A 56,183-nucleotide genomic window follows, 5' to 3' on the forward strand; every position below is an offset into this window, starting at 1 on the left:
CGAACAGGATGGGGGAAAAGTGTAGCTGTTGTTTTGATGCTTTTTCCGTTTCCGCTTTCGTTTCCAAGCAAAAAACCTGCTCTGGCTTAATTGCCGGAGCAGGTTTTTCTACAGGCTGATGGCTCCCGCAAGGGAGCCATTTTTTGTGTTCCGGCAATTGCTTGTGGGGACACAACCTGGGTGTTAGGGTGACGAAAAGAGGCGCTGTTTTTTATGAAGCGCGGAGACATCACAGTGCTTTTTTAAATCCGCAGTCTGGAAAGGATGAGCAGCCGTAAAATTCCCCATTTGGTCCGGAACGCTTTACCAATAGGCCCTTGCAGAGATCACATTGCATAGTTGGATCATTAGCTGCCGTAATTTTCTTATACTGATTTAAGTCCAGCAATTCTTCAACTTCTTTTTGCACACTTTTGCTTACGATGCGCTGCATTTGTTCTTTGGTGTTCCTGTGGCTTAACAAATTTAAACTACCTTGCCAAACTATAGTATCATCAATCAAGATGACTTTTTCATGCATGTTTTTACGAATTCGTACAACGGCGCCTTCCTTTCGTAAACTGTCAATTAAGGATCTCGCAGTTGTTTGGTAGGAATCTTGATGCTCACTTACTGGACGAGTGTAGATGATCACCTGATTTCCAGATTCGGTGATTTTCTTAAATAAGGGCAACAATTGGTCTATTCTCTGTTTTCGGACAAATGGGCAGAAAATAATTACTCGGTTGTGAACGTGTTTTAAATCGGGAATGATGTTGCCCCAGAAGCTGTTGGTATCATACTGCTTTAGATCTTCAATGGACATTATTTCTTGCAGTTGCTGGATTTCACACTCTTCCTCTGCCGTTTGAAAGCCAATTCCTAGTTGAGAGGCAGATAACACAGCGCCTTGTTGGCGCAGGGTTCCAACAAGTTTTTGAATATGTGCCCATGAAACTTCTGGTGGATAAAGCTCACGTTTGCTAATAGGATAAACTTAGATTTTGCTCGTGTAACAGCCACGTTTAGCATAAGTGGGGCGCTTTGGTTCTCTCTGCTGTCCTCGTCAAAGAAAAACCAATTTGTGTCCATGCCTTCACTCTCTACGGAATCGCAGATGATGACATCCTTTTCCCCGCCTTGAAAGCTGTGTACAGTATTTACTTCAATCCGCCGTCTTTCCGGCGTGTCTTCTCCCAATGCAGCGTCGAGAATTTTTCGAATCAGTTCTTTTTGGGAGAGGTAAGGGACCACGATGCCAATGGTAATTTCTTTCTCGCCCTGCCCTTGGTGTGATAAATAGTCTTGCGCAATGGCTGCTGCCAAGGAGGCATGAGGCAAATTGCACCGGCTTTTTCCTTTTGGACCGCGGTTCATCCAGGGATCGCTTTCCGATGTGTCTATCAGAACCAGAGGCTGTGTTTGTACCCATCTGTCAGATAGTACTCTGGATTTTGTGTTGTCTCCGCTTTGTAATATCCCACCGTATAGCAGTTGATTGGGGATAGACGCGATGGCAGGATTCATGCGATATTGAATGCTGAGAGGTTTCACAAATTCACAGTTCTTCGCTTGATAGACAGAATTTAGTCCAATAAGCTCAAAAAAGCTTTTGTTTTCCCATTTCTTTACCAAATAATTTTTGCTTTGCGTGCCAATGGGGGGAAGCTGTAAAAAGTCCCCGATCAAAGTACAGGAGGACTTTGCCAGGCTCATGGAGAAAAATACAGGGAGCAAGGGGGCCATGCTGATTTCATCAATAAATAGCGCGTCATAGTGGTTCGCTTGCAAATCGGAAGACATATACGCCATGGATAAAGTGGCCCCTACCACAGAGGCCTCCACTACAACCTGCCTGCGAAGCGTGCTAATCTGTCGTTTCAGTTCGTTTCTTTGCTGCTCTAGTTTGCTGATTTTTGAAGAAAGCCTTTGAAGTTCTCTTTCTAAAGCTGTTTCTGTTAGCCCAGTGGCTGCCAGCGCGGAGCGGAACGCTGACGCATCAGCTTGCGCCATTTTTTCTAGGTCGGAAAGCTCCAAAGCGAGAGCGGAGTGGTTACTGCGCAAATCTTTCATGCTAGATTGATTTTCCGCAAGGAAGTGTTCAAAACTATGAATCTGCTGTTGCGCCCATGCAATCTTCTCTTTGGTGCGCCTGGTTTGAAGTTTCTTGCGTTCCAGCCTGGAGAGTTCCGTTCGCCAGAAATGTAATGTGCTTTCCCCCTGTTCGTGTTTTAGGGTATAGTCTCGAAGCTGGTTTTCCTGTTGGCGAAACAGGTCTGCTTTTTTAGACAGAGCATGCTGCTTTTGCTGGTAGGCCTCTCTCAACACACCTATTTTGCGATAATCGGAATCCTTATTTTTCGTGATTTTTAGAGCTGCTTCTAGAGCGGCTATTTGATTTTGAATCGCATTTTCTTTTACCCGGATAATTTCATCTAAGGAGAGTAAGGGGTATTTTTCCAGTTGTGAAGCGCCCATTCGTACGAGATGCCCTTCTGTGTAAACGGGCTCGTTGTGAAGGAGGTCTGCTAACTCTTCCATAGCGCCATCCACCGCAGTGTTTGCGTGAGAAAGTAGTAGAACACGATGCCCTTGTTTCAGTTGCTCGTGGATGGCAATGGCAATGGTATGGGTTTTACCTGTGCCTGGAGGCCCCCAAATGATCGTGTCACCCTGAAAAGAGCGAATCACAGCAGCTTTCTGATAGGCGTTCACCTGGCTATATCCAGTTAAATCTGGGGCAGAGGTGGTGTGCGTGAGGAAATGTCCTTGAAATAGCCTGGCTGCCATTGCATATTGCTGATTGGCGCTGTGCAGACTCTCCTGAAAACATTGGAGAAGCTTTTTGGGCAAAGTGGTACGGTCCAGAAAAAGCGTGATTTCCTGGTCTACAGGCAGAGCATGAAAGGTCTTCAAAGTGATTTGATTGTTATTGGATGAGATGTATTCGCAGTCGAACTGGCTGGAATCTGTCACAAGCTTATAGACTGTGTTATCATGATGAGCAAAGGGCTGCTCTGTGTGAAACCGATAGATGTAAGAGCTGCTTTTCCTTGTTTGCAGTACACCTTGCGTTAGAAGGATATTGTTGTCCTTGGAATTTTTCAGCTCCTCAATTTCAATTTTTAGCGTTTCAATAAATTCGAGAATATAGTCCTTGGGAGCCATCTGGCCCTTTTCCATCATGGTGAATCACCTCATATTCCGGGAAGTCTGAAGCGAGAAATCAAACCACAAATTCAATACTGCAATTTTACCAAATTTTCCCAAGGTTCTCAACAGAAAAGAGAGATTTGCGCGAGTTTAGGCTATTATCACTTTCGTACTCCAGCAGATCAAAAAGTTTTTCCAATCTCGCTTTTTAATGAAATTCCTCAGCCAAGCACAAGAGGAAAGCTTCTCCCCTAGATATCCCCCAGCTTTGCGCGCAAATAGAACGGATAACGTCCCCGCCAAAGCAAGGCTTTTACAGGTATAAAAAATCGAGTACCCTTATGGGTACTCGACCTGGTGCAGGTGACAGGACTTGAACCTGCATGAACTTGCGCTCATATGGACCTGAACCATACGCGTCTGCCAATTCCGCCACACCTGCATTTTCAGTTGTCTGTTGAAACTTTCGTCTCAACGCTCAAATATTATAGCATTGAGAGAGCGCGTTGTCAACAGGTTTTTTGAAAAAATTCGGCTTTTTGGGCTTTACATGAATTTAACGCGGCGGGTTTCCTCCAAGGTCCGGAAAACTGCTTAACAATCTTGGGGAATTCGGGGAAGAGACTTTACATCCACTTTACATCCTGTGGTATAATATAACGCAGATTTCATGGAAATGCCATGGAAATCGAAACAAAGCCTCTTTATAATACCCGATGGTTCGATACGGACAGGAGAGTAATGTGAATGATCCAACGTGTGTTTTTTGATTTGGGCCTGACTCTGGCGGAAAGCGACGTCCCTGCCCGCTATGTGGAATACTTTGCTCAGATGGGGCGGCAGGTTTCCCCACAGGGCGCCCAGCGCGCATACCACTTGGCCAATAAGTATTTTATGCGGGAGCATCGAGGCGCTTTGGGTAAGGGCAACAAAGAGGTGCTGCGCCAGTTCCTGTACCGGGTGTGCGGGGAATTGAATATGCCCGAGCTGGGGGAAGGCTTGTATGAGCTGGCCTTGGCGGACCGCCGCCCTGCAAAGTGGACCGCCTTTCCCTTTACCAGGGAGGTCCTGCAGGACCTGCGGGCGCGCGGCCTGCGCACAGGGCTCATTTCCAACTGGGACCCCTCCTGCCGGAGCGTGCTGGAGCAAAACGGCCTGACCCCCTACCTGGACCCCATCGTGGTCTCCAGCGAGGTGGGGGTGGAAAAGCCGGACCGGCGCATCTTTGAAAAGGCGCTGGAGCTCTCGGGAGAGGATCCCCGGGAATGCCTCTATGTGGGGGATAACTATTACGATGACGGCGTGGGCGCCTCTCAAGTGGGAATGGCGTTCTGCATCTTGAATCCCCCGGAAAAGCTGGGCATCGAAGAGCTGGACCTGCCCTGGTGCGTGCCGGATATCCGCGGCGTAGCCGGTGTGGTAGACGCCCTCAACGGGGAGGACCCGGCTGTCTAAGAGAGTGCATCGCGTTTTGACGCGTTGTATTATAATAAGAAACGAAATGTTGAAAATCCCATGAAAAAGAAAACGAAGGAGAATGGATCATGCAGAAAAGAATCCTCAGCCTGATGCTGGCTCTGGCCATGATGATCACAGCTTTTGCGGGCTGTGGCGGGAATACCGGCAGCAGCAGCGAAAGCACCGCTTCCCAGTCCGCTGCCAGCGGCAGTTCGGAAAGCTCGGCCTCTTCTGAGGCTCAGTCCTCCCAGACCAGCCAATCCAGCGGCGAAGAGACCGTGGTGCGGATGAACATTGGCTCTGAGCCCGACAGCTTGGACCCCTGGCAGTCTGCCGCCTCTGACACCGAGGCCATTATGCACAACGTCTTCGAGGGCCTGTGCCTGTACGATGAAAACGGCGAGATCATCCCCGGCCTGGCCGAAAGCTGGGATATCTCTGAGGACGGCCTGACCTACACCTTCCACCTGCGGGAAGACGTCACCTTCCACAACGGCAAGCCCCTCACCTCCGCGGACGTGCTGTATACCTACAACAACCTGGCCGGCATGGGCGGGGAGAAGGCTGTGTCCAGCAAGTTTGAAAATGTGGAGAGCTTCGAGGCCACCGACGACTACACCTTCGTCATCAAGCTGAAAGAGCCCTCCGCCGGCTTCCTGTCCCTGAACATCATCGCCGTCCTCCCCGAAGGCTATGAGGACCAGGCCACTGCCCCTGTGGGCACCGGCCCCTTCAAGTTTGTGGAGTACACCCCTTCCCAGCGCATTGTGCTGGAAAAGAACGACGACTACTACGACCAGAACCGCATGGCCCAGGTGGACCGGGTGGAGTTCTACATCATGACCGACTCCGCCGCGGTGGTTTCCGCTCTGCAGTCCGGCACCCTGGACATCGCCTCCATCAGCGCGGATGACGCCGCCGTGCTGGAGGGCCAGTACGACATCTACAACTCCCCCCAGAACATGGTGCAGATCTTTGCCATGAACAACAGCGTGGCCCCCTTTGACGACGTGCGGGTGCGCCAGGCCATCAACTATGCCATCGACAAGGACCAGATCATCGACAGCGTGTTTGGCGGCTATGCCACCAAGCTGTATACCAACTTCAGCCCTGTGATGGGTGTGTACTACAACGAGGAGCTGGAAGGCTCCTACGACACCGATGTGGAAAAAGCCAAGGAGCTTTTGAAAGAAGCTGGCTATGAGGACGGCTTTACCTTCACCATCACTGCCCCCGCCAACTACCAGGCCCACATCGACACCGCCCAGATCATTGCCCAGCAGCTGCAGCAGGTGGGCATCACTGCCAACATCGAAACCATGGAATGGGCCACCTGGCTGGAGGATGTCTACGGCAATGCCCAGTATGAGGCCACCATTGTGGGCCTGACTGGCAAGCTGGACCCCGACGCTGTGCTGGGCCGCTTCAAGACCACCTACCCCAAGAACTTCTTCAAGTTCAGCAACGAAGAGTATGACCAGCTGATCACCAGCGCCCTCACTGAGCAGGACGAGCAGACCCGGATCGACGACTATAAGCGCTGCCAGGAGATCCTCACCGAGCAGGCCGCGGCCGCGTTCATCAGCGACCCCAACCTGGTGGTGGCTTGCCGGAAGGACCTGAAGGGCTACACCTTCTACCCGGTCACCTTCCACGACATGACCAAGCTGTATTACGAGGGCTGATTCCCCTCTGAAGTGATGAAAGCGGCCGCCTCCCACCGGGTGGGAACGGCGGGAGGCAACAAAGAAACGCGCGCAAGGCACAAGGGGCGCGCCGGGACCAGCGGACCGGCGGGCTCCTTCCGCCTGTAACAGCGCAGGGAAAGGAACCGATCGCGTATGGCCTATTACATCCGAAAAGTGGCGGGCTTTCTCGTCACCCTGTTCCTGGTGTCCATCCTCACCTTTGCGGTGTTCCAGATCCTGCCGGGGGACCCGGCGCTGGTCATTCTGGGTGTGGACGCCGACCCGTTGCAGATTGAGCAGCTCCATCAGGAAATGGGCATCGACCAACCCATCCACATCCGCTTCTTAAGCTGGATCGGCGGCGTGCTGCAGGGGGACCTGGGCACCTCTTACCGGTATCACCAGCCTGTCTCAAGCTTGATCGGGAACGCCTTCGGCGTGACGGTGCAGCTGGCCCTGTTCGCCTTGGTGCTCACCGCGGTGGTGGGCATTCCCGTGGGGATTTGGCTGGCCCATCACAGCAAAAAGCCCTATGCCATGCCAGTGTCCCTTCTCTCCCAGCTGGGGCTTTCTGTGCCGGCATTCTGCTTCTCCGTGCTGCTGATCAACATTTTCTCTGTGCAGCTGGGCTGGCTGCCCTCTATGGGTTACACGCCCTTTACCCAGGACCCCGCCGCCTGCCTGAAAAGCCTGACCCTGCCCTCGGTGGCCATTGCCTTTGGCTCGGCGGCGGTGCTCATCCGCTATGTAAAGGTCAGCGTGATGGAGCAGGAGCGCCAAGACTATGTAAAGACCGCCCAGAGCAAGGGCGTGCCCTCCCGAAGGATTTTGAACGGCCATGTGCTGCGCAACTCCCTCATTCCGGTGCTGACCATCTTTGGCATGACCATTACGGATGTGCTGGGCGGCAGCATCATCATTGAGAACGTGTTTTCCCTGCCTGGCATTGGGCGGCTGATCTCCTCCTCCATCAACTCCCGGGACCTGCCTCTCATCCAGGGCCTGGTGCTGTACCTGGCCATTATTGTGGTGCTGTGCAACTTTGTGGTGGATGTGCTCTACTCCGTCATTGACCCGCGCATCCGGCTGAAGTAAGAAGGGAGGGACCACCTTGCGATTCCGTGAGATCTTAAAAAAATGCCTGCACAATAAGAGCTTTATCACCGGCTCCTGCATGATTGGGCTGATGCTCCTCATTATGGTGGTGGGCTTCTTTTACCTGCCCTATGACCCCGATGCCATGGACACCCCCAACAAATTGCAGTTCTTTTCCGCGGCCCACCCCTTGGGCACCGACCAGTTTGGCCGGGATATCCTCAGCCGCATTATGGAAGGCACCCGGGTGTCCTTCCTGGTGGGCGCCCTGACCGTGGTTTTCGGCCTGGTTGTGGGCGGCACCATTGGGTCCATCGCCGGGTATTACGGCGGCAAGATCGACGAGGTCATTATGAAGCTGATCGACACCCAGATGGCCTTTCCCGGCGTGCTGCTTGCCCTGATGCTCATTGCGGTGTTTGGCAACAGCCTGCAGAATTTGATCCTGGCCCTGGGGGTTATGTCCATCCCCCGGTTCGCCCGCATCTCCCGCAGCGGATTTATCAAGTATCGCGACGCGGAGTTCATCAAGGCGGCCCGCTCCCGGGGCGCTGGGGACGGCCGCATTATCTTCCTGCATATCCTGCCCAATATTGTGCCAGAGCTGATCGTCACCAGCTCCTTGGGCTTTGCCGGCGCTGTGATGAGCGAGGCGGGGCTTTCTTACCTGGGGCTGGGCATTCAGCCCCCCACCCCCAGCTTTGGCAAAATGCTCAGCGAAGCCCAGGCGGAAATCCTCCAGGCGGGCTGGTATGTGCTGGTGCCCGCGGTTGCCATCACCCTGCTGGTGATGGGCTTTAATCTCATCGGCGACGCTCTGCAGGAGGTGACTCAGCATGGCAGATAAAAAGCAGCCTGTGCTCTCCATTGAAAACTTGACCATGGACTTTGAACTGGGGAAAACCTGCCATGCGGTGCGGGACACCAGCGTGCGCATCGAGCCCGGCGAAATGGTGGCCCTGGTGGGGGAATCCGGCTGCGGCAAGACCATGACCGCCCTGGCGGCCATTGGCCTGCAGCCCCGGAACGCAAAGATCCCCCAGGGCAAGATCCTGTTCGACGGCTCTGAGCTGCGGGGCCTTACAGAGGACCAGTGGAACCAATACCGGGGCCGGAACATCGCCATGATCTTCCAGGAGCCCATGACTGCCCTGAATCCCCTGATGAAGGTGGGCAGGCAGATTGCGGAGAACGCCCGCATCCATGGGGCCTCGAAAGAGGAGGCCAAAAGGCGCGCCCTAGAGGTCATGGGCCAGGTGGGCTTGCCCGACGTAGAGCGCCTTTATAACGAATACCCCCACCGGCTCTCCGGCGGCATGCGCCAACGGGTGATGATCGCCATGGCTCTGGTCAACCAGCCGGAGCTCTTGATTGCCGACGAGCCCACCACCGCCCTGGACGTGACCATCCAAGCCCAGATTATGGAGCTTATCCGGCAGATGAACCGGGAGATGGGCACCGCCGTTCTGCTGATCTCCCACGACCTGGGGGTGATCCGCCAGATGTGCACCCGGGTGTACATTATGTATGCCGGCCGTGTGGTGGAGAGCGGTGAGACCAAAGAGGTGCTGGCCCATCCCCTGCATCCCTATACCAAAGGGCTGATTGCCTCCATCCCCTCCCTGGAGAAGCGGGGCCAGCGGCTCTCCTCCATCCCCGGCACGGTGCCGGCGTTGGAGGACCGCTCTGAGCACGGCTGCCCCTTTTACAACCGCTGCTCCAAGCGCCGGGAGATCTGTGAAAAGGAAACGCCCCCCATGGTGGTCCACAAAGGCCACATGGCGCTGTGCGTGGACGCAAAGGAGGAATTGGGACTGTGAGCGCGACAGAGAAAAAGGCCCTCCTTCTGGAGATCCGGGGCCTGACAAAGGAGTTCCGCCAGGGCAAGGACCGTGTCATGGCCGTGCACAAGATCGACCTGGACATTCAAAAGGGAGAGGTCTTTGGCCTGGTGGGGGAATCCGGCTGCGGCAAGTCCACCTTTGGGCAGATGCTGGTCCACCTGCTGGACCCCACCTCCGGCACCATCCGGCTGGAGGGGAAGGACATCACCCGCCCGCCCCGCCGGGAGCGGAAGGACCTGTGCAAGCGGATGCAGATTGTCTTCCAGGACCCCTACTCCTCCATCGACCCCAACAAGACCATCGGCTGGCTCATTGAAGAGCCTTTGAAGATCCACGGCATTGGAAAGACCAAGCAGGAGCGGGCCGAGAAGGTCAGCCAGGTGTTAAAGGCCGTGGGGTTGGATGAAAGCTACCGCACCCGCTGGCCCAACGAGCTCTCCGGCGGCCAGCGCCAGCGGGTGGCCATCGCCATCGCCCTGATCTTGGACCCGGACTTCGTGGTCTGCGATGAGCCCGTCTCCGCTTTGGACGTTTCCGTCCAGGCCCAGGTATTAAACCTGCTGCTGGACCTGCGGAAAGAGTTCGGTTTAACGTATCTGTTCATCTCCCACGATTTGAACGTGGTTTCCTATGTGTCCGACCGCATCGGCGTGATGTACCTGGGGAACCTGGTGGAGCTGGGGGACGGGGAGGCCATCTCCCAAATGCCCCTGCACCCTTATACAGAAGCGTTGTTCTCTGCCTCTATGGAGGTGGAGGGCGACCGGGAGCGCATCATCCTTTCCGGGGACCTGCCCAGCCCGGCCCATCCCCCGGCTGGGTGCCCCTTCCACACCCGGTGTTTTGCCTGCACGGACCGGTGCAAGACGGAAAAGCCCCTGCTGCGGGAGTTTGAGGGCGGGCGGTTCTGCGCCTGCCACCGGGTGGAGGAACGCACCGGCCTAAAGCCGGTATCCCAGAATACAACCAGCAAGGAGGGAACAGCGGAATGAAGACCGTAGTCCTTTCGGATATCCATGTGGATATCAACCGGGAGCACCCTGTGGCACAGGAGTTTGCCCGGTATATCAAAGAGCAGGACGCCCGCCTGGCCATCATTGCCGGGGATGTGAGCGAGACCCAGCAGGAGACCCTGGATACCCTCAACACCATCGAGCAGCTCTCTGGGACGCGGGTGCTGTTTGTGCCCGGAAACCACGACCTGTGGGGCCCTCCCGGCGACCCGGACCAGATTGCCGCCATCTATGACCGCTATGTTCAGGACGAACACTGCCTCTGCGGCCGGGACGTGGTGCTGGGGGACACGGTGGTCATCGGCGATGTGGGCTGGTATGACTACTCCTTTGGCAGCGGCCGATACTCCTTCGAGGAGTTTGAGAAGATGTCCCTGGCGGGCCGCACCTGGCAGGACTCCCTGCGCAACGCCTGGACCCGTGACAACCTGGGCCGCACCCAGTGGATGCTCTCCCGGCTGGAGGCCCGCCTGGCCGCCTATCCGGATAAGCAGCTGGCGGTGGTGACCCACATGCTGCCGGTCAAGGACTTCACCGTGCCCGCGGAGATGGCCAACTGGTCCTACTTCAACGCCTTTTTGGGTTCCCGAAAGTTTGGGGAGCTGTACCGCCGCTACCCGGTGAAAGCCGCCGTCTGCGGCCACGTCCACTACCGCCGCAGTTTTGACAGGGACGGCATCCACTGGATGTGCCGCTGCCTGAACTACCACAGCGAGTGGCGTCCCCAAGATGGGGAGACCCTGCGGGAACAGATTGAGAAAGCGGCGGAGGTCATCGAGCTGTGAGCGCCTTTTTCATCGCCGACACCCACTTTGGGGACGGGAACATCCTGCGCTATGAGAACCGGCCCTTCGCCACAGTGGAAGAGATGGACCAGGAACTCATCCGCCGCTGGAACGAGAAGGTAGGGGAGGGGGATACCGTCTTCCATCTGGGGGATTTTTCCGCCCGGGGGGAAGAGGAGGACCGGGCCATCCTCGCCCGGCTGCGGGGCAGGAAAGTGTTGGTGCTGGGCAACCATGACCGGCACCGTGCCCCGGCGCAGTGGCGCTCTTTGGGATTTGAAGAGGCCGTTCCCTGGCCCCTGGTGTGGGAGGGGTTCTTCCTGCTCTCTCACGAGCCGCTGTATATCAACCGGAACATGCCCTACGCCAACGTGTTCGGCCATGTCCACGGCAACCCTGCCTACCGGGACGCGAGCGCCCGCAGCGTGTGCGTGTCCGTAGAGCGCACCGGGTTTGCCCCGCTCTCCTTTGAAGAGCTGCGGGAGCGCTTGGGCCAGGAAAACGAAAGCGTATAACCAAACGCCTTGTGCGAGTTGTTTTCATAGCTGTGGCCGCCCTTGGGGCGGCTTTTTCTTTGTTGACTTAAAGAAAGGTTTAGGTGCTATAATAAAAGCGAAAACCGCGAAGCGGCGTAAAAGTTTTGCCAGCTTTTTCAAAAGCTGCGGAGCGCGAGGCAGAGCCTCGCGGCCTTCAAGAGCGGCGCAGCCGCGCAGAAGAGAACCTAGGGAAACAGTGGCCCCCGGCCACGCCTTTCCCGGACGGGAAGCGCACAACCCCGCCATCCCCGCAGACAGCAAGAAACAGACCGGAAAAAGCGGAGATTTGCCCCTGCTTTCCTACAATTTTATGCGGCTGCACCGCTTTTTCGGGCGTGGCATTTTGAAAAAGCCGGTCTCGCTTGCTGGCTGTCCCACCGGGACGCGGCGCCGCAAAACTTTCCCCTTCGCGGGATTGCCCTGTTTTGCCTTCTATCTTTTTCAGAAAGGACGTGCTTGTATGCAAACTGTCACCCTGGGCCGCACCGGCATCACTGTGAACAAGAACGGCTTTGGCGCTTTGCCCATCCAGCGTGTCTCCGCCGACTACGCCGGGATGCTCCTGTGCAAAGCCTACAACGCCGGCATCACCTATTTCGACACCGCCCGTTCCTACTCCGACAGCGAGGAGAAAATGGGCCTGGCCCTTTCCGACGTGCGGGGGAACATCATCATCGCCACCAAGACCCCTTCCACCACTGTGGAGGGCTTCTGGCAGGATTTGGAGACCAGCCTGCGCCTGCTCAAGACTGACTACATCGACGTGTACCAGTTCCATAACCCGGCCTTCTGCCCCAAGCCCGGCGACGGCACCGGCCTGTACGAGGCCATGGAGGAGGCCAAGCGCCAGGGGAAGATCCGGTTTATCGGCATCACCAACCACCGGCTGGGCGTGGCGGAGGAGGCCGCCGCCTCCGGCCTGTATGACACCTTGCAGTTCCCCTTCTGCTACCTGGCCACGGACCGGGACATCGCCCTGGTGAACCTGTGCAAGGAGAACAACGTGGGCTTTATCTCCATGAAGGGCCTCTCCGGCGGGCTGATTACCAACTCCGCCGCGGCCTACGCCTGGCAGGCGGAGTTCGACAACGCCCTGCCCATCTGGGGCGTGCAGAGGGAGAGCGAGCTGGACGAGTTCATCTCCTACATCGAAAATCCCCCCAAGATGGATGGGGAGCTGAAAGCCGTCATCGAGAAGGACCGGAACGAGCTCATCGGCAACTTCTGCCGGGCCTGCGGCTACTGCATGCCCTGCCCCGCGGGCATCGTTATCAACCAGTGCGCCCGCATGAGCCAGCTTATCCGCCGCAGCCCCTCCGCCGGCTGGCTTACCCCCGAGAGCCAGGCCATGATGATGAAGATTGAGGACTGCCTCCACTGCGGCCAATGCAAGAAAAAATGTCCCTACGGCCTGGATACCCCCACTCTGCTTCAGCAGAATTTGGAGGACTATAAGAACATCCTGGCGGGGAAGGTACAGGTGTAACGCCTTTCCTCACAGAGTTTCTGGATATGAGAAAGGGAGATGCCTGCCATGATTCGCTGCGTGGATACCTTTTCAGAGATTCCCGCGCTGTTTCCAAGGGGCGTGTTTGAGCTTGCCGCTTGGCGGGCATATGCCCAGGCCCACTTTGGAAGCGGCGCTTCCCTCTTTTCCCTGCTGAATCCCGCTTGTGGAAGGACAAAAGCCAGGGGCGCCCCAAAAGGGGCGCCCCTGGCTGCTTCTTTATGCGTTACAGCTCGTAAACAGACCCATCGCTGGAGAAGGTCATCTGGCCGCCCAGCACGGCTTTGGCGGCGGCCAGTTCTCCTTCCCGGTCGTTGAGAATCTCCAATCCGTGGTGGTAGAAGACCACTGTTCCAAAAGAGGAGCCGGAGTCCTTCAGCTCCTGGCAGAGCTGCGAGGCCCGGTGGTGGCCCGTCTCCAGAAAGACCAGGTCCGCCCCCTCCAGAGGGGGAAGAATCTCGGAAAGATCCCGGAAATCCCCGGAGAAGAATACCTTTTCCCCTCGGCCTCCAACAGGAAGGAGTAGCTCAGCCAGGGCTGGCCAGGGGCGGGCTCTCCCAGGTGGAAGTTGTGGAACGCGGTGAGCGTCACCCCGTCTTGGCGGTAGGCCACCCCGTCCCGCAGGAGGTGGGGCTCCAGGCGGAAGACGGTTTCATAGTGGCCCTCGCTGGCCAGCAGCATGGCCCGGATGCCCGCATATACCGCCAGGTCCGGCAGGTGGACTTGAATGCTCCTGTCCCGCATGGCCGCCTCATTTTCGGGAGAGAGCGTGCAGAGCTTGCGGAAGTTCCACAGCAGGTGGGGCAGGCCGCCCACATGGTCCATGTGGGTGTGGGTGATGAAGATGGCTTCTGCCTTTTTCTGGTCAATGCCCAGCAGGTGGGAGGAATAGCCGCAGTTCTCTCCCGCGTCGATAAAAAACAGCCTTCCACCGGTCTCCACGGCCACCGAGGTCTGGTGGCAGCCCGGATAGGGCTCGGTGCCGGAGCAGCTTCCCAATACAGTCAATTTCATAGAGAACACCCTTTCCCCAATCTGTTTTTACCAGCATACCACAGGCGGGGAAAAAAGTCACGGGAAAAGGAAAAAGTGGTGGCAACTTTCCGCAAATGATGCTACAATGACTTCATACGGCCCGCTTGGGCGGGCAGAAGGAGGATGTTTGCATGCTTTTGACAGGATGGGGCGGCCTGCCCCTGATTACGGGAGGACAGAGCAGGGCCATCAACGGGGAGAACCCCCGGGGCGAAAAAGGGAGGGGCGGAACGGCCGCCAGCAATTTGGGGCCTTCCCGGAAGGGCTCTCCCTGCCTGAGCGAGATTCAGTCCGGGGAGACCGCCGTGCTGGGAGAGATTGAGGGCCCCGGCGTCATCCAGCACATCTGGATCACCGTGACGGACCGGACCTCGGACGCGGACTGCTTCGTGCTGCGGGACCTGGTCTTCCGCATCTATTGGGACGGGGAGGAGAAGCCCTCGGTAGAGGCGCCCCTGGGGGACTTTTTCTGCTGCGGCTTCGGCCAGGGCTGCCTTGTAAACTCCCTGCCCATGGTGGTGGCCCCCAACCGGGGCTTTAACTGCTACTTCCCCATGCCCTTCCAGAAGGGCGCCAAGATCACCGTGGAAAACCAGCATAAAAACCCGGTGCCGGCGTTTTTCTTCCAGATCGACTACTGCCTGCAGGAAGTGCCGGAAAACGCCGGGTACTTCCACGCCCAGTGGCGGCGCCAGCGGCTGACGGAAAAGGCCAGGGACTATGTGGTGCTGGACAACGTCCATGGCCGGGGGCAGTATGTGGGCACCTATCTGGCCCTGACCACCCTGGAGCGCTACTGGTGGGGCGAGGGGGAGATGAAGTTCTACATCGACGGAGATGAGGAGTACCCCACCATCTGCGGCACGGGCACCGAGGACTACTTTGGAGGGGCCTGGAGCTTTGCCAACCAGGTGGACGGCAGGACCGTGGAGCAGACCTACTGCACGCCCTTTTTGGGGTATCCCTTCTACTCCCACCACGACACCACCGTCCACAACAACTACCACAACGACGACTGCCCGCCCATGCGGGGCTTTTACCGCTGGCACATCCCGGACCCCATCCACTTTGAGGAGGATATCCGGGTGACCCTGCAGCAGATCGGCGTCTGCCACCGGGGGCTCTTCGAGCGCCAGGACGACGTGGCCACAGTGGCTTACTGGTATCAGGATAAGCCCTACACCGATTTCCCGCCCCTGCCGGAAAAGGAGGAGCGCTGGCCCCGGTAAGCCTTAGAAGGGCTCAGGGGAGAGCGCGCTCCTTCCCAGTTTATTATGGGTTATGCCCTGTGCTTTTACAGGGCCCCTTCCTTGTGATTTTTTCGTCATTGTACAGAAGGGAAAGAGTCTCTGTCAAGATAAAACCAATAGATTTTAGGAGGGGTTTTTTATGAAAATCGCAGTTACCTATGAAAACGGCCAGGTGTTCCAGCACTTCGGCCACACGGCCCAGTTCAAAATTTATGAGGCTCAGGAGGGCCGGGTGGCCTCCTCTCAGGTGGTGGATACCAACGGCTCCGGCCACGGGGCCCTGGCGGGCTTTTTGCAGGCCCAGGGCGTGGACACCCTCATCTGCGGCGGCATTGGCGGCGGCGCCAAAACAGCCCTGGCCCAGGCGGGCATCCAGCTGTACGGCGGCGTCACCGGCAGCGCTGACCAGGCTGTGGAGGATTTGCTGGCGGGCAGGCTGGTTTTCCTGCCGGACGTGCTTTGCAGTCACCATGGGGAGGGCCACGGCGAAGGCCACTCCTGCGGGGAGCACGGCTGTGGAGAGCACGGGTGCCACGCCTAAAGAGCACAGAAAAAGGCCGCCCTTGGGGGCGGCCTTTTTCTGTGCTCTATTGCCTGCTCATGCCTGGGCAGTTTGCTCTTCCTCTTTTCCATGGAAGGGCAGAAGGGGGGTGGCCTTCCCCACGCAGGTCAGGGAGAGGCGGTGCATGGCCCGGGTGCAGGCCACATACAGCAGGTTCCGGTCAAAGTCCGTGTGATAAGTCTCCCCGTCCACCTGGGGCAGCAGCACCTGGTCGAACTCCAGGCCTTTGGACATCTGGATGGAGAGCACCGTGGCCCCGTTGTGGAAGGCGCTGCTCTCTGGGGTGATAAGCTCCACCCCGGCACCCCGGGCCTTCAGCTTCTCATAGAGCTCTTTGGCGGCGGAATTGGTGCGGGTGACGATGCCCATGGCGTTGTATTTTCCCTGGTGGAAGGCCTCCACTTGGCGGCAGATTTCCACAAGCTCCTCTTCCTCCGTGGAAAATTCCAACAGCTCTGGGGCGGGGCCGTGGCGTTCCACCGCTTGGAAATCCGCCTGCTTCACGATCTGCTTGGCAAAGTGGATGATCTCCCAGGTGGAGCGGTAGCTCTTTTCCAGGCGCATCAGGGTGGAGCCCTCATAGAATTGGTGGAGCTCCTCCAGGGAATAGGGGCAGTTGGGGTTGATGGACTGGCTGAAGTCCCCCAAGATGGTCTTGGGACATTGGAACAGCCGGTTGAGCACCGCGTATTGGATGGGGCTGTAATCCTGCATCTCGTCGATGACCAGGTGCTTGATGAGCCGGCTCTCCTGCAGCCCGGTGAAAGCCGCCTGCAGATAGAGGTAGGGGTAGACGTCGTTCCACTCCAGCACGCCCTTTTGGAAGGGTTTATACAGCTTGGCCCGTTCCTTGCCCAGCTGGCGGAAGAAAGCCCGGTAGGCCGAAAGGGTGGTTTTCATGGCCAGCATCTTCCGCAGTGCCTGGAAAATGCGGTTGCGGTGGGGCGGTTCTTCCTCCCGCAGGAATTCGTTCTCCAGCCGGGAGTGGATGTCGTCGGCCACCATTTCCAGCCGCTTCATCAGGGGGAAGCGCTTGTACACGTCCACCCGTCCCTGAATCCACTCCGCGGGCACCGTCCAGTCCTTGTACTCGTAGTTTTTAGCTTGGAAAGCAAGCTGAGGAAGCCGGGCGATGAAATCATCCATCAGCTGCACGAATTCCACGGTGGACTTGAAGCGCACCCGCTGCTCCCAGGCGGGGTCGTCCGTCTCCAGGGGGTCCCGGCTGCCCACAAAGTCTACCCCGTCCTCCAGCTGCACCAGGGCCAGGTCCTCCAGGCTGGCCTCGAAGATGGGCTCCTCGCCCAGTTCTGGCAGCACGTTGGCGATGTAGTTGCCAAACACCTTGTTGGGAGAGATGATGGTGACGTTCTGGGCCTTGATGGTGTTGCGGAACCGGTACAGCAGAAAGGCCACCCGGTGCAGGGCAATGCTGGTTTTTCCAGAGCCCGCCACACCCTGGATAATCATGGTGTGGGCCTTCTCATCCCGGATGATCTGGTTCTGCTCTTTCTGGATGGTGGAGATGATGGACTTCATCTTCTCATCGGAGGTGTGGGCCAGCTCCTGCTGGAGGATGTCGTCCTGGATGTTTTGAGAGCTGTCAAAGGCGTACTCCATCTCGCCGTTTGTAATTTTAAACTGGCGCTTCAAGGTGAGGGCGCCCTCCGTGTGGCCCTGGGGGGCGTCGTAGAAGGCGGGGCCCAGCTCAAAGTCGTAGAACATGCTGGCCACCGGGGAGCGCCAGTCGATGACGTAGAGCTGCTGCTGGTAACGGAAGGCGTAAAGCCCGATGTAATAGGGGTTTGCGAGCTCCTCCCCCTGGGGGCGGAAGTCGATGCGGGCGAAATAGGGAGAGGCTTTTGTCTTTTGCAGCCGGTCCCGGTACACCACCGCAGAGGCGCCCCGGTTGTCGATCTGCCCCATAAGCATGCGGGTCTGGAACATCTCCTTGGGGTCGCCCTCACCGTGGGTGCTGGCTATGTATTCCTGCGCCTCCCGGTACTCCTCGTCCATTCTCTCCACAGAGAGCTGGGCCTCTTCCAACTCTGCGTTGACCATTTTCAAAATGTCCGCCAGGTGGGCAAGCTCCTCCGGTGGGATGGCTTGCTGCGGCTGTTTTTCCTGTTCCATTAGGGCGGCCTCCTTTGCTGTTTGCTATTTCAGTGACAATAGAAAGTATAGCAGAAAATGAAAAAAAGACTAGACTTATTTTTCTGGCTGTGGTATGTTATATACTAGATGTACCCAAAAAGGGATTTTTGGGGCCTCTGAAAAAGAGAAAAGGGTCAGCGTAAGGCCGCCTGGCGGTTGCCGGGGGCACAAGGCTGCTGGATGGGATAGGTGGAAGCGGCGGCAAGCCGCTTTTTTCTTTTCCCTGGCCGGCGGCCCGGGCCTGCGCGGCCATTCCATAAAAAATGTAAGAAAGGGGGCGGCGCTTGTGGGAAAGCGGGTCCTTATCACCTGCTGCACGCCCTATCAGCTGCTGGTGGCTGCCCAGGTGCTTTACGCCTATTACCCGGATTGCCAGGCCGACCTGATCGTCACCGACCAGATGAGCGGCTCCCGGAAGGTCTTCGAGGCCTGCCGGGATTCCGGCCGGTTTGGCCATGTGTACTATTTGGAGGAAAAGCGCCTGAACAACCTTCCCCGGGGGGAGAACCTGAAAAACATCGTAAAGGGGGCGCTTTTCCCCCAGGGCCTGCTGGAGGACTTTCTGCGCCTGGAGCAGGCCTATGACGTGTTCCTCTTCTCCAACATCTCCCTGATGAACCAGTACCTGATCCTGGGGCTGAAGCGGAAGAACCCCCAGGTGCGGTGGTTCCTGTTCGAGGACGGGGCCAGCACCTACTCCAGCCAAGTGGGGGGGCTGGTGCTCTCCGCCTCCCCAAAGGTGCGCATGCAGCTTTACGCCGTACAAAAGCTCTCAGGGGTGTATCTCTTCCACCCGGAGGAGCTCTCCTGGAAGGCTCCCTGCCCGGTGTACGGCCTGCCGGGGAAGTACGCGCCGGAGACGCTGGCCTTCCTGAACCGGGCCTTTCAGTATGACAGCATGCCGGACCGCTACGACCGGCCGGTGCTGTTCTTTGAGGAGTCCTACCCCTGCGACGGGGTGGAGATTGGGGACGTGGCCCTGATGGACCGGGTGGCGGAGCTGGTGGGGAAGGAGAACATCTTTGTGAAGATCCACCCCCGCAACCGGGAGAACCGGTTTGAACAGGCGGGCTACGCCACCAACCGGGATACCGCCATGCCCTGGGAGCTCATTGTCCTGAACAGCTCTTTCGAGCGCACCCTGTTTATGACCGTGGGCTCCTCCGCCGCCACCAACCCCTATACCATCTTTGGAATCCCCGCCAAGGTGGTGTTCCTCTGCGAACTGGTGGAGGACAAGTCCAAGCTGCGCAACGGCGTGCTGGACCAGACCAAGAAAGTCTGCCGGGACCGGCCAGACCTGTTCTTCTTCCCCAAGACCTGGGAGGAAGCAGAGGCCCTCATCCCCCGGCTGCTGAAGGAAAACCGGGGATAAGGCCCCGTCTCTGTGGAAAGCTAAGGAGGAATTTACAGATGAAAACTGTGGCTGTTGTGCCCATGAAGTTGAATAACCGCCGTCTGCCCCAAAAGAACACCAAACCCTTTACCAACGGCAAGCCCCTGTGCTGGTACATCCTCTCCACCCTGCTGCAGGTGCGGGGCGTGGAGGAGGTCTACGTCTATTGCAGCAACCCGGAGATCCAGGAGTTCCTGCCGGAAGGGGTGAAGTACCTCCGCCGGGGGGAGGACCTGGACCAGGACACCACCAAGATGAACGAGGTGCTGCAGCGCTTTGCCGCCGATGTGCCTGCCGACGTGTATGTGATGACCCACACCACCGCCCCCTTTGTGAAGAGGGAGTCCATTGAGAAGGGGCTGGATGCGGTGCTCAGCGGGGAGTACGATTCCGCCTTTGCCGTGAAGGAGCTGCGGGACTTCCTGTGGAAGGACGGCAAGCCCTTCAACTACCAGCTGGACGCCATCCCCCGCACCCAGGACCTGCCCCCCCTCTATGAGGAGACCAGCGGGTTCTACATCTACAAAGCCGGGGTGATGACAGAACTGGGCCGCCGCATCGGCGACAGGCCCAAACTCATCACCGTCAGCGAGGTGGAGAGCTGCGATATCGACGAGGCTGAGGATTTCTACATCGCCGACGCCATCTACAACTACCAGCTGCAATTTGGAAAGGGGGAGACCCAGTGAAGGAGATCCGCGTATTGGACTGCACCCTCCGGGACGGGGGCTACTGCAACGACTGCCAGTTTGGCTTTGAGAACACCAAGTTCATCATCGACAGCCTGCTTCGGTCCGGGGTGGACATCATCGAGTGCGGCTTCCTCACCCAAAAGGTGGCGTACAAGCAGGGCGTGACCCGCTTCAACACCCTGGAGCAGGTGAAGGAGGTGCTCCCCCAGGACCGCCAGGGCAAGACCTTCGTCATCCTGATGGACTACGGCGCCTGTGATGTGGAGACCATCCCCGACTGGGACGGCTCCTCCGTGGACGGCATCCGGGTGACCTTCCACAAAAAGGACATGCTGCCCGCTCTGGAGCAGTGCCGCCGCTTGAAGGAAAAGGGGTACAAGACCTTTCTGCAGCCCATGGTGGCCCTGCGCTACACAGACGCGGAGTACTTGGAGCTCATCCGCCTGGCCAATGAAGTGGGCCCCTACGCCTTCTATTTGGTGGACAGCTTTGGCACCATGAAGCGCAAGGACATGCTCCGGTTCTTCTACATGATCGAGCACAACCTGCGGGAAGACATTGTCATTGGGTTCCACTCCCACAACAACCTGCAGCTGGCCTACGCCAACGCCCAAACCTTGGTGGACCTGCAGACCAGCCGTTCCCTCATCCTGGACTCCAGCATTATGGGCATGGGGCGGGGAGCCGGCAACCTGAACAGCGAGCTGTTTTTGGAATACCTCAACGACAACGCTGGGGGGCAGTACCGGGTCAAGCCCCTGCTGCGGGTCATTGACCGGGTGCTGAATGACTTTTACCAGCAGAACCAGTGGGGATACTCCCTGCCCAACTACCTTTCCGCCAGCCACAACGCCCACCCCAACTACGCCCTATTCCTCACGGAGAAGAACACCCTCACGGTGGAGGATATTGATAAGATCTTCGACGCCATGGCTCCGGAAAAGCGGGGCAGCTTTGACCGGTCCTATGCCCAGGAGCTGTACCTGCAGTATATGGAACGGAACGGGGGCGGGGCTTCCCTGGCCCAGCTGAAAGAGGCCCTCTCTGGCAAGCGGGCCCTGGTCATCGCCCCGGGGAAAAGCGCCGGGGTGGAGGCAGAGAAGATCGCCGCCTTCGCCGGGGAGGAGAATGTGGTCTCCATCGGCGTGAACTTCGATTACCCTGGCTGCCGGACGGACTATATCTTCCTGAGCAACCTGCGCCGCCAGGAGGAGCTGGGCGCGGGGAAGGAGGAGCGGCTCATCGTCACCTCCAACATCCCGGAGAAAGGGGCCCGCTGCCGGGTGGATTACGCCTCTTTGCTGAACCCGGTGGACGCTGTGAAGGACAACGCCGGGCTGATGCTCCTCAAGCTCTTGATCCAGCTGGGGGTGAAGGAGATCTGGCTGGCGGGCATGGACGGCTACTCCCACATTGCCAGCGAGAACTATGCCCAAGAGGACATGCGCATGACCGCCAAGGTCCAAACCCTGGACGCCATGAACCAGGGCATGTGCCAAGTGCTGCGGGAGCTTTCCCAGCAGGCGGACATTCGCTTTTTGACCACGCCCAAGTATGTGACCCTTGGGTAATTTGGGAAAGGGGAAGATAAAAATGACCCAACAGGAACGGGTGGCCCGCTGTGTTGCCGCCATTCGGGAAAAGACAGGGTTCGCGCCCCGCACGGCGCTCATCCTGGGCTCCGGCCTGGGGGCCTTTGGAGAGCGCCTGCGCTTAGAGGCGGCGGTGGAGTACAAGGACCTCCCCGGCTTTCCTGTGTCCACGGTGCCGGGTCACCAGGGAAGGTTCCTCTTCGGCTTTGCGGGGGAGGAGCCGGTGGTGGCCATGCAGGGCCGGGTCCACTACTACGAGGGCTATCCCATGGAGGACGTGGTGCTGCCCACCCGGGTTATGGCGGCCCTGGGCGCCCAGCGCCTGGTGCTGACCAACGCCGCGGGAGGCATCGGCCCGGACCTGGCCCCGGGGGACCTGATGCTGCTGACGGACCACATCGCCAGCTTTGTGCCCTCCCCGCTGATCGGGCCCAACGAGGAGGCCTTTGGCCCCCGGTTCCCGGATATGACGGCGGTGTACTCCCCCCGGCTGCGGGAGAAGGCCCTGGCCGCGGCGGAGAGGCGGAACATCCCCCTAAAGCAGGGGGTCTACTTGCAGACCACGGGCCCGCAGTACGAGACCCCGGCGGAGATCCGCATGTTCGCCGCCCTGGGGGCCAATGCCGTGGGCATGAGCACCGCCTGCGAGGCCATCGCCGCCCGGCACCTGGGGCTGGAGGTCTGCGGCATCAGCTGTGTCACCAATCTGGCCGCCGGGCTGGGAGGGGAGCCCCTCTCCCATGCCGAGGTCCAGGAGACCGCCGACAGGGTGGCCCAGCAGTTCCAAGACCTGGTGTGGGAGCTGCTCTCCACCATAGAAGAGTGAAAAATCCCCTCGAAGCTGTGAACCGATTTCTGGACCGGTCCGCGCGGCTTCGAGGGGTGTTTTATTGAGGTGGGCGGGTCCGCTGCTTGAAGTACCGGATGCCCCACACCAGGAAATAGATCACCAAAAGGAGCAGGTACAGTAAAAAGCACAGCCAAAGCCCCTGGACCAGGAGGATCAGCGCCAGGGAGGGGGCATTGCCCAGCCGCCACAGGGCCAAGGCGGCGAAAACCACCAGCTCCACCGGCAGGAGAAACAGCCAGAGCCGCCGTTTGAGGAGTTCCCTCAGGGAGGGCGCGGTGGGGGCGGACGCCGCCGGAGCGGAGGGTTCTTCCTTGGGGACGGGGCCCTCCAGCCCTCGGGCTGGGTCCAGCAGGATGTCGAGGGACACGCCCAGAACTTCTCCCAGGGGAAGCAGGTTGGCGGTCTCCGGCAGGGACTCGTCCAGCTCCCAGCGGGACACCGCCTGCCGGGAGACTCCCAGGCGCTGGGCCAGCTGTTCCTGGGTCAGCCCCCGCTGTTTCCGCAAAGTCTGTATCTTTTGTCCTGTGGTCATAAAGGCACCTCCTTTTTCCTATCCCCAGTATAACAAAACCCCCGGCCGCGCGCCACCGCTTTCAGCGGGAAACCGCGCAACCGGGGGTTGCGTTTTTCAGTTTTAAGGGGTTACGGCTGGAAGTAGAAGGAGACCACCTGCTCGCCGCCGTTGATGAACACCTCACAAGTGTGGGTGTCGGTGAAGATCTTTACGTCCTTCACCTCGCAGGCGGGGCGCTCCAGCAGGATCTTCTTGCCGTCGGTAACCTGGAACAACCAGGGGCCCTTCTTCACATGGGGGTCCTCTTCCACCAGCAGGGAAGCGGCCTCTTCCATGGGCTCAAAGCACAGCTTGCCATTCTTCAGAGAAGCCACGCGGGGCAGGGTCAGGCAGCCGCAGCGCACCCCGTCCGTGTCTTCAGGCTGGCCCCAGGGGGTCATCCACGCCATGACAATGCGCCGGCCCTTCTCATCCTCAAAGCTCTGGGGAGCGTAGTAGTTGGGGCCGATTTCCGGCTTCTGCACGCTCTCTGCGGTGAAGTGTTCGCCGTCAAAGGTGCCCACCACATACTGAACGGTCTGGGGCTGGTCCATACGGGAGAAGCACAGCACCCACTTGTCCTCCAGGGGATACAGGTCGGGGCACTCCAGCACGGGGCCCATTTCCCGGGTCTCAAAGATGGGGCCCACATACTCCCAGTTGTACAAGTCGCTGGACTTGTACAGAAGGACAGCGGCGTAGCCCTCATGCCCGGTGCCGCACACCATGCGGTAGGTGCCGTCGGTCCACTCGAAGACCTTGGGGTCGCGGAAGTCCCGCCCGGTGGGGTCCACGGGGCGTTCGTCGATGATGGGGTTGCCCTCGTACTTTTTCAGGGTGATGCCGTCCTCAGAGGTGGCCAGGCATTGGGTCTGTACATCGCCGTCTCCCACGGCAGTGTAGAAGAAATAGGCCTTGCCGTCCTTGATGAAGGCAGAACCGGAGAAGCAGCCGCCGGTGCTCTCATAGGGCTGGTCGGGGGTCAGGCCCATGGGCTGTTCTTCCCAATGGATCAGGTCATCACTGGAAACGTGGGCCCAATAGAGAGGGGCTGTCCACACAGTGGCGTTGGGGTAATGCTGGAAAAAGGCATGGTACTTTCCGTTGAAATAGCAGAGGCCATTGGGGTCGTTCAACCAGCCCTTTTCAGGCTCTACATGATACTGCAGCTTGGGTAACATTTTTACAAAGCACGCTCCTTTAAGTAGATTGTAGTGTTTGGGGAAGGTGTTTTGAAGTGCGTGGCCGCCCGCTCCTTCCAAGCAAAAAGCTCCGGGAAAAACCCTCCCGAAGAGGCGTCCCACCATTTCTTATCATAGCGCAGGATGAAAAAATTTACAAGAGGAGAAGTTGGCCTTTTAGGAAATTTGCCTCATTTTTTTCGTGGGTGACCAGGATGACGGTCCGGCCCCGGGTGCGCTCTTGAAAATACTCCATGGCCCGGCCCTTTGTCCCCTCATCCAGGCCCTTGAAGGGCTCGTCGCAGAAGAGCACGTCATAGGGGGCGCACAGGGCCCGCAGGATGGCCACCCGGCGCTTCATCCCCCCAGAGAGGGTGCGCACCGGCTGGCGCAGGCTGTCCCTCAGGCCCAGGTCCCGGAGCATGGCCTCCGCCTCCTCCCTGGTGAGGGTGGGATTCACCAGCCGCAGGTTGGAGACTGCCCCGGCGTTCTCGCACAGCCGGTCCTCCTGGAAGACGGCGGATTTCCTGCGGCCTTCCATACCCAGTACCCTGCCGCTGTCCGGCTGCTCCAGCCCCAGCAGAAGAGACAGCAGGGTGGTCTTGCCGCAGCCCGAGGGGCCCATCACGCAGGTCAGCTCCCCTTCTGGAAAAACGTGGGAGAAGTTTTGAAGCACCTGCTTTTCCCCAAAAGATTTGCTCACGTTTTGCAGTTCAATGGCCATAGACGCCCCTCCTTTCAGTTCTGTTCCAGCCGGGCCACCAGGCGGTCCAACAGGAAGAGAAACAGCTTTTCAAACACCAGGCTTACCAGCACGATGACCACCGTCCAGGCGAACAAGTCCGGGGTGTTGAGGTAGACCTTGGCCTCGTACAGGCGCTCGCCGATGGAGCCGTCCGGAAGGCCGATGACCTCCGCGGCCACGCCGGCCTTCCAGCACAGCCCCAGCCCCACCGCGCAGGCCGAGCGGAAGAAGGGCGCCACCTGGGGCAGATAGAGGTAGCGCAGCCGCCGGGGGAAGGGGACCTCAAACACATCGGCCATCTCCGTCAGCTTTTTGTCCATGCTGGAAATGCCCCCCAGCACGTTGGAGTAGACAATGGGCGTCACCATCAAAAAGGAGATGACCACCGAAAGGTTTCGGGAGGGCACCCAGATGAGCACCAGGATGATGAAGGAGGCCACAGGGATGGACTTGACCACGCCCATCAGTGGGGCGGTCAGGTCCCGCACAGGCCCAAACCGGGAGGAAAGCACCCCCAGGGCCGTGCCCGCCAGGCAGGCCAGCAGAAAGCCCAGGGTGATGCGCCAAAAGGAAAAGAGGATGGCGCCCCAAAAATCCCAGTGGGGGACCAGCTCCACCAGGCGGAGCATAACAGAAACAGGAGATACCAAAAGGATCTCCTGTCCCAATGCCATGGCGCCCAGCTGCCAGACGATGAGCCACACGGCCACCGCCCACAGCCGCACACCCGGGCGCTTCTTCTGTTTTTGCCCCTTACCCAAGGTAGTAGAAATCATCCGCAGGCAGCTGGCCGCCCACTGCCTTGGGGTTTTGGTCCATCAGGGTTTGGAGATAGGCAGAGAGCTTTGCCTGCATCTCGTCACCGGCAATAAAGGTGATGTTGCACTCCGGCAGGGCCTTCTGGGCCACGGCCTCGGGCACGATGTCATACTCGCCGATGAGCTTGGCGGCGCCCTCCACCTCTTCGTTGGCGTAGGTCACCGACTTTTCGTACAGGGAGAGGAAGACGCTCACCAGCTGGGGGTTCTGCTCCACAAAGTCCTTGCGGGCCACCACCACACCGGTGATGAGGGTGGCGTCGCTGCCGCTTTCCGAGGCCAGCTTCTCCCACTCCTCGGTCATGTCCAGGGCCACCCGCAGGTTCTCGTTCTGGGTCTGGGCAGTGGTGACAAAGGGCTGGGGCAGCATGGCAATGGCGTTCTCTGTGGCGGCCAGAGAGGCCACGCACTCAGAGTGCTCGCTCTTCCACTCGATGGTCACGTCGGCCTCCGGGTCGATGCCGTTTTGGGTGAGCATGTAGTTCAGGGCGTACTCCGGGGTGGAACCCTTGCCGGAGGCGAAGATGGTCTTGCCCTTCAGGTCCTCCACAGAGTGGACGGTGTCGCCGTTCTCCACAATGTAGAGCACACCCAGGGTGTTGATGGCCAGCACCTGCACCTGGCCCTCGGTGTTGTTGTACAGCACGCTTGCCAGGTTGGCGGGCACGGCGGCGATGTCCAGCTCCCCCTGCACCAGCTTAGGGGTGATCTCATCGGCAGAGGCGTAAATGTTAAAATCAAAGGTGGGCTGGTCTTTCTGGGAGTCATCGCTCATCATCTTCACCATGCCCATGGCCGTGGGGCCCTTCAGGGCTGCCACCGTGGCGGTGCCCAGGTCAGAGGTGTCCACATCGGAGGCCTCGCTCACGCCGGAGGCAACGCTGCTTTCCGAGCCCTCCCCGGAAGAAGAGGCGCTCTCCAGGCTGGAGGCAGCCCCTTCTACGGAAGAGGACACGCTGCTCTCCGAGGTGGAAGAGCTTTCAGAAGCGGCGGAGGAGCTCCCCGCTCCGTTGGTGCTGCAGCCGAACAAAGCCAGGCACAGGGCCAGAGCTAGTGTTAAAGACAAAATACGTTTCATTACAGAATCAGGTCCTTTCTATTGACGCAAAACTTTTTTACTGTAAATACCGCACGTCCCGGCGGCCGGCGGTGCAGTTAGGATTATACAACTCTTCCGTGGAAAATGCAAGCCTGCCCTTGACTTTGCCCCGGCGCCACCGTAAGCTTAGGAATATAGAAAGACCGGAAGCGGCGGGGCTTCCGGTCCAGCGCGGCGTATGGAATGCTCAGTCTTGGGGAAGGCGGGTCATGCGCAGCAGGTCTTCCCCGGCGGGCACGGGGCCGGTCCGCAGCAGCTCCATAGCCCAGCCCTCCCGATTGCTGCAAAACACAAAGGGCGTGGCCAGGGAGCAGCCCTGTTCCGCCATGACCTGGGTGTCAAAAGAGAGGAGCTTGTCCCCCCGGCGCACCTGGCTGCCCACCTGGACGAACAGCTGGAAGCCCTGGCCCTCCAGGCGGTTGGTGTCCAGCCCCACATGGATGAGGAACTTCACACCCTCTGGCGTCTCCATGCCCAGGGCGTGCTTAGTGGAGAGGATGAATTCCACCCGTCCGTCCGCGGGGGCAAACAGGATGCTCCCCTCTGGCTGGATGACCACCCCCGGCCCCAGCAGCCCCTGGGCAAAGGTGGGGTCGGCGCATTGGGAGATAGGGGCCACCTCCCCTGCGATGGGGCAGCCGAACACAACGGAAGCATGGGGGAACGCAGCGCTCATAGGGGGGCTCCTTTCCGCAAAAACAAAAGACAGCTTTACAAACGGTTTAGAAACATGTGATTTGTTTACAAAAAATATTCTAAATTTCTGTATTTCTATAGATTTCAACTATCTCTATTGTATGGAGCCAAGAGGCAAAAGTCAAGGGGTTTCAAAGATTTAACAAGGGCCCGCGGGAAGGGAAACTTTTTGTGCCCGCGCCTGTAAGAAAAGAGGCGGGAGGAAAAGTCTAATGGGCAAAAGGAAGGGAAGAGAGGGGAGAGCCGTGAAGAAAAGCGAAAAGCAGGAGAAGGCCTTGGTCAAGAAGGCCATGCGAGGCAGCCCCAAGGCCTTTGGGGACCTGATCGAGGCGCAGCAGGAATACCTCTACCGCATGGCGTACCTCTATGTCCGCCAAGAGGCCGACGCCCTGGACGTGGTGCAGGAGAGCATCTTGAAGGCCTATAAAAGCCTGAAGACTCTGCGGGAGCCGGAGCACTTCCGCACCTGGCTGACGAAAATCCTCATCAACACCGCCCAGGACCTGCTGCGAAAGCGAAAGCCGGAGGCCTCTCTGGCGGAGGGGCCGGACCTGCCCGCTCCCGAAGAGATGAGCCCGGAAGAGCGCATGGATCTGCACTGGGCCGTGGCCCAGCTGCCGGAGAAGTACCAGGATGTGGTGAAGCTGAAATACTTCGACGGCTGTACCATCCGAGAGATCAGCCAGGCCACCGGCATGCCTGAGGGGACCGTCTCCGTCTATCTGCGGCGGGCCATTGGCAGGCTGCAAATTTTGTTGAAGGAGGAAGCGGTATGCGAGAGAAAGTAAATGAAATCCAAATTTCTATTCCCGAAGAGCTGGGCGCCCGCGTGGGGGCTGCCCTGGGAGAAGTCCGCCGCCTGCATCGGAAGCGTGTCCTGCGCCGGGCGGGAGCCGTCATGGGCAGTTTTGTAGCGGTGGTGGGCGTGATGCTGGGTATGGCCGCCGTGAACCCCGCCATGGCCTCCCAAATCCCCCTGGTAGGGGACTGGCTGGGCAGCCTGTTCTACCAGGCCAACTACGACAGCAAGGTGGGAGCAGCAGGCGCTTTTGTGGAGACCTATGGAGCCATGGAGGAGGTGAATGTGTCCGCCGCCAGCGGAGAGTGGCAGGTGACCTTTGGAGAGGGTTACACGGATGGCACCTCTCTGGTGGTGTCTATGGAGCTGACAGGCCCCCAGGAACTGCTGGAGCAGTACCGCTGTGTCTGGGTCGATCCCGAGGGCCAGACTGCCGCCGTCAACGGAGAGACCGCCCAGGTGGAGGGCGTCAACGCCTTTGTGGAGCGGGACGGCAAATGGACCTCCACCATGACGGTGCAGGTGCCTGAGTCCCAGCAGGAGGCGGACTCTTTGCAGGTGGATGTGACCTTGACCGGCCTGACTGGAGAAATCTATGATGAAGCCGCCGCAGAGCAGGCGGCACAGGAGCAGATGGACCGGCTGGAGTGGGAAGCCAACGAAGAGACCGCCGGCACCCCCTATCCGGGAGAAGGGGCCCCCGATCCCCTCACCTATGAAGCGGTTGGAGAGGGCTTTACCGCCAGCTTCACCCTGCCGGTGGACCGGGAGCACACCTACAGCTTTACCTGCCAGGCGGAACAGAACGGCGCCCAGGTGCTGGCAGTGTCCGGCACCCCCACTCAGACGGTCATCACCGTGGAGAAGCCCTTCTGGGGGCTGGGCGACAGCATTGTGGAGACACAGGTCCCGGCCTTGGGAACGCCTGTGCTGGTGTTGCCCGATGGGACCGAGCTGCCCTATAACTTTGACCGCAGCCGTGATTTGGGCGGCTACGACTACCAGGCCACGGAGACCCAGACGGTCGACTTGTACTTTGACGGCCTGCCCCAGGGAGTCACCCAAGCGGAACTGCAATTCCGCCAGACGGAGCCCCACGCCTACAACGAGACGCCTGAGGAGACCGTTTTGGCCGCCTTCACCATCAATCTGACCAACGGAACGGTGGTCCCCAGCCAGGGCTGAGGAAACCGCTGTTGCAAGCAAAAAGGGCTGCCGCAGACCGCGGCAGTCCTTTTTATATTTCTCGTAAATGAAACTGTTTTGACAGCTTTGATTTGCTGGGTTTTCTGTGCTAAAATGAACGTAGTATTTAAGTTTTCATTTTTACTGATGGTAGCCATTCCGTAACTTGCCGGGCAAAAACGTCAAAGTCCTGTGACAGCAATGGTTCATGGAATGAAAAATCGCAGAAAAAACTCAATGCTAGGTGATCTATATGAAGAAGAAATCAATACGGATCAAAGCGGCGCTATGGATAGGCCTGGCAGTCGCGGCGGTTCTGAGTATCGTCATGTTTGTTTTCTGGTGGAACTCTCAGCCAGCTCATGTTTTTCCCTATTGGAGTGATGAGATATCCGAAGAGCCAGGTCAAAATGGTCTCGACCTTTCCATTCAAGTGACTCGTAATGCAGACGGCTCTGGCAAGGTCTCCTATTTCTATGAGAATCATACCTCTGAGCCGTTAGGTTGTAGTACGAGAGATATCGTGGATACATGGATCGACTACCTGTACGAAGGCGGTTATCACAAAGTTACTGGCTTCAAAGGAACGGTCAGCTTCCCCGCTTCCGGTACGTCGGGGGTGGAACAGGTGAGACCTGGCGATGTGTATTCCGGTGTTAAAGAACTGCCAAAAGGGACGCTGCTCCTATCGGGGCAGTACCGGTTCTGCGCGAAAGACATAGGCTGGGTAGAGTTTTATGTGGAGAATGGCGAGGTTCATATATCAGAATAGCGGATGCTTTCCATACAAAAAAGTCAGGTGATATCCAAGTTCACTCTTTCAGGAGAAGTGATCGAAAGCGAAAAGAGCCCCGGGTCCAGGGGCTCTTTTCCTTTGCTTATTTTTCGCAGTTCTCCCGCAGCAGAGCCAGCAGCTCCTCCAAAGGCGGGGAGAGGGCCTTTTGTTTGTGGAGGGCGCAGAAGTACTGGCGGAAAAACCGGGCGCCGGGGATCGCCAGCGGCAGAAGGGCTCCCGTCTCCAGTTCCCGTCGGGCTAGGGAGGGGGAGAGGATGAGCACTCCCAACCCCGCCCGGGCCGCCTCGATCAGGGCGGTGGAGCTGACGCTCTCCAAAAAGGGCTGGGGTGAGAGGCTGTGTTCCTCGAACACCCGGTCCACCGAGCGCCGGGTGCCGCTGCCCCGCTCCCGCAGCAAGAGGGGGAGGGCTGCCAGCTCCTCCAAGGACTGGGGACGGTGGGGGAAGGCAGGAGCGCAGAGCAGGGCCATGTCCTCCTGGAACAGGGGCTGGACCCGCAGGTGCTGGGAGAAGGTCACGTTGTCCACCAGGCCCACATCCAGGCGGTTTTCCAGCAGCAGCCGCTCGATGCCGTCAGAGTTTCCCACCAGGGCGGAAAGCTCCACCTGGGGGCACTTCCGCCGGAACTGGGCCAGCACCCTGGGGAGCCGGGTGGCCCCAAAAGTGACGTTCGCCCCCACCCGCAGCCGGTAGGGGGCTTTCCGCAGCTGGTCCTCCGCCTGCTGAAAGCCCCGCAGTACCTCTTGGGCCGTGGAGAGCAGGGCGCGCCCGGCCTCGGTCATATAGATGCGGCGATTCATCCGCTCAAAGAGCCGCACCCCATAGTGCTCTTCCAGCTCCTTGACGGCCAGGCTCACTGTGGGTTGGGTGGTGTTCAGGGCCTCGGCCGCCTTAGAAAAGCTCATTTGGCGGCAGACCTCTGCGAATATGGTGAAATGGCGTTTTGTCATATCCGTCCCTCACTCTTATACTAAACTCAATATGAATTTTATTTTAACATACGGATTGAAAAATAGAAACCCCCGGCGTAGAATAAGGGCAGAACTTTGAGAGGGGCAGTGTGATGGAGCGGAGAAAAGCGGGCCTGTGCCTAAAGCTGTTTCTGAAATTTTTGAAGATCGGGGCGTTTACCTTTGGGGGCGGCTATGCCATGATCCCCCTGATCCGCAGGGAGATCGCCCTGCGGGAGGGCTGGATTGAGGACAAGGACATTTTGGACATCCTGGCGGTCAGTGAGAGTACCCCGGGGCCCATTGCCGTGAACACCGCCACCTTTGTGGGCTACCGGCTGGCGGGTCCCTGGGGTGCGGCGGCCGCCACGGTGGGGGTGGTGCTGCCCAGCTTTGTCATCATCTTCGTGCTGAGCTTCGTGCTGCGCCAGTTTGAAGAGCTGCCCGCCGTGCGGTACGCCTTCTGGGGCATTCGGGTGGCGGTGGTGGCCCTGGTGTGCAGCGCCTTGGTCTCCATGGCCAAGGAGTGCCCCTGGAACCTCGTGTCCTATATCCTGGCGGCAGGGGCGTTCCTTCTGGTGGGATTTTTCGGGGCCAACTCCATTTTGGTGCTCATCGCCTGCGCCCTCATTGGCTTGGCGGCCTCCAAGCTGAAGATTGGGGGGATGAAGCTGTGATCTTTCTCGAGCTGTTTTTCACTTTCCTCAAGATTGGCGCCTTCACTTTCGGCGGGGGTTACGCTATGCTGCCCCTTATCCAACAGGAGGTGGTCTCCCATCAGTGGATGACCTTGGAGCAGCTGGTCAACTTCATCGCTGTGTCTGAAAGCACCCCCGGGCCTCTGGCGGTAAACCTTTCCACCTATGTGGGCGCAGAGACAGGGGGCCTTCTGGGGGCGTTGTGCGCGACTTTTGGCGTGGTGCTGCCCAGCTTTGTCATTATCCTGGTTGTGGCCAAGTTCTACCAAGCCTTTCAGAGCAATACCGTTGTCAAAGGCTGCATGAACGGCCTGCGTCCCACCGTGGTGGGGATGATTGGGGCCTCCCTGCTCTCTGTGGCGGCCTCCGCCTTCCCGGCTTCGGGCGGCATTCTTCAGTGGGGGCTGGCAGGGGTGCTGCTGGCGGCCATCCTCATCGCCCACTGGAAAAAAGTCCACCCCATCCTGCTGATTGCCGCCTCGGCCGTGGCGGGCATTGCCGCCGGATATGCTGGGCTGCTGCCGGGGGTGTGAAGAGGCCCACGGGAGGACGTGGGAAGCGCCGGCATCTTGAAACGCAAAAAAGAAGGGCTGTCCCAGGGGGGATGGCCCTTCTTTTTGCCTTGCCCTTTTACAGGGCTTTCTCCAAGGCGTCAATTACAGTTTGCAGCGCCTTGATGCGCGCGTATTTTTTGTCCACAGACTCCAGAATGTGCCAGGGGGCGTAAGTGGTGCTGGTCTTTTGGAGCATCTCGTCCACGGCTTGCTCGTACAGATCCCACTTCTCCCGGTTGCGCCAGTCCTCGTCGGTGATTTTCCACTGCTTGGAGGGGGTGTTCTGCCGGTCGGTAAAACGGGCAAGCTGGGTGTCCTTGTCGATCTGCACCCAGAACTTCAGGATGACAGCGCCCCAGTTGTGCAGTTCCTGCTCGAACTCGTTCATCTCGTAATAGGCCCGCTGCCAGTCGTTTTCCGAGCAGAAGCCTTCCAGCCGTTCCACCATTACCCGGCCGTACCAGCTGCGGTCGAAAATGGCAATGTGGCCGTCCTTGGGCAGGCGGGTCCAGAAGCGCCACAAATAGTGGCGGGCTTTTTCCTTGGGCTCTGGGCTGGCAATGGGATGTACCTCAAACCCCCGGGGGTCCAGGGCCCCCGTAAGGCGCTTGATGTTGCCGCCCTTTCCGGCAGCGTCCCAGCCCTCATAGACGATGACCACCGGCACCCGCTTGCGGTACAGCCGGTTGTGCAGGTGCCCCAGCTTTTCCTGCAGCAGGCGGAGCTGCAGCTTGTACTCCTCCTCGCTGATGGTCTTGTCCAAGGGCACGTCCTTCAGCTTGGGCATTTTGATGAGGGGGAACACGTTTTGCAGCAGGGGCACGGCCAGGCTCTCGTTGTGCAGGGCGGTGTCAATGCCCATGCACATGGTCTCCAGCACCTGCAGCTCCGCGAATTTTTTCGATTTGGAGTCGATGACGTACCAGGGGGCGCTGGGGGTGTTGGTGTCATCCAGATAGCGGTCGAAGGCCTCCAGGCAGTCGTCGTAGTGATGGTTTTGCCACAGGTCCCCCTTGCTGACCCGCCAGGCGGTGTCCTTGTCCGCCTGCAGGCGCTGGATGCGGCTGGCCTGCTCTTTCTTGCTGATGTGGAAGAAAAACTTCAGCACCAGATAGCCGTTGTCCGTCAAGGTGCGCTCAAAGCGTTTCACGCTGTCCACCCGCTGGGCGTAGGTTTTGTCATCCAGCGCGCCAGAGAGCTTTTCCTCCATAATCTGGTTCATCCAGCCAGAGTCCAGAAGGGTGAACTTCCCGGCCTCGGGGATCTTTTCAAAAAAGCGGTACAGAAAAGGCTTGCGGGCCTCCTCCTCTGTGGGGGCGGCGGGCATGGTGAAGACCTTGAAAAAGCGGGGGTCGATGTTCTTGATGATCTGGCCGATGGCGCTGCCCTTTCCGGCGGCGCCCCATCCCTCGATGAGCACCAGCACCGGCAGCTTGCGGTCTTTCAGCTTCATCTGCTGGCCTTCCAGCTTTTCCTGGGCGGCCTTCAGCCGCTGTTTCAGCTCGTCACCCTCCGGCTTTTCCGGACGGATCCAATTTTTCAGCATTGACAGTCACCTCGTGTCCGGGCCCGGCCCGGGAATATATACCGCTATTATACCAAATTTTCCTTGAGATGACAGCTCTTTTGTGAGAATTTCTTGAAAAACTTTTTCTATACTGCTGGGGACCCAGGGGAAGGGGGATGGCCGGGGCCTCTTACCGCCCTTTCTGTACCGCGTGGATGGCCTCCATCACAGCGCCGCGGAACCCCCGGCGCTCCAGCTTGGCCACCCCTAAAATGGTGGTTCCCCCGGGGGAGCATACGGCGTCCTTCATGGCGCCGGGGTGCTCTCCTGTCTCCAGGTGGAGCTTGCCGGCGCCCGCCAGCATTTGGGCGGCCAAGCGGTAGGCAAGCTCCCGGGGCAGGCCGTGAAAGACCCCCGCATCCCCCAGGGCCTCCAGGAACATGGCGGCGTAGGCGGGGCCGCAGCCGGAGAGGGTGCCTGCAATGCCCATCTGGGAAGAGGGCACGGTTTCCACGGTGCCCAAGGGGGCCAGCAGTTCCTTGACCTGGGCCAGCTCCTGAGAGGTGAGGGAATTCTCCTCCTCCAGCAGCACCACGCCCTCCCCCACGGAGACCGGTGTGTTGGGCATGACGCTCAGGTGGTGGACCCCGGCGGGAAGGATTTTCTCAAACCGGGCAAAATCCCAGCCCGCCGCCACGGAAAGCAGCAGCTTCCCCTCCAGCCTGTCCCGGATAGGAGCGAGCACCTCTTCGATGAGATAGGGCTTCACCGCTGCAATGAGAACCTGGGCGTTTTCCAGAACTTCCCCGGCGTCCCGGCAGGGGGTGGCGCCCAGCGCCCCGGCAGAGGCTTGCAGCTTCTCCCAGCGTTTGGCGCAGGCGAACAGCCGGGGCGCTTCCCCGCCCCGCAGAAGTCCCCGGGCCATGGCCTGGGCCATGTTCCCAAAACCGATGAATCCCACAGTTTGCAGTTCCATATTACAGCACACCTTTCCACAATCTGTTTTGCAGCCTGGGGCGCCGGCCCCATGCGTTTTTTCTAGTATAGCACAAATGGGGCCGCGGCCCAAGCCGGATTTTTCCAGGGGAAAGCGGCGTTTTTTCTTGCCCTTTACAAATCTCTGTGCTATATTTAACAAGTGCTTTACATGGAATGTAAAATTCTGCCTAGTAAAGAAGGGTATCACAACTATGACCGGTACGAAAAACAAGCTGGGGACACTGCGGGCCCGCCTGTGGTGGGCCAGTCTGCCTCTTTGTTTTGGGGGCCTGTTCTTGTTCGATATGGCCCTGCGCTATTTTTACCGATTTGCGGGGAGCACCCGCTTTTTGGATTGGCGGGCCTTCGTGTTCAGCGGGGCCTGGTGCCTGCTGCTGACGGGCCTGGCCGCCCTGCTGCCGCCCCTGGGGCGGCGCGTCGCCATGGGCATCTACGCGGGGTTCTTTGCCCTGCTGACGGTGGTTCACGGGGTGATGTTCAACATCTTCGGAAAATTCTTCACCTTTTCCGACATGAACTTCGCCGGGGACGGAGCCAAGTTTTTCAGCTGGTCCTACCTGCGTTTGCGCAAGGCCCTCATCGCTTGCATCCTGCTGGCGGTGCTCTGCCTGGTGCTGGGGGCGGCGCTGGTGCCCGGGCGGCAGCCGGGAAAGCGCCGGTGGCCCCTGCGCGTGGGGGCCGCAGGGGTCATGGCCCTCTCCCTGGCGGGCGTGGGGCTGCTCCACAGCTCCATGTTGCCCCAGGATGACACCATGTGGTGGGGCAACACGTTCGACCCCCACTCTGAGGAACAGGCGTATAAGGAGTTCACCGATTCCAACCGGATGCTGCTGGCCACAGGGCTGTACCAGTACACCGTGCGGGATTTTTTGGTGTCCTTTGGGCTGGAGGGCAGCCCCGTCAAGCTGGGAGAGCTGGACAGCTACTATGAGGAGCGGGCCCAGGAGGTGGGCCAGGAAAACGAGATGACCGGCGCCTTTAAGGGCAAGAACCTCATCATGGTCATGCTGGAGTCCATGGACACCTGGCTTTTGACCCCCGAGTACACCCCCAACCTGTACCGCCTGCAGCAGGAGGGCATCAACTTTGCCAACAACTACACGCCCCTGTTCCTTTCGGCGGGTACCTTTAATACGGAGTTCATCTCCCAAACGGGGCTGCTTCCCTCAGTGACGGGGCTTTCCAGCAGCGTGTACTCCACCAACAGCTTCCCCTTTTCTCTGGCCAACCTGTTTGAGGGGGCGGGCTACACCGCCAACTCCTTCCACTCTGCCAGCCCGGACATCTACAGCCGGGGCAGCGTCCATGTGAACCTGGGGTTCGAGGCCTACAACAACGCCCCCACATTGGGCATGGAAGATTATATGCTGGACAGCCAGCTGTTAAATGGCTATGACCTGATTGCCCCAGAGGGGCAGTTCTTCAGCTATATCATCACCTATTCCGGCCACGGCCCCTATACGGATGAGCTGCGCAACATCTCCGACCCCCACCTGGAGGCCGCCCAGGCCGCGGTGGCCCAGTCCGGCGTTACGGGCAGCGAGGCCAACATGAAAGAGTACACCCTGGCGGTGGCCCACGCCATGGAGACAGACCAGTTTGTGGGGGACCTGGTGGCCCGCCTGGAAGAGGAGGGCCGCCTGGAGGACACGGTGCTCCTGTTTTACACGGACCACTACGGCAAGTATCTGACGGACAAGGAGTTCCTCTACCAGCTCAAGGGTGTGTCCGGCGAAAGCCCGCAGCTGTACCAGACCCCCTGTTTCTTTTACTTGAAGGGGCAGCAGGCCCAAACCGTGGAGAAGTATGTGTCCATTGTGGACCTGCCCCCCACCATCGCCAACCTGTTTGGCTTGGATGTCCCCTATGAGTACTACGCCGGGGACGACATCTTTGGCCAGGGCGGCGGCATTGTGATGTTCCCCAACAACGCCTGGTATGACGGGACCACCTACTACGCCAGCGGCTATGAAGGGGAGGTCACCCCTGAGATGAAAGAGATCAGCACCCAGGTGCGTCGCCGGGAGCAGGCCTCCTATGACACATTGAAGGCGGACTATTTTGCCCAGCGGAACATTTCGTGATTGCGTCTTTTTTGGGGCGGTGGTATACTGTTCTCAATGGCGCGGCCGACCCCATGGGAGAAACTGCAGGGGCTTACGCCGGAAAGGGCGTTAAAAGCGGGAAAAGCAGCGGCTTTTCCCGCTTTTTTTGCGGCGCGCCCCCTTTAGGAGGTTTGTGGAAATGAGTGGAGAAACAAAGGTGTTTTGCGGGCTGCGGCTGTTCTTTGCCATCTGCTTTGGCGCGGCGGTGCTGTGTGTGGTTACGGTGTACTACCCCTTGGCAGGGGTCATCCTGTTTTTGGCGGGCTTGCTTGTCCTGTTGTCCCGTTGGAAAGGGGTCTCCGCCCGGCGCTTTTCCCTGGGGCTGTTTTTGCTTTCCCTGGTGATCCATCTGGGGGCTGTGGCTTTTCTCACCACCCCCATCGAATCGGATTTCGCCCTGCAGTATGAGGCTTCCCGGCAGTTCGCCCAAGGGGATTTCAGCTTTCAGGATACGGTGTATTTTCAGAAGTGGGGTTACCAGACAGGGCTGGTCATCTGGCAGGGGACCCTTTTAAAGCTGTGGAACAGCCCCACGTTCCTGCGGCTGGTGAACTGCCTGGTCTCGGCGGGCACCAACGTGCTGGTTTACCTCATCGCCCGGGACTATTTTGAAGAGCGGGCCGCCCGGCTGGCCTCCCTGGCCTACGCCTTTTTCCTGTTCCCTGCCACATTGGTGACGGTGCTGTGCAACAATATCCCCTCGGCCTTTTTCCTGTACCTCTGCCTCTACCTGGTGATGGGCAAGGGCTTTAAGCGCTGCCACCGGGTGCTCATTTACGCCTTGGCGGGGGCCAGCCTGGCCGTTGCCAACGCCCTGCGGCCGGACGCCCCGCTGGTACTGGTGCCGCTGCTGGCCTATTTTGTGTTCCGGTTCCTCTCCCAGGCCAGCTGGAAGAACTTCCTCCACTACCTAAAGCGCTTTGGGGCCTTGGTGCTCACCTTTCTGGTGCTTTCGGCGGGGATGTCCGGCCTGGTGAAGGTCACTGGGGTAAACGCTGCGGGGCTCTCCAACAACGACCCCCTCTGGGGCACGGTGCTGGGGACCAACACAGAGTGGAAGGGCCTCTACAACAATGAGGATGGGCCGGCCATCGCGGAGAAAGAGGCCGAGGGCATGAGCCGCACCCAGGCGGAGCTGCAGGTCATTCGGGAGCACCTGAATGTGAGCCCCGCCGCGTTGGTGGAGCTGGCAGCCTGTAAGATGAAGTCCCTTTGGTGGGACCGGGGACTGAGCTGGTCCATGGGCGGCCTGAAGCAGCAAACCCCCACACTGTTCGCCCTGTTGGAGGAGTTGGACCGGGCCATGTTCACCTGCGCCCTGTTCCTGGCGGCGCTGGGCGCCATTGCCCTGTTCCGCAGGCCAAAAGAGGATTTTAAGCTCTACTTGCTTCCCTTTGTCATTTTTGCCACCAGCTGCGTCTACCTGCTCATTGAGGTGCAGCCCCGCTATGCCTACGCCGGGCAGATCGCCGTGTTCATTTTGATGGCGGGCGGCGCGCAGGTGCTTGGCTCCCTGTGGGAGACCGTCACCGCCAAATGGCGGCAGGGGTTCCAAAAGCAGGAGAGCTTCCTCCCCCGGAAATAATGTGGGCCCTGGAGCTGCGGACATAAACCGCTCCAGGGCCTTGTTTTACCGTTGATAGAAGAAGAACTCCTCCCGGCCATCCACCTCCAGGGTTTGGGACTTCACCCCGAACACCCGGGCGGGCACGCCGCTGAGGAACACCTGGCGGGCTTCGCCCTGGGCGGCGGCAGCGCCCTTTTCCAGCACTGCCACCTGATGGCTGTAAGAAAAGGCCAGGGGCAGGTCGTGGAGGACCATCACCACGGTTTTCCCCAAGGAGTTGATCTGCCGGATCAGCTCCATCACCTCGTACTTTTGGGCGATATCCAGATAGGTGGTGGGCTCATCCAGAAAGAGGATATCCGTGTCCTGGGCCAAGGTCATGGCCAGGTACACCCGCTGGCGCTCGCCGCCGGAGAGCTGGGAAAGTTCCTTTTCCGCCAGCGGGGCCGTGCCGGTTACCTCCATGGCCCAGGCGATTTTCTCCCGGTCGGCCTTTGCCAGGTCCCGCCCAAAGCCCAGATGGGGATAGCGCCCGTGGGCCACCAGCTGCCCCGCCCGGATAGCGGGCACGTCCCGGGTTTGGGGCAAAATGGACACCAGCCTGGCAAACTCCTTGCGGCCAAACCGGCCCAGCTCCCTGCCGTTGTAGAGCACCTGCCCCCCGGAGAGGGGCAGCAGCCCGCAGGCTGCCCGGAGCAGTGTGCTCTTGCCGCAGCCGTTGGGGCCGATCAGGGAAGTGATCTTCCCGGTTTGGAAGGTGAGGCTGACGTCTTTCAGCACCGGGTGGCCCGGGTACCCGGCGGCAACGCGCTTCAGTTCGATCATCCGGGGGCCCCCTTTCTTCCAGGCCGGGAAGGCCGGCGCCGTTGCTTGACAATGAGGAACAGGAAGAAGGGCCCGCCTAAAAAGCTGAGCAAAATGCCCACGGGGATCTCATAGGGGGCGAAGAGCACCCGGCTGAAGAGGTCGCATAGGGTGACGAAGCCGGCCCCCAGCAGGGCGGCGGCGGGCAGCAGCACCCGGTGCCGCCCCTGGCCGAACATCCGGCGCACAATGTGGGGGCACAAGAGCCCTACAAAGCTGACCAGCCCGGAAAAGCTGACGGCGGCCCCCGCCAGCACACAGGCAATTAGAATCAGCCCAAAGCGGGTGGCGTTTACGGGCAGCCCCAGGCTGTGGGCGGTCTCCTCTCCCAGGCAGAGTACATCTGTGGGGCGGGCCATTAGAAAAGCCAGTACCAGGGCGGGCAGAATCATCATCCAGGCGGGGGAAAGGTCGGAAAAGCTCACCCCGGAGAAGCCGCCGATGAGGAAGGTGCTGCCGTTATAAAGGGTGTCCGGGAAAAAGGTTTTGATGGTGTTGATGCCCGCGGTGAAAATGCTGGAAACCGCCACGCCCGCCAAGATGATGGTCAGCTTGCCCGCCCCGGCCCCGGCGGCCACGGCATAGACCAGCAGGGTGGCTGCCAGCGCGCCGAAAAAGGCCCCAATAGGCCCCGCCCCCGCCGAACCGGGGACCAGCGCCATGGCCAAAAAGGTGCAGAACCCCGCCCCGGCGTTGACGCCAATTACATTGGGGGAGGCCAGGGGGTTGGACAGCACCGCCTGGATGAGCATGCCGCTGACGGAGAGGGAAGCGCCGCACAGCAGAGAGGCGCACACCCGGGGCAGCCGCACGTGAAGGAGAATCCGGGCGTCCGGGGTGGCGGCCTGGCCCCGAAGCAGCTCTCCCAGAGCGGCGGGCAGGTCGATGAGGGTGGAACCGATAGAAGCCCCCAGCGCCGCGCTGAGAACCGCCAGCCCGCCCAGCCCCAGCAGCCCCAGCCCTGCCTTACTCTTCATGGAACAGCTCCGGATAAAGGATTTCCCCCAGGTACTGATAGCTCTCCCCCCAGCGGTTGTTGGGCTTGTAGTGGAACAGGTCCTTGGGCAGCACAATGTAGCGGCCTTCCTTCACGGCGGAAAGCTCCGACCAGGCGGGGTTCTGCTCGATCAGGCCGTTTAAGTAGTCCAGGGCCTTTTGCTCGTCGCCCATAGTGGTGACAAAGATGTACTCCGGGTCCGCGGCAATGACCTCCTCCAGGCTCAAATCCTCCAGCATGGAGGGGTGGTCATCGGCGATATTGTGGGCCCCCAGATCCTTCAAAATAGCTCCCGCCAACTCGTCGTCGGTCTTGGCTTTGATGCCCGAAGAGAAGGCCCGAATCAGCAGCACGCTGGGGCGGGTGCTGGAGAGGGCGGCCGCCGCCCTGGCGTCCTGGATCTGCTGCTCCACCTGGGTGACGTTCTCCTCATACAGGTCCTCCCGGCCGGTGACGGCTGTGAACTGCTCCATCATAAAGCCATAGTCCTCAAAGGTGTCCACCTGGAAGTAGGCGCAGGTAAGCCCGGCATTTTCCAGTACGTCTTGGATATCTGCCTGGCCGGCGATGTCGCTGGCCAAGATGACCAGGTCCGGCTCCAGGGCAAGGATCTCTTCGGCGTTGGGCTCCTTTACCGTGCCAACGACGGCGATGCCCTCCGGCAGGCCCAGGGCCCGCTCCTCCAGGGCGTCCTGGGTGACGCCCACCAGTTCCCCGCCAGCCAGCAGCCAGGCCTCTGCGAAGGAGCCGTAGGCCGCCACCACACGGGGGGAATGGGTGTTCAGGGCGATTTGGCTGCCATTGGAATCGGTGATGGACACCTCCCCGGCGCTTTCCAGCTGGGAAGAAGCGCTGCTGGGGTCACTTTCCAGGGCGCTTTCTTGGGAGGGGCTGTCCACCTGGGAGATGGTCTGGCCGGCGGACTCTGTGGTGGATACGGCGGTGCAGCCGGTGAGAAGCAGCGCCAATGCGCAGAAAAAGGGCAAAATCCGTTTCATAATAGGTCCTTTCTAGAGTGGGAGAGTTAAAACAGCATGTCGTAATTGACGGTGGCGCAGAACAGCTTCCGGATTTCCTGGGGGTCGCTGGACTGGCCCATGGCCCACATCAGCTTGGTGACGGTGGATTCCAGGGTCATGTCGTAGGTTTCCAGCAGGTGATAACGGTCCTTCACGTGCTTTCCCACCTGGTAGACGGAGAGGTCGCTGCCCTCCTGGGGCACCTGGGTGGCCATGATGACGGTCTTCCCCTGGCGGATGAGCTTGTCCAGCTCTTCCAGGTACACGTCGGGGATGCCCCCCATGCCGTAGCTTTCGATGATAAGCCCATCGCACAGCTTGCCCGCGGCCTCAAAGGCGGCGGGGTCCATGCCCGGGGTCAGCTTTAACAGGAACACCCGGGTGTTCAGCTTGTGGTAGAACACCGGCTCTCCCTGGGGCTCGTAGGGGATGTACCGCACCACCCGGCTCTCGTGGACGCTGGCCAGGTCGGGGAAGTTCAGGCTGGTGAAGGCGTTGTAGCTTTTTGTCCGGGACTTCCGGGCCCTTGTCCCGGCGATGACGTGGCTGCCAAACACAATGCACACACCGCTTTTCCCTGAGCAGGCGAACCGCAGGGCGTCCAGCAGGTTCACCTTGGCGTCGGTGGTGTCCTCGTCAATGGAGCGCTGTGCCCCGGTGAGCACAATGGGCTTGGATGTGCGCTGTATCAAATAGGACAGGGCAGAGGCGGTGTAGGCCAGGGTGTCCGTGCCGTGGCAGATGACAAAGCCGTCGTAGCGGTGGTAGTTTTCCTCGATAAGATTGGCCAGCAGCAGCCAGTGCTCCGGCCGGATGTTGGTGCTGTCCAGGTTGATGGGCTGCACGGTGTCGATGGAGCAGAAGGAGGCCGCGTCGGGGACGTAGCTTAAAAGCTCCTCCGGGGTGATGCGAGGGGCCAGGCCCTCCGCAGTGTGCCGGGAGGCGATGGTGCCCCCCGTGGCGATGAGCAGAATATGTTTCATAGGTTCACTCTCCAAATGTATTAGAGCTATTATACCCCAAATCTCCCTGGGAGGAAAGGGAAAACAGGCGCAAAAAAAGCCCGGTGTGTCCGGGCCTTTTTGGGTTGGTTATATCCCTGGTTTGGGGGGGCCGTTTGTTCCCGCAGGGGGCCAGTCGGGAAAGGCGCGGCCAGGGGCCGCTGTTTCCCTGGGTTTCGTGTCTTGGTTTCCAGTTGTGGAGCGCTGCTCCGCGCCCCATTTATTCTCCAAAGGCCAGCATGTTCCCCAACGGAATTCGAAACCCCAGGGACTGGTACATTGGCAGGTCGCAGTCAGCGCATCCAACGGTGAGGGAGCCCACACCGCTTTGCTCATACACAAAAGAAACCAGCTTCCGCGCGATCCCCTGATGGCGGTATTTTGGCTGGATGTAAAAATCCTCAAATACTCCCGCTTTGCCATAGTGAAAAGTCGAGTATGTATAGCAGATAGAACAGCACGCTACCAGCGCGTTATCACATCTGCACCCGTAAAAATGTATCTGCCCCTTTTCGATTGCTTCTTTCAAGCTCTCAAACTCCGCGCTGGTAGGCGCAGCTTCGCCAATTTCGGCTTTGTACGCCGTTTGCAAGACCATGAGGCCTTCAAAATCTTCAGCCCCGATTTTTATAAAATCCATCTTTGGCCCCCTGTCACATTTTTTGTAAAATCAGCTTCGCGGTCAAAGGCTGTCCATCAGCCTTTGCAGCGCTTCCTCGTCCATGTTGTCCGTCCCCGCCAGGGGGAAGGGGATGCCCATGGTTTGATACTTCTCCACGCATAGGTTATGGAAGGGCAGCCACTCGATTTTCTCCAGGTTGGAAAAGCTCTCCGCCAGGGCCTTGATCTTCCCCATGTCCTCCAGGCTGTCGTTAAGCCCCGGCACCACCACGTGCCGCACCCACAGGGGGACGCCCCGCTCCTCCGCCAGCCGGTAAAAGGCCAGGGGCTTTTCCATGTCCGCCTTGCAGTGGAGCCGGTATTCCTCCGGTGTGGCGAATTTCAAGTCGCCCAAAACCAAATCCGTGTGATCCAGCACCTGGCAGGCGCCGCTCCAGTCGGCCCACACGCCGGAGGTGTCCAATGCCGTGTGGATGCCCTCCCCGTGGAGCAGGGAGAACAGTTCCCCCACAAAGGCGGGCTGCATCAGGGGTTCCCCTCCGGAGACGGTGACGCCGCCCTTGTCCCCAAAGTACATCTTGTACCGGCAGATTTCCCGGGCCAAATCTGCGGCTTCCTTTTCCTCTCCCCCGGAGAAATCCCAGGTGTCCGGGTTGTGGCAGTAGGCGCAGCGCAGGGGACAGCCCTGCAAAAACACCACATACCGCACCCCGGGGCCGTCCACCGCCCCCAGGGATTGGATGGAATGGACCCGTCCCTTCATGGCTTAGAGGGAGACGTGGAAGGTACGGGAAATGACCTCCCGCTGCTGCTCCCGGGAGAGCTTGTAGAAGTTTACCGCGTAGCCGGAGACACGGATGGTCAGGCTGGGGTACTTCTCGGGATGGTTATAGGCGTCGATGAGGGTCTCCCGGTTCAGGACGTTCACGTTCAGGTGGTGGGCGTTCTGGGCAAAGTAGCCGGTGAGGATGCTCACCAGGTTGTCAATGCGCTGGGTCTCCGTCTTGCCCAGGGCCTGAGGGGTGATGGAGAAGGTGTTGGAGATGCCGTCCCGGCAGTAGTCGTAGGAGAGCTTGGCCACCGAGTTCAAAGAGGCCAGGGCCCCGCTCACGTCCCGCCCGGACATGGGGTTGGCGCCGGGGGCCAGGGGCTCTCCGTGCTTTCTCCCGTCGGGGGTGTTGCCGGTCTTTTTGCCGTACATTACGTTGGAGGTGATGGTGAGGATGGACAAGGTGTGCCGGGCCTGGCGGTACAGGCTGTACTGGCACAAAGCGTGGTAGAACTTCTCCGCCTGCTCGCAAGCGATCTGGTCCACCCGGTCGTCGTTGTTGCCGAACTTGGGGAAGTCGCCCTCGGTCTCAAAGTCGGTGACAAGGCCCGTTTCCGGGTCCCGGATGCACTTGACCTTGGCGTACTTCACCGCGGAGAGGGAGTCGGCCATGCAGCTCATGCCGGCAATGCCAAAGGCCATCAGCCGCCGCACGGTGGAGTCGTGGAGGGCCATTTGGCTCTTCTCGTAGGAGTACTTGTCGTGCATATAGTGGATGATGTTCATGGCGTTGACGTAGGTCTTGGCCAGCCAGGGGCGGTAGAAGTCGATGCGCTCCATCAGCTGGTCGTAGTCCAGGTACTCCTCGGGCCACACGGGCATTTTGGGGCCCACCTGGTCGCCCTTCAGCTCGTCCCGGCCGCCGTTGATGGCCAGCAGCACCAGCTTGGCCAAATTGGCACGGGCGCCGAAGAACTGCATATCCTTGCCAATGCGCATGGCGGAAACGCAGCAGGCGATGGCGTAGTCGTCGCCGTAAACAGGGCGCATCACGTCGTCGTTCTCATACTGGAGGGCGTCGGTGTCGCAGGAGACCTTGGCGGTAAAGCGCTTCCAGTTCTCCGGCAGGTGGGCGCTCCACAGCACGGTGAGGTTGGGCTCTGGCGCGGGCCCCAGGTTGTACAGGGTTTGCAGCATGCGGAAGCAGGACTTGGTCACCAGGGGACGTCCGTCCTCGCCCATGCCGCCCACGCTTTCGGTAATCCACATGGGGTCGCCGCCGAACAGCTCGTTGTACTCGGGGGTGCGCAGGTGGCGGGCCATGCGCAGCTTCAGCACAAAGTCATCGAAGATCTCCTGGGCCTGTTCCTCGGTGAGGGCGCCGGCTTTCAAATCCCGCTCAAAGTAGATGTCCAGGAAGGTGGACACCCGGCCCAGGCTCATGGCGGCGCCATTCTGTTCCTTGATGGCGGCCAGATAGCCGAAGTACAGCCACTGCACGGCCTCCCGGGCGTTGCTGGCAGGGCCGGAGATGTCGTAGCCGTACATCTGGGCCATGGTTTTCATGTCCTCCAGGGCCTGGATCTGGTCGTGCAGCTCCTCCGCCGCCCGGATGGAGGGGGAGCTCATCACGCAGTCCCCCAGGGCGATCTTGTCGGCCTTCTTCTGCTCGATAAGCCGGTCGATGCCGTACAGGGCCACCCGGCGGTAGTCGCCGATGATGCGCCCCCGGCCGTAGGCGTCGGGCAGGCCGGTGATCAGCCCCACGTGGCGGGCGGCCTTGATCTCCGGGGTGTAGGCGGAGAACACGCCGTCGTTGTGGGTCTTGTGGTATTTGAACTCCTCCTCAATTTTGGGGGAGACTTCATAGCCATAGGCTTTGCAGGCGGAGCGCACCATGCGCATGCCGCCAAAGGGGTTGCAGGCCCGCTTCAAGGGCTCGTCGGTCTGCAGGCCCACGATGATGTCCTTCTCCTTGTCCAGGTAGCCGGGGCCAAAGCTGGTGGGGGTGATGACGGTCTCGGTGTCCACCTTCAGGGCGCCGCCGTTTGCGTGCTCCTGCAAAAGCAGGTCCTCAAACTTCTTGCGGACGCTCAGCGTCCGCTGGGTGGGGCCGCAGAGAAAGCTGCCGTCCCCGCCGTAGGGGGTATAGTTCTTTTGGATAAAGTTGCGGACGTCGATCTCATCTTCCCACAGTCCGCCAACAAAGCCGTTCCATTCCTGCCGTTTCATAAGGGCGCCATCCTTTCTTTATATAACAAGGGGTGATTGAAAACGAAGGGTGCCGCGGGCGAAAAAAAGGGCAGCATCGCACGGCGACACTGCCCAGACGGTCGGCAAAAAGGCCCTTTTCCCGCTCCCCCGTGGTGCAATCCACGAAATCCGTCAGTTGCGGGGACCCTGTAAGCACATGATAGCAGAAAAGAGGGGAAAAAGCAACTGAAAATTAAGAATTTCTTTTATTTTTGCAACCCGCACAAAAAAGAGGGGTTCCGCCGCCGCATTTTCCAAGAGCGGCGGTATGAGATTCCTGCGCCAGCCTCTGTAAAGAATCTTTCCCCCGCCGAAAATCGCCCCGGCCCTTTGTGGAGTTCTCCCTTTGTAATGCACCGGGTTTTATGGTACAATAAGCCTATCTGTTGATGGAAAGGAACGATCGCCTTGTGAAAAGCCTGTTCGCCTATATGAAGGACTACAAAAAGGAATGCGTTTTGGGGCCCTTGTTCAAGCTGCTGGAGGCCTCTTTTGAGCTGATGGTCCCCCTGGTGATGGCGGCCGTCATCGACGTGGGCATTGCCAACGGGGACCGGGGGTACATTGGGCGCATGTGCCTGGTGATGGCCGCCCTGGGCGTCATTGGGCTGGTGTGCTCTATTACGGCCCAGTTTTTTGCCGCAAAGGCCTCGGTGGGGGTGGCGGCCAAGCTGCGCCGCGCTCTGTTTGCCCATATTCAGGAGCTGAGCTTTACAGAGATGGATACGGCGGGCACCTCCACCCTGATCACCCGCATGACCAGTGACATCAACCAGGTGCAGAACGGCTTGAACCTGGCCCTGCGGCTGCTGCTGCGCTCCCCCTTTGTGGTGTTTGGGGCCATGGTGATGGCTTTTACCATCGATGCGCCCGCGGCGTTGGTCTTTGTAGTGGCGATCCCCCTGCTGGCGGTGGTGGTGTTCGGCGTCATGCTGTGGACCATGCCCCGGTACAAAAAGGTGCAGGCCGGCCTGGACCGGGTGCTGGGGAACACCCGGGAGAACCTGACCGGCGTGCGGGTCATCCGGGCCTTTGGCCGGGAAGAGGCGGAGACCGGCCGGTTTGAGACGGAGAACAACGCCCTGACCAAGCTGCAAGAGCATGTGGGCCGGGTTTCCGCCCTGATGAACCCGGTGACCTATGTCATCATCAACCTGGCCACGGTGGTGCTCATTTGGGTGGGCGCCGTGCGGGTGGACACCGCCATCATCACTCAGGGGGCGGTGGTGGCCCTTATCAACTATATGTCCCAGATTTTGGTGGAACTTATCAAGCTGGCCAACCTGATCATCAACATCACCAAAGCCCTGGCCTGTGCCAGCCGGGTGCAGGGCGTGCTGGATACAGAGTCCTCCATGGAAGCCCCCCAGGCCCTTTCCAATGTGGTGGAGCAGAACCAGGAACGGGTTACCTTTCGGAATGTGGCTCTCACCTACCAGGGGGCCGGCGCGGCATCCCTCTCTGGCCTGAGCTTCTCCGTAAAGCCCGGGGAGACAGTGGGCGTCATCGGCGGCACGGGCAGCGGGAAGTCCTCCCTGGTGAACTTGATCCCCCGGTTTTATGACGCCACCCAGGGGGACGTGCTGGTGGACGGCCACAACGTCCGGGATTATCCCCTGGCCTCCCTGCGGGAAAAGGTGGGGGTGGTGCCCCAGCGGGCGGTGCTGTTCACCGGCACCATTCGGGACAATTTGAAGTGGGGCAAGCCCGACGCCACCGACGAGGAGCTGTGGCAGGCCCTGGAGACCGCCCAGGCCAGGGACTTTGTGGAGGAAAAACCCGGCGGCTTGGACGAGCCTGTGTCCCAGGGGGGAAAGAACTTCTCCGGCGGTCAGCGGCAGCGGCTGACCATTGCCCGGGCCCTGGTGCGCAAACCGGAGATTTTGATTTTGGATGACAGCGCCAGCGCCCTGGACTTTGCCACGGACGCCCGGCTGCGGAAAGCGATCCGCCAAATGGAGGGCGGGCCCACGGTGTTTATCGTGTCCCAGCGGGCCTCGTCCATCCGGTACGCGGACAAGATTATCGTGCTGGACGATGGGGAAGCCGTAGGCATTGGCACCCACGAGGAGCTTTTGAAACACTGTGAAGTGTACCGGGAGATCTTTGAGTCCCAGTTCCAGCGGGAAGAAAGGGGGGCGACGGCATGAAGGGGCAGAAAGCCCGCAAGGGCACGCTGAAAAAGGTGCTGCAATACATCCGGCCCTATTGGGCGCTGGTGGGGCTCTCCATCCTGCTGGCCGCGGTGACGGTGGCGGGCACCCTGTATATCCCCATCCTCACCGGCGATGCGGTGGACTTGATCGTGGGCCCCGGCCAGGTGGACTTTGCCGGTATTGTTAAGATCTTGGTGGAGATCGCCGTGGTGGTGGGCATTGCCGCCCTGGCCCAGTGGGTGATGAACCTGATCAACAACCGCATCACCTACCGGGTGGTGCGGGACATCCGCAACGAGGCCTTCCGCAAGCTCCAGATCCTGCCCCTGAAATATATCGACTCCCGCCCCACCGGGGAGGTGGTCAGCCGGGTCATTGCCGATGTGGACCAGTTCGCCGACGGCCTGCTCATGGGCTTTACCCAGCTGTTCTCCGGGGTCATTACCATCCTGGGCACGCTGATCTTCATGCTCAGCGTCAATGTGGTCATCACCGCGGTGGTGGTGGTCATCACGCCGGTGTCCCTGCTGGTGGCGGCTTTCATCGCCAAGCGCACCTATGATATGTTCCGGCTGCAATCCCAGGTGCGTGGGGAGCAGACCGGCTTTGTGGAAGAGATGGTTGGCAACCAGAAGGTGGTGCAGGCCTTCGGCCAGGAGAAGAAATCCCTGGAGCAGTTTGACGAGATCAACGAGCGGCTGCGCAAGTGCAGCCTGCGGGCCATCTTCTTCTCCTCCATCACCAACCCCTCCACCCGGTTCGTCAACTCCTTGGTGTACACCGGCGTGGGCATCGTGGGCGCGTTGAGCGTGGTGGGCGGCGGGCTTTCCGTGGGCCAGCTCTCCGCCTTTTTGAGCTACGCCAACCAGTACACCAAGCCCTTTAACGAAATCTCCGGCGTGGTGACAGAGCTGCAGAACGCCCTGGCCTGCGCCGGCCGGGTCTTTGAACTGATTGAGGAGCCCGCTCAGAGCCCCGACGCCCCGGGCGCCCGAGTGCTGGAAAACGCCCAAGGCCAGGTGTCCATTCAAAATGTTGCCTTCTCCTACCGGCCGGAGCAGCCCCTCATTGAGAATTTCAATCTGGAGGTGAAGCCCGGCCAGCGGGTGGCCCTGGTGGGCCCCACCGGCTGCGGCAAGACCACTGTCATCAACCTGCTGATGCGCTTTTACGACGTGGACAGCGGCTCCATCCAGGTGGAGGGCACGGACATCCGGGACATCACCCGCCACAGCCTGCGCCGCAGCTACGGCATGGTGCTTCAGGATACCTGGCTGAAGCGGGGCACTATCCGGGAGAACATCGCCTATGGCAAGCCAGAGGCCACCCTGGAGGAAGTGGTGGAGGCCGCCAAGGCCGCCCATGCCCACAGCTTCATCAAGCGCTTGCCCCAGGGCTATGACACGGTCATTGGGGAGGATGGCGGCTCCATCTCCCAGGGGCAGAAGCAGCTGTTGTGCATTGCCCGGGTGATGCTGTGCCTGCCGCCCATGCTCATTCTGGACGAGGCCACCTCCTCCATCGACACCCGCACGGAAATCCGTATTCAAAAGGCCTTCCAGAAGATGATGCAGGGCCGCACCAGCTTTATCGTGGCCCACCGGCTCTCCACCATCCGGGATGCGGACACCATCCTGGTCATGCGGGACGGGCATATCGTCGAGCTGGGCAACCACGAGAGCCTGCTGCAAAAGGGCGGCTTCTACGCCGAGCTGTACAACAGCCAGTTCGACCACAGCTGAATCTTGCTGCCATGAGAACGGCCCTCGGGAGAGCATCCCGGGGGCTTTTTTATATTGAAAATAGAACAACTCCTCTTCTGGACTGGCACCGATTCGGCCTGCCCGCATATCCTAGCAGTGGAGGGTTTTCGCCCTCCGGAAAAGCATAAAGGAGAGGAGAACCGCTTATGAATATTTACCGGCCCAATGATGGCCACGGCGATCCCGGCTGCCGTCCCTCCTGCCCTTGCCCCTGCCCCACCTATTGCCCCGTGCCCGGTCCCCAAGGACCTCAGGGCCCCCAAGGCGTTCCCGGTGAGACCGGGCCCACCGGGCCCACAGGTCCCCAGGGCGTGCAGGGGCTGCAAGGCCCCCAAGGTCCCCAAGGCCCCATGGGCCCCACCGGCCCGCAGGGGGTCCAGGGTGTTCAAGGGCTGCCCGGTGTGACGGGCCCCACTGGCCCCACCGGCCAAGGGGCCACGGGCAGCATGGGAGCCACCGGTCCCACTGGTGCTACCGGCGCCACCGGTTCCCAGGGCCCCACAGGAGCCACTGGTAGCACCGGCGTCACCGGCCCCACAGGAGCTGCCGGTCCCCAGGGCGTTGCCGGACCCACAGGCCCCACCGGTCCCCAGGGCGCCACCGGCCCCACAGGCGCCACAGGGGCTACCGGAGCCACGGGCGCCACCGGCCCTGCGGATGTGCTGGCTGTGACGGACGACACCTCCCAGACTTCCGCGGCGGGCACGCCCTTGGCCTTTGCGGCCACCGCCCTGGCTTCGGGAAATTCCCTGTCCCATCAGCCGGGCAGCGCGGATATTGTCATCAACCAGCCCGGCATCTACCAGGCTTCCTTCCACAGCACTGTGTCCACGGAGACGGGGGCTTCCATCCCCGCCACCCTTACGGTGAACCTGGCGCTCAATGGCGCCACGCTGCCGGGCGCCTCGGCCACCCACACCTTCGCCTCGTCCGCGGAGGCCTCTACCCTGTCCTTTACGGTGCCCTTCCAGGTGGACACCACCCCCTCCACTCTGACAGCCGTGCCCGTACAGGCGGGGTTCCCCTTCGCCAACAGTTCCTTGACCGTGGTGCGGCTGGGGGATGTTCCCACCGCCTGAGCCACACCCAAGGGAGGGCTTCGGCCCTCCCCCCGTACATGTGCCGGAAAACCACAGAAAAGGGGTGCTTTTTTGATTACCGTCAGCCTGTGTATGATTGTGAAAAATGAGGAGGATGTCCTTTCGCGATGCCTTTCCTCCGTTCAGGGGCTGGTGGAGGAGATGGTGGTTGTGGATACGGGAAGCACCGATTCCACCAAGGAGGTTGCCCGGAAGTTTACGGACAGAGTCTTTGACTTCCCCTGGGCGGAGGACTTCTCCCAGGCGCGAAACTTTTCCCTTTCCCAGGCCACCCAGCAGTTCTGCCTGTGGATGGACGCCGACGACGTGATCGACCCAGAGTACCGGCAGGGCTTTTTAGAGCTGAAACAGGCGCTTCCCCCCCAGACCGATGTGGTGATGCTGCCCTATCACGCCGCCTTTGACGAAGGGGGCAGGCCCGTGCTCACCTACTATCGGGAGCGGCTCATCCGGCGGCTTTCCGGGCTGTCCTTCCGGGGGGCTGTCCACGAGGCGGTGGCCCCGGTAGGGAATGTGGTCACTTGGGACGGCGCGGCTATTTCCCATCGGAAAACCCGCCCCGGCGACCCCGACCGGAACCTGCGCATTTTCGAGGGCCTGCTTTCCCAGGGGAAGGAGCTCTCTCCCCGGGAGCAATTTTACTACGCCCGGGAGCTGGCGGCCCACGGCCGGGACGAGGAGGCTGCCTGGCTTTTTGAGGAGTTTTTATCCACTGGCCGGGGCTGGGTGGAAAACGAGCTGCAGGCCTGCCGGGACCTGTCAGGCTGCCTGCTCCGGATGGGAAAGCCGGAGGAAGCCTTCACGGCCCTGGCCGCTGCCCTGCGGTATGGCCCGCCACGGGCGGAGCTCTGCTGCGACCTGGGCCAGTTCTTTTTCCACAAGGGGGACTATCCCACTGCGGCCTTTTGGTATGAGACGGCCCTCTCCCGGCCACGCCCCGACCAAACCGGCGCCTTTGTCTCTCCGGACTGCTACGGGTTTTTGCCCTGCATCCAGCTGTGCGTGTGCTATTACCGCATGGGGGAGGAAGAGCTTGCCCGGGAGTACAACCGCAGGGCTGGAAACTGTAAGCCGGACAACGAGGCCTTTCTTTACAACGAGCGGTTCTTCCGGGGGGAGCTGTAACGCCCTTGCGGCACGGCGCGAAAAGCGGAGCATCCTCTCAGGCCCCACTCCTCCCCCGCGGGCGGGGCCTTTTCCTGTGCCCCGAGAAAAAACGGTCCTCCGGCAGAGGCGTCTTGCAATCCTTGCCCAAATGCGATAAGATAGTCCCTGTATACGATCTTATTTCAAATTCGGGAAGGAAGGCAGCAATATGATCCAGCACATCGTCATGTTCAAATTTAAAGAGACCGCCAACGGCAAGACCAAGGCGGAGAACCTGCGGGAAGCCAAGGCCCGCATGATGGCCTTGAAGGACCAGATCCCCCAGATCCAGGGGATGGAGGTCTACTTCGGCGCAGAGGGAAGCGCCCCCGCCAACTACGATTATATCCTGGTCTCCCAGTTCAAGAACCTGGAAGAGCTGGAAACCTATCAGAAGCACCCGGCCCATGTGGCGTTTGGCCAGTTTGTGAAGGAGCTGCGGGAACCGGACGGCCGGGCCTGCATCGACTATCAGCTATGAAGGGCGCGAAGGGAAACGACCGCATCGCGGCCATGCTGGCAGCCCCTGGAATGCCCCATTTGGGCGGCACCCTGGGCGCCGTGCTGTTTTTGGCCTGGCCAGCCATCATCGAGCAGATCATGCTCACCCTGGTGCAGTATGTGGACACAGCCATGGTGGGCTCCCTGGGCTCCAATGCCACGGCGGCGGTGGGCCTCACCTCCAGCACCACCTGGCTGTTCAACGGTTTTTTCAATGCGGCGGCCATCGGGTTTTCCGTGCAGGTGGCCCAGCACCTGGGCGCCGGACGGCAGGAGGACGCCAAGCGTGTCACTTGGCAGGCCCTGCGGTTTGTGGGGATCTTCGGGGTGATGATGGGGGCAGTCGCGTTTGCGCTGTCCTTTTATCTGCCCGCCATGCTGGGGGCTGATCCCGCGATCCGGGGGGACGCCTCCCTTTACTTCCGCATCATGGCCTGCGCCATGCCCTTCACCCTGGGGAGCAATATGCTCAGTGCGGTGATCCGCTGCGCGGGGGACACCCGCACCCCCATGCTTTTGAATTTGATGATCAATGTGTTGAACGTAATTTTGAACACAGTGTTTATCTATGCCCCCCGCACGGTAACGCTGTTTGGCCGGGAGGTCTTTGTCTGGGGCGCCGGCTGGGGCGTGGGGGGCGCGGCGTTTGCCTCGGGGCTGTCCACCGCCATTGTGGCCTGCCTGTTCCTGGTGGTGCTGCTCCGAAAGAAATCCCCCATCCAGATCAGCCTGAAGCAGCGCTATCCTTTTGAGCGCCACTGCCTGCTGACGGCCTGGCGGCTGGGGCTTCCCGCCGCGCTGGAGAGGTCTACCCTGTGCGTGGCGCAAATCGTCATCACCGCCCTGATCACCGGCATCGGCACGGTGGCCGTGGCGGCAAACCACCTGGCAGTGACGGCGGAATCCATCAGCTATCTGCCGGCCTCCGGCGTGGCGGTGGCGGGCACCACCTTGGTGGGGCAGGCGATTGGCGCCGGGAGAAAAGACCTGGCCAAGCGCTTTGGCCGCATGGTCAGCTGGATGGGCGTGGCCATTATGACCTTTGGCGGCGGGGTGCTTTTCCTCTTTTCAGAGCCCCTGATCCGCATTTTCTCCACGGATCTGGAGGTGATTGCCCTGGGCAGCCAGGTGCTGCGCATCGTGGCCTTTGCCGAGCCTCTGTTCGGGGCCTCCATTGTGGCTTCTGGCGCTTTGCGGGGGGCAGGGGACTCCAAGGGCCCCTTCCTCATCAATTTGGCCACGATGTGGGGTGTGCGCATCACGCTGTCCCTGGTGTTGGTGGGCAGCCTGGGTTTGATTGGCGTGTGGCTGGCCATGGCCGCCGAGCTCTGCGCCCGCGGTTTGATCTTTATGATCCGTCTTTACCGGGGAAAGTGGCTGCACATCGACCTGTTCCAGAATCGTGCCAACGCCGCAAAAAACTCGTAAAAACGCTTTACAATCGCCCAGCCTTGTGCTAAAATATAGAAGCTGCTTTGAAAGAGAGCAGCTTTTATGGGCCCATAGCTCAGCTGGGAGAGCGTTCGGTTCGCATCCGAGAGGTCGAGGGTTCGAATCCCTTTGGGTCCACCAGCGGCAAGCTGCCGCTCCCAAGACGCGCACCTCATTTTTGTGGGGTGCGCTGTTTTTTGTGCCCGCGCTTTGTAGCGGGCATCTTTTTTGTCAACACTTTTCAGGCGGCAAGCTGCCGCTCCCAAGGCGCGAACTTCACTTTTGTGAGGTTCGCGCTTTTTCTTGCCCGCGTTTATGGTTTTAGGCACTCCCCCCTTCAGCCGAGGTGATAGGTTCCTTTCCCCGGCTTTTTTTCTTCGCTGTTCCAAGTGAGCCCAAAAGCCTGGGTTCGTTGATCTATGAACCCTCCTTGCCACAGAAGCGGTGGTTTTCAAAAAGAGATGCAGCCTCCAGGGGAAGCTGCATCTCTTTTTCCTAGCCGGTTGGCCCCAACGGAGAGCGTGGGCCGGTTTATTGACGGTTTAGCGGGGGAAGGGAATTATTGGATCTCCTCAATGAACTGTAATCCCTCAAATTCGGAGAGGGTCTGTATCACTTCGGAGTGGGAGGAGGCTTGGTCCATTTTGATGTGAAAGATCGCTCCGATATTCCCGCCTTTTTTGTACTCTCTCTTGTCCAGCTGCATATCGGTGACATTGTAGTTTTTTTGGTGCAGCAGCTGGATGAACCGTCCCAGACTTTTGGCGGTATCGAACTCCGCAAAGAAATCCATGTCCCGCGCTTTTGAGAGAAACCCTTGTTCCAGGCGCTGCATGGAAGTCATTCCGAAAAATACCAAGGCTGTATAAGCTATTTGAAAATATTTAAAAATAGACAGAAAAATTTATCTATTATAATGACACGAACGGATGTCTTATGCTAAACTTAAAATATCAAGTAAGAGGGCCTCAGTTTTCTACATATGAAAAGGAAGGAATGAAGCAAGATGAGGAAATTGCTCAGTAAACACATCACGGCGGTGGCTTTGTCAGCTGCGCTGTTTTTGGCCGCTTCCCCCTGCACGATGACAGCACAGGCTGCGGGAACCCGGTTCGCGGATGTGCCAAATGGTGCATGGTATACTCCCGCTGTCACTTATGTGGTTGAGAACGGCCTCTTTGCAGGCAATGGAAATGGAACTTTTTCTCCTGAGGGAAGTATGACCCGCGCTATGTTTGTAACGGTTCTCGCAAAGATTGCGGAGGCGAATGTCTCCTCTGCTCCTGATGCGGGTTTTATGGATGTCCCCCAAAATTGGTACACAGACTACGTCAATTGGGCGTTTGACAACGGGTATGTCGCCGGTACGAGCGATACCACCTTCGAGCCGAATAAAGCGATCAACCGCCAGCAGATTGCTGTGATTCTCCGCAACTATCTTCAGATAGAAAACATTTCGCTTCCTCCCGCCTCCGACGCTGTCTCTTCGTTCAAAGATGCGGCACAAGTGGATTCATGGGCCGAACAGGCGGTTGATGTGGTTCGGTCGCTGGGATTGATGGCGGGAGATGATGAGGGATACTTTCATCCGGCACAAAATCTGACGCGTGCCGAAGCGGCCAGTGTGTTTATGAAATTTGATATGAAGCTGAAAGGGATAGCGGAGCAAGAGCCGGAAGGAAGCGAGATCCAAGACGCTCTGGTATCCCACCCCTGGAATGC

The 56,183-nt window shown here is 59.6% G+C and carries 51 protein-coding genes, 2 tRNA genes and 1 riboswitch (1 of these 54 running past the window's edge); of the genes, 30 read left to right on the forward strand and 23 right to left on the reverse strand.

Annotated features, from left to right (window positions below; translation table 11 throughout):
* Nucleotides 1–229: 229 nt before the first annotated feature.
* The 3 genes from ODJ80_RS10460 to ODJ80_RS10470 form a co-directional block, all read right to left on the reverse strand.
* A complete protein-coding gene (locus ODJ80_RS10460) occupies nt 230–883 on the reverse strand; it encodes a topoisomerase DNA-binding C4 zinc finger domain-containing protein (protein WP_263042027.1) in 654 nt (217 codons plus the stop codon).
* Entirely contained in the window at nt 862–3,165 is a 2,304-nt protein-coding gene (locus ODJ80_RS10465; protein ID WP_263042028.1) for a DEAD/DEAH box helicase, read from the reverse strand. Before ODJ80_RS10465 ends, ODJ80_RS10460 begins: the two co-directional genes overlap by 22 nt.
* A gap of 322 nt (nt 3,166–3,487) precedes the next feature.
* Nucleotides 3,488–3,574 (reverse strand) — tRNA-Leu (locus ODJ80_RS10470).
* A gap of 305 nt (nt 3,575–3,879) precedes the next feature.
* Between ODJ80_RS10470 and ODJ80_RS10475 the strand changes: the two genes are divergently transcribed.
* The 9 genes from ODJ80_RS10475 to ODJ80_RS10515 all read left to right on the forward strand — a co-directional run bounded on the left by ODJ80_RS10475 (nt 3,880) and on the right by ODJ80_RS10515 (nt 13,037).
* A complete protein-coding gene (locus tag ODJ80_RS10475; protein WP_263042029.1) occupies nt 3,880–4,587 on the forward strand; it encodes an HAD family hydrolase in 708 nt (235 codons plus the stop codon).
* Nucleotides 4,588–4,676: 89 nt separating this feature from the next.
* Nucleotides 4,677–6,275, forward strand: a complete 1,599-nt coding sequence (locus ODJ80_RS10480) for an ABC transporter substrate-binding protein (RefSeq protein ID WP_263042030.1) — start codon at nt 4,677–4,679, stop codon at nt 6,273–6,275.
* A 156-nt stretch (nt 6,276–6,431) separates the two neighbouring features.
* Nucleotides 6,432–7,373, forward strand: coding sequence for an ABC transporter permease (locus ODJ80_RS10485; RefSeq protein WP_178864903.1), 942 nt, complete (start codon nt 6,432–6,434; stop codon nt 7,371–7,373).
* 16 nt (nt 7,374–7,389) lie between these two features.
* Nucleotides 7,390–8,220, forward strand: a complete 831-nt coding sequence (locus ODJ80_RS10490) for an ABC transporter permease (RefSeq protein WP_263042031.1) — start codon at nt 7,390–7,392, stop codon at nt 8,218–8,220.
* Entirely contained in the window at nt 8,210–9,193 is a 984-nt protein-coding gene (locus ODJ80_RS10495) for an ABC transporter ATP-binding protein (protein WP_178864902.1), read from the forward strand. Before ODJ80_RS10490 ends, ODJ80_RS10495 begins: the two co-directional genes overlap by 11 nt.
* A complete protein-coding gene (locus ODJ80_RS10500; protein WP_263042032.1) occupies nt 9,190–10,209 on the forward strand; it encodes an ABC transporter ATP-binding protein in 1,020 nt (339 codons plus the stop codon). Before ODJ80_RS10495 ends, ODJ80_RS10500 begins: the two co-directional genes overlap by 4 nt.
* Nucleotides 10,206–11,015 carry a metallophosphoesterase gene (locus ODJ80_RS10505; RefSeq protein WP_263042033.1) on the forward strand — a complete coding sequence of 270 codons (810 nt, stop codon included), beginning with the start codon at nt 10,206–10,208 and terminating at the stop codon, nt 11,013–11,015. Before ODJ80_RS10500 ends, ODJ80_RS10505 begins: the two co-directional genes overlap by 4 nt.
* The gene (locus tag ODJ80_RS10510; protein WP_263042034.1) at nt 11,012–11,530 is read left to right on the forward strand and encodes a metallophosphoesterase; all 519 of its coding nucleotides are present in this window, start codon (nt 11,012–11,014) and stop codon (nt 11,528–11,530) included. Before ODJ80_RS10505 ends, ODJ80_RS10510 begins: the two co-directional genes overlap by 4 nt.
* Nucleotides 11,531–12,011: 481 nt before the next feature.
* Nucleotides 12,012–13,037, forward strand: a complete 1,026-nt coding sequence (locus ODJ80_RS10515) for an aldo/keto reductase (protein WP_263042035.1) — start codon at nt 12,012–12,014, stop codon at nt 13,035–13,037.
* 247 nt (nt 13,038–13,284) lie between these two features.
* Here ODJ80_RS10515 and ODJ80_RS10520 read toward each other — a convergent pair whose 3' ends face one another.
* Both ODJ80_RS10520 and ODJ80_RS10525 read right to left on the reverse strand, forming a co-directional pair.
* Complete coding sequence (locus tag ODJ80_RS10520; protein ID WP_263042036.1) at nt 13,285–13,407, reverse strand: hypothetical protein; 123 nt, start codon at nt 13,405–13,407, stop codon at nt 13,285–13,287.
* A gap of 26 nt (nt 13,408–13,433) precedes the next feature.
* Nucleotides 13,434–14,072, reverse strand: a complete 639-nt coding sequence (locus tag ODJ80_RS10525; RefSeq protein ID WP_263042037.1) for an MBL fold metallo-hydrolase — start codon at nt 14,070–14,072, stop codon at nt 13,434–13,436.
* Nucleotides 14,073–14,224: 152 nt separating this feature from the next.
* Between ODJ80_RS10525 and ODJ80_RS10530 the strand changes: the two genes are divergently transcribed.
* Both ODJ80_RS10530 and ODJ80_RS10535 read left to right on the forward strand, forming a co-directional pair.
* Complete coding sequence (locus ODJ80_RS10530; RefSeq protein WP_263042038.1) at nt 14,225–15,322, forward strand: glycoside hydrolase family 172 protein; 1,098 nt, start codon at nt 14,225–14,227, stop codon at nt 15,320–15,322.
* A gap of 160 nt (nt 15,323–15,482) precedes the next feature.
* Nucleotides 15,483–15,884 carry a NifB/NifX family molybdenum-iron cluster-binding protein gene (locus tag ODJ80_RS10535; protein WP_263042039.1) on the forward strand — a complete coding sequence of 134 codons (402 nt, stop codon included), beginning with the start codon at nt 15,483–15,485 and terminating at the stop codon, nt 15,882–15,884.
* 57 nt (nt 15,885–15,941) lie between these two features.
* Here ODJ80_RS10535 and ODJ80_RS10540 read toward each other — a convergent pair whose 3' ends face one another.
* On the reverse strand, nt 15,942–18,038 hold the full coding sequence (locus ODJ80_RS10540) for a HelD family protein (RefSeq protein WP_263042040.1): 2,097 nt from the start codon (nt 18,036–18,038) through the stop codon (nt 15,942–15,944).
* Between the two features lie 307 nt (nt 18,039–18,345).
* On the opposite strand from ODJ80_RS10540, the gene ODJ80_RS10545 reads away from it, so the two are divergent.
* From ODJ80_RS10545 to ODJ80_RS10560, 4 genes are read left to right on the forward strand one after another with little or no spacing between them, the layout of a single operon-like run.
* Nucleotides 18,346–19,434 carry a polysialyltransferase family glycosyltransferase gene (locus tag ODJ80_RS10545; protein WP_178864154.1) on the forward strand — a complete coding sequence of 363 codons (1,089 nt, stop codon included), beginning with the start codon at nt 18,346–18,348 and terminating at the stop codon, nt 19,432–19,434.
* A 38-nt stretch (nt 19,435–19,472) separates the two neighbouring features.
* Nucleotides 19,473–20,144 carry an acylneuraminate cytidylyltransferase family protein gene (locus ODJ80_RS10550; RefSeq protein WP_178864153.1) on the forward strand — a complete coding sequence of 224 codons (672 nt, stop codon included), beginning with the start codon at nt 19,473–19,475 and terminating at the stop codon, nt 20,142–20,144.
* Nucleotides 20,141–21,718, forward strand: coding sequence for an aldolase catalytic domain-containing protein (locus ODJ80_RS10555; protein WP_263042041.1), 1,578 nt, complete (start codon nt 20,141–20,143; stop codon nt 21,716–21,718). The genes ODJ80_RS10550 and ODJ80_RS10555 overlap by 4 nt, the downstream gene beginning before the upstream one ends.
* A gap of 22 nt (nt 21,719–21,740) precedes the next feature.
* Nucleotides 21,741–22,565 carry a purine-nucleoside phosphorylase gene (locus tag ODJ80_RS10560; RefSeq protein ID WP_178864151.1) on the forward strand — a complete coding sequence of 275 codons (825 nt, stop codon included), beginning with the start codon at nt 21,741–21,743 and terminating at the stop codon, nt 22,563–22,565.
* Between the two features lie 61 nt (nt 22,566–22,626).
* Here ODJ80_RS10560 and ODJ80_RS10565 read toward each other — a convergent pair whose 3' ends face one another.
* The 6 genes from ODJ80_RS10565 to ODJ80_RS10590 form a co-directional block, all read right to left on the reverse strand.
* Nucleotides 22,627–23,121 carry a helix-turn-helix domain-containing protein gene (locus ODJ80_RS10565; RefSeq protein ID WP_263042042.1) on the reverse strand — a complete coding sequence of 165 codons (495 nt, stop codon included), beginning with the start codon at nt 23,119–23,121 and terminating at the stop codon, nt 22,627–22,629.
* Between the two features lie 110 nt (nt 23,122–23,231).
* Complete coding sequence (locus ODJ80_RS10570; protein WP_263042043.1) at nt 23,232–24,323, reverse strand: glycoside hydrolase family 32 protein; 1,092 nt, start codon at nt 24,321–24,323, stop codon at nt 23,232–23,234.
* Between the two features lie 154 nt (nt 24,324–24,477).
* Nucleotides 24,478–25,047 (reverse strand): ATP-binding cassette domain-containing protein, encoded by a 570-nt coding sequence (locus ODJ80_RS10575; protein ID WP_263042044.1) that lies wholly within the window; start codon nt 25,045–25,047, stop codon nt 24,478–24,480.
* A gap of 14 nt (nt 25,048–25,061) precedes the next feature.
* Nucleotides 25,062–25,844: an ABC transporter permease gene (locus ODJ80_RS10580; RefSeq protein ID WP_263042045.1), complete on the reverse strand. Its 783-nt coding sequence runs from the start codon at nt 25,842–25,844 to the stop codon at nt 25,062–25,064.
* Nucleotides 25,822–26,964, reverse strand: a complete 1,143-nt coding sequence (locus ODJ80_RS10585; RefSeq protein ID WP_263042046.1) for an ABC transporter substrate-binding protein — start codon at nt 26,962–26,964, stop codon at nt 25,822–25,824. The genes ODJ80_RS10580 and ODJ80_RS10585 overlap by 23 nt, the downstream gene beginning before the upstream one ends.
* A 208-nt stretch (nt 26,965–27,172) precedes the next feature.
* Nucleotides 27,173–27,661: a PTS sugar transporter subunit IIA gene (locus ODJ80_RS10590; protein ID WP_263042047.1), complete on the reverse strand. Its 489-nt coding sequence runs from the start codon at nt 27,659–27,661 to the stop codon at nt 27,173–27,175.
* 265 nt (nt 27,662–27,926) lie between these two features.
* Between ODJ80_RS10590 and ODJ80_RS10595 the strand changes: the two genes are divergently transcribed.
* The 3 genes from ODJ80_RS10595 to ODJ80_RS10605 all read left to right on the forward strand — a co-directional run bounded on the left by ODJ80_RS10595 (nt 27,927) and on the right by ODJ80_RS10605 (nt 30,437).
* Nucleotides 27,927–28,469, forward strand: coding sequence for a sigma-70 family RNA polymerase sigma factor (locus tag ODJ80_RS10595; protein ID WP_263042048.1), 543 nt, complete (start codon nt 27,927–27,929; stop codon nt 28,467–28,469).
* Nucleotides 28,454–29,665, forward strand: coding sequence for a DUF4179 domain-containing protein (locus ODJ80_RS10600; RefSeq protein WP_263042049.1), 1,212 nt, complete (start codon nt 28,454–28,456; stop codon nt 29,663–29,665). Before ODJ80_RS10595 ends, ODJ80_RS10600 begins: the two co-directional genes overlap by 16 nt.
* Before the next feature lie 253 nt (nt 29,666–29,918).
* Nucleotides 29,919–30,437: a hypothetical protein gene (locus ODJ80_RS10605; protein WP_263042050.1), complete on the forward strand. Its 519-nt coding sequence runs from the start codon at nt 29,919–29,921 to the stop codon at nt 30,435–30,437.
* Between the two features lie 106 nt (nt 30,438–30,543).
* Here ODJ80_RS10605 and ODJ80_RS10610 read toward each other — a convergent pair whose 3' ends face one another.
* Entirely contained in the window at nt 30,544–31,410 is an 867-nt protein-coding gene (locus ODJ80_RS10610; protein WP_263042051.1) for a LysR family transcriptional regulator, read from the reverse strand.
* Nucleotides 31,411–31,523: 113 nt separating this feature from the next.
* Here ODJ80_RS10610 and ODJ80_RS10615 point away from each other — a divergent pair, with 113 nt between their 5' ends.
* A complete protein-coding gene (locus ODJ80_RS10615) occupies nt 31,524–32,087 on the forward strand; it encodes a chromate transporter (RefSeq protein ID WP_263042052.1) in 564 nt (187 codons plus the stop codon).
* Nucleotides 32,084–32,641, forward strand: a complete 558-nt coding sequence (locus tag ODJ80_RS10620; RefSeq protein WP_263042053.1) for a chromate transporter — start codon at nt 32,084–32,086, stop codon at nt 32,639–32,641. The genes ODJ80_RS10615 and ODJ80_RS10620 overlap by 4 nt, the downstream gene beginning before the upstream one ends.
* Before the next feature lie 97 nt (nt 32,642–32,738).
* Here the strand turns inward: ODJ80_RS10620 and pap are convergent, their stop codons facing one another.
* A complete protein-coding gene (gene pap, locus ODJ80_RS10625) occupies nt 32,739–34,208 on the reverse strand; it encodes a polyphosphate:AMP phosphotransferase (RefSeq protein ID WP_263042054.1) in 1,470 nt (489 codons plus the stop codon).
* Nucleotides 34,209–34,359: 151 nt separating this feature from the next.
* Nucleotides 34,360–35,145: a pyrroline-5-carboxylate reductase gene (proC, locus tag ODJ80_RS10630; protein ID WP_263042055.1), complete on the reverse strand. Its 786-nt coding sequence runs from the start codon at nt 35,143–35,145 to the stop codon at nt 34,360–34,362.
* Between the two features lie 214 nt (nt 35,146–35,359).
* On the opposite strand from proC, the gene ODJ80_RS10635 reads away from it, so the two are divergent.
* Together ODJ80_RS10635 and ODJ80_RS10640 are read left to right on the forward strand one after the other, a co-directional pair.
* Nucleotides 35,360–37,252: an LTA synthase family protein gene (locus ODJ80_RS10635; RefSeq protein ID WP_263042056.1), complete on the forward strand. Its 1,893-nt coding sequence runs from the start codon at nt 35,360–35,362 to the stop codon at nt 37,250–37,252.
* A gap of 160 nt (nt 37,253–37,412) precedes the next feature.
* A complete protein-coding gene (locus tag ODJ80_RS10640) occupies nt 37,413–38,858 on the forward strand; it encodes a glycosyltransferase family 39 protein (RefSeq protein ID WP_263042057.1) in 1,446 nt (481 codons plus the stop codon).
* A gap of 45 nt (nt 38,859–38,903) precedes the next feature.
* Here ODJ80_RS10640 and ODJ80_RS10645 read toward each other — a convergent pair whose 3' ends face one another.
* The 7 genes from ODJ80_RS10645 to pflB form a co-directional block, all read right to left on the reverse strand.
* Nucleotides 38,904–39,665, reverse strand: coding sequence for an ABC transporter ATP-binding protein (locus tag ODJ80_RS10645; RefSeq protein ID WP_263042058.1), 762 nt, complete (start codon nt 39,663–39,665; stop codon nt 38,904–38,906).
* Nucleotides 39,662–40,681 (reverse strand): FecCD family ABC transporter permease, encoded by a 1,020-nt coding sequence (locus tag ODJ80_RS10650; protein ID WP_263042059.1) that lies wholly within the window; start codon nt 40,679–40,681, stop codon nt 39,662–39,664. The genes ODJ80_RS10645 and ODJ80_RS10650 overlap by 4 nt, the downstream gene beginning before the upstream one ends.
* Nucleotides 40,671–41,699: an ABC transporter substrate-binding protein gene (locus tag ODJ80_RS10655; protein WP_263042060.1), complete on the reverse strand. Its 1,029-nt coding sequence runs from the start codon at nt 41,697–41,699 to the stop codon at nt 40,671–40,673. Before ODJ80_RS10655 ends, ODJ80_RS10650 begins: the two co-directional genes overlap by 11 nt.
* 26 nt (nt 41,700–41,725) lie before the next feature.
* Nucleotides 41,726–42,703, reverse strand: coding sequence for an asparaginase (locus tag ODJ80_RS10660; protein ID WP_263042061.1), 978 nt, complete (start codon nt 42,701–42,703; stop codon nt 41,726–41,728).
* 238 nt (nt 42,704–42,941) lie between these two features.
* Nucleotides 42,942–43,361, reverse strand: coding sequence for a GNAT family N-acetyltransferase (locus tag ODJ80_RS10665; protein WP_178864563.1), 420 nt, complete (start codon nt 43,359–43,361; stop codon nt 42,942–42,944).
* A gap of 42 nt (nt 43,362–43,403) precedes the next feature.
* Nucleotides 43,404–44,105 (reverse strand): pyruvate formate-lyase-activating protein, encoded by a 702-nt coding sequence (gene pflA / locus ODJ80_RS10670; protein ID WP_178864564.1) that lies wholly within the window; start codon nt 44,103–44,105, stop codon nt 43,404–43,406.
* A 3-nt stretch (nt 44,106–44,108) separates the two neighbouring features.
* Complete coding sequence (pflB, locus tag ODJ80_RS10675; RefSeq protein ID WP_263042062.1) at nt 44,109–46,343, reverse strand: formate C-acetyltransferase; 2,235 nt, start codon at nt 46,341–46,343, stop codon at nt 44,109–44,111.
* A gap of 84 nt (nt 46,344–46,427) precedes the next feature.
* Nucleotides 46,428–46,514: riboswitch (ZMP/ZTP riboswitch) on the reverse strand.
* Nucleotides 46,515–46,774: 260 nt separating this feature from the next.
* Here pflB and ODJ80_RS10680 point away from each other — a divergent pair.
* The 7 genes from ODJ80_RS10680 (at nt 46,775) to ODJ80_RS10710 (ending at nt 54,602) form a co-directional block, all read left to right on the forward strand.
* Nucleotides 46,775–48,514, forward strand: a complete 1,740-nt coding sequence (locus tag ODJ80_RS10680) for an ABC transporter ATP-binding protein (protein WP_263042063.1) — start codon at nt 46,775–46,777, stop codon at nt 48,512–48,514.
* Nucleotides 48,511–50,262 (forward strand): ABC transporter ATP-binding protein, encoded by a 1,752-nt coding sequence (locus tag ODJ80_RS10685; protein ID WP_263042064.1) that lies wholly within the window; start codon nt 48,511–48,513, stop codon nt 50,260–50,262. Before ODJ80_RS10680 ends, ODJ80_RS10685 begins: the two co-directional genes overlap by 4 nt.
* A 167-nt stretch (nt 50,263–50,429) precedes the next feature.
* The gene (locus ODJ80_RS14095) at nt 50,430–51,362 is read left to right on the forward strand and encodes a spore surface glycoprotein BclB (RefSeq protein WP_317619898.1); all 933 of its coding nucleotides are present in this window, start codon (nt 50,430–50,432) and stop codon (nt 51,360–51,362) included.
* Nucleotides 51,363–51,434: 72 nt separating this feature from the next.
* Nucleotides 51,435–52,508, forward strand: a complete 1,074-nt coding sequence (locus tag ODJ80_RS10695; RefSeq protein WP_263042065.1) for a glycosyltransferase — start codon at nt 51,435–51,437, stop codon at nt 52,506–52,508.
* A 190-nt stretch (nt 52,509–52,698) separates the two neighbouring features.
* Nucleotides 52,699–53,010: a Dabb family protein gene (locus tag ODJ80_RS10700; protein WP_263042066.1), complete on the forward strand. Its 312-nt coding sequence runs from the start codon at nt 52,699–52,701 to the stop codon at nt 53,008–53,010.
* The gene (locus ODJ80_RS10705) at nt 53,007–54,458 is read left to right on the forward strand and encodes an MATE family efflux transporter (RefSeq protein ID WP_263042067.1); all 1,452 of its coding nucleotides are present in this window, start codon (nt 53,007–53,009) and stop codon (nt 54,456–54,458) included. Before ODJ80_RS10700 ends, ODJ80_RS10705 begins: the two co-directional genes overlap by 4 nt.
* A gap of 68 nt (nt 54,459–54,526) precedes the next feature.
* Nucleotides 54,527–54,602, forward strand: a tRNA-Ala gene (locus tag ODJ80_RS10710).
* Nucleotides 54,603–55,020: 418 nt separating this feature from the next.
* On the opposite strand, the gene ODJ80_RS10715 is transcribed toward ODJ80_RS10710, so the two are convergent.
* Nucleotides 55,021–55,254, reverse strand: a complete 234-nt coding sequence (locus tag ODJ80_RS10715) for a hypothetical protein (RefSeq protein ID WP_178863165.1) — start codon at nt 55,252–55,254, stop codon at nt 55,021–55,023.
* Nucleotides 55,255–55,467: 213 nt separating this feature from the next.
* Between ODJ80_RS10715 and ODJ80_RS10720 the strand changes: the two genes are divergently transcribed.
* Nucleotides 55,468–56,183, forward strand: the 5' portion of a protein-coding gene (locus tag ODJ80_RS10720; protein ID WP_263042069.1) for an S-layer homology domain-containing protein. 583 nt of this gene lie beyond the right edge of the window; 716 of the gene's 1,299 nt are visible here — the first part of the coding sequence; it begins with the start codon at nt 55,468–55,470; its stop codon lies off the right edge, out of view.

This window comes from Acutalibacter sp. LFL-21, assembly GCF_025630755.1.
Classification (GTDB): domain Bacteria; phylum Bacillota; class Clostridia; order Oscillospirales; family Acutalibacteraceae; genus Acutalibacter; species Acutalibacter stercoravium.

Bases quoted from the DNA above. Each gene is read 5' to 3' on its own strand.
- ODJ80_RS10480 (WP_263042030.1), top strand. From the start codon at position 4,677: ATGCAGAAAAGAATCCTCAGCCTGATGCTGGCTCTGGCCATGATGATC.
- ODJ80_RS10525 (WP_263042037.1), bottom strand. From the start codon at position 14,072: ATGAAATTGACTGTATTGGGAAGCTGCTCCGGCACCGAGCCCTATCCG.
- ODJ80_RS10605 (WP_263042050.1), top strand. From the start codon at position 29,919: ATGAAGAAGAAATCAATACGGATCAAAGCGGCGCTATGGATAGGCCTG.
- ODJ80_RS10665 (WP_178864563.1), bottom strand. From the start codon at position 43,361: ATGGATTTTATAAAAATCGGGGCTGAAGATTTTGAAGGCCTCATGGTC.
- ODJ80_RS10475 (WP_263042029.1), top strand. From the start codon at position 3,880: ATGATCCAACGTGTGTTTTTTGATTTGGGCCTGACTCTGGCGGAAAGC.
- pap (WP_263042054.1), bottom strand. From the start codon at position 34,208: ATGCTGAAAAATTGGATCCGTCCGGAAAAGCCGGAGGGTGACGAGCTG.
- ODJ80_RS10635 (WP_263042056.1), top strand. From the start codon at position 35,360: ATGACCGGTACGAAAAACAAGCTGGGGACACTGCGGGCCCGCCTGTGG.
- ODJ80_RS10540 (WP_263042040.1), bottom strand. From the start codon at position 18,038: ATGGAACAGGAAAAACAGCCGCAGCAAGCCATCCCACCGGAGGAGCTT.
- ODJ80_RS10585 (WP_263042046.1), bottom strand. From the start codon at position 26,964: ATGAAACGTATTTTGTCTTTAACACTAGCTCTGGCCCTGTGCCTGGCT.
- pflB (WP_263042062.1), bottom strand. From the start codon at position 46,343: ATGAAACGGCAGGAATGGAACGGCTTTGTTGGCGGACTGTGGGAAGAT.
- ODJ80_RS10655 (WP_263042060.1), bottom strand. From the start codon at position 41,699: ATGAAACGGATTTTGCCCTTTTTCTGCGCATTGGCGCTGCTTCTCACC.
- ODJ80_RS10715 (WP_178863165.1), bottom strand. From the start codon at position 55,254: ATGGATTTCTTTGCGGAGTTCGATACCGCCAAAAGTCTGGGACGGTTC.
- ODJ80_RS10550 (WP_178864153.1), top strand. From the start codon at position 19,473: ATGAAAACTGTGGCTGTTGTGCCCATGAAGTTGAATAACCGCCGTCTG.
- ODJ80_RS10515 (WP_263042035.1), top strand. From the start codon at position 12,012: ATGCAAACTGTCACCCTGGGCCGCACCGGCATCACTGTGAACAAGAAC.
- ODJ80_RS10590 (WP_263042047.1), bottom strand. From the start codon at position 27,661: ATGAGCGCTGCGTTCCCCCATGCTTCCGTTGTGTTCGGCTGCCCCATC.
- ODJ80_RS10640 (WP_263042057.1), top strand. From the start codon at position 37,413: ATGAGTGGAGAAACAAAGGTGTTTTGCGGGCTGCGGCTGTTCTTTGCC.
- ODJ80_RS10570 (WP_263042043.1), bottom strand. From the start codon at position 24,323: ATGTTACCCAAGCTGCAGTATCATGTAGAGCCTGAAAAGGGCTGGTTG.
- ODJ80_RS10565 (WP_263042042.1), bottom strand. From the start codon at position 23,121: ATGACCACAGGACAAAAGATACAGACTTTGCGGAAACAGCGGGGGCTG.
- ODJ80_RS10535 (WP_263042039.1), top strand. From the start codon at position 15,483: ATGAAAATCGCAGTTACCTATGAAAACGGCCAGGTGTTCCAGCACTTC.
- proC (WP_263042055.1), bottom strand. From the start codon at position 35,145: ATGGAACTGCAAACTGTGGGATTCATCGGTTTTGGGAACATGGCCCAG.
- ODJ80_RS10610 (WP_263042051.1), bottom strand. From the start codon at position 31,410: ATGACAAAACGCCATTTCACCATATTCGCAGAGGTCTGCCGCCAAATG.
- ODJ80_RS10650 (WP_263042059.1), bottom strand. From the start codon at position 40,681: ATGAAGAGTAAGGCAGGGCTGGGGCTGCTGGGGCTGGGCGGGCTGGCG.
- ODJ80_RS10705 (WP_263042067.1), top strand. From the start codon at position 53,007: ATGAAGGGCGCGAAGGGAAACGACCGCATCGCGGCCATGCTGGCAGCC.
- ODJ80_RS10645 (WP_263042058.1), bottom strand. From the start codon at position 39,665: ATGATCGAACTGAAGCGCGTTGCCGCCGGGTACCCGGGCCACCCGGTG.
- ODJ80_RS10660 (WP_263042061.1), bottom strand. From the start codon at position 42,703: ATGAAACATATTCTGCTCATCGCCACGGGGGGCACCATCGCCTCCCGG.
- ODJ80_RS10615 (WP_263042052.1), top strand. From the start codon at position 31,524: ATGGAGCGGAGAAAAGCGGGCCTGTGCCTAAAGCTGTTTCTGAAATTT.
- ODJ80_RS14095 (WP_317619898.1), top strand. From the start codon at position 50,430: ATGAATATTTACCGGCCCAATGATGGCCACGGCGATCCCGGCTGCCGT.
- ODJ80_RS10685 (WP_263042064.1), top strand. From the start codon at position 48,511: ATGAAGGGGCAGAAAGCCCGCAAGGGCACGCTGAAAAAGGTGCTGCAA.
- ODJ80_RS10580 (WP_263042045.1), bottom strand. From the start codon at position 25,844: ATGATTTCTACTACCTTGGGTAAGGGGCAAAAACAGAAGAAGCGCCCG.
- pflA (WP_178864564.1), bottom strand. From the start codon at position 44,105: ATGAAGGGACGGGTCCATTCCATCCAATCCCTGGGGGCGGTGGACGGC.
- ODJ80_RS10600 (WP_263042049.1), top strand. From the start codon at position 28,454: ATGCGAGAGAAAGTAAATGAAATCCAAATTTCTATTCCCGAAGAGCTG.
- ODJ80_RS10485 (WP_178864903.1), top strand. From the start codon at position 6,432: ATGGCCTATTACATCCGAAAAGTGGCGGGCTTTCTCGTCACCCTGTTC.
- ODJ80_RS10560 (WP_178864151.1), top strand. From the start codon at position 21,741: ATGACCCAACAGGAACGGGTGGCCCGCTGTGTTGCCGCCATTCGGGAA.
- ODJ80_RS10575 (WP_263042044.1), bottom strand. From the start codon at position 25,047: ATGGCCATTGAACTGCAAAACGTGAGCAAATCTTTTGGGGAAAAGCAG.
- ODJ80_RS10465 (WP_263042028.1), bottom strand. From the start codon at position 3,165: ATGATGGAAAAGGGCCAGATGGCTCCCAAGGACTATATTCTCGAATTT.
- ODJ80_RS10700 (WP_263042066.1), top strand. From the start codon at position 52,699: ATGATCCAGCACATCGTCATGTTCAAATTTAAAGAGACCGCCAACGGC.
- ODJ80_RS10530 (WP_263042038.1), top strand. From the start codon at position 14,225: ATGCTTTTGACAGGATGGGGCGGCCTGCCCCTGATTACGGGAGGACAG.
- ODJ80_RS10505 (WP_263042033.1), top strand. From the start codon at position 10,206: ATGAAGACCGTAGTCCTTTCGGATATCCATGTGGATATCAACCGGGAG.
- ODJ80_RS10495 (WP_178864902.1), top strand. From the start codon at position 8,210: ATGGCAGATAAAAAGCAGCCTGTGCTCTCCATTGAAAACTTGACCATG.